Consider the following 55,192-nt stretch of genomic DNA (forward strand, 5'->3'; position numbering starts at 1 on the left):
TGGCATTGAGGACTCCGGTCGCGCCCTGCGAATGTCCCACGGCCCCGACCGCATCCGGGTCGAGGTTGCCGTGGAACACGCTGCCGGGGTCCTCGGCCAGGCTCAGCAGCTTGTCCACCGCGCCCGCGATGTCCACGCCGGATCCGGTGGCGGCGTTCTCGGTGGCGATCACCACGAACCCCCACGAGGCGAAATGGCGGAGCAGGTAGGCGTATTGGCCCGGGTGCGCGTCGGTGCCGTCGCCCCAGGTGATGATGGGATGCCGGAATCCCTTGGCCCCCAGGTCGGTCGGATACCAGATGTCGTAGGCCGCTCCGGTGGAATCGCAGCAGGTGAAGGCCGTGTGCTCGGTCACCTGCCAGGGCCCCGGTTGCGAATACGCGCTCTCCACAGGCGGATCCGCGTGGCCGGTGCCCGGGGCGAGGCCGAGCGCCAGCAGCGCGGCGAGCAGGAGACTGCGAACGACCACGACGACCCTGCGTGTCATAGCTATTCAGCATAAGAACTGCCGGGCCGGTTCCGTCGCAAGTTACGCGGACCGCCGCGCGCGGTCCGCGCGGATCGTGAACTTCCTATCGATTGCTGCACGGACGCCAGGCGATTGTCGTGCGCGGCCCCGCACGCCGTACCCTGAATCCTTGTGCAGAACCCCGCAGCCACCCCCGATGACCAGCCGGTTCCCGTGTCCCGGGCCGAGACCGGTGACCCGAACTACCTGGTCGGCCTCGATCTGAACGGCCGCCGCGTGGTCGTGGTCGGCGGCGGCACGGTCGCGCAGCGGCGGCTCGGGCTGCTCATCGCCTCCGGTGCGGACGTGCACGTGATCAGCCGCGAGGTCACCCCGGCGGTCGAGGGCATGGGCACCATGGGGCAGCTGACCATCGAGCTGCGCGCCTACGCCGACGGCGACCTCGAGGGCGCCTGGTACGCCATGGCCTGCACCGACGAACCGGACACCAATGCCGCCGTCGTCGCCGAGGCCACCCGCCGCCGCATCTTCTGCGTGCGCGCCGACACCGCCCGCCTGGGCACCGCGGTCACCCCGGCGACCGCCCGCTACGACGGCATGACCCTCGGCGTGCTGGCGGGCGGGCAGCACCGCCGGTCCGCCGCGGTCCGCAACGCGCTGCTCGAGGCCCTGCAATCCGGTGTGGTGACCGATGATTCGGCCCCCGTCACCCCGGGCGTGGCCCTGGTCGGCGGCGGCCCCGGCGACCCGGACCTGATCACCGTGCGCGGCCGCCGCCTGCTGGCCCGCGCGAATCTCGTTGTCGCCGACCGGCTCGCGCCGCCGGAGCTGCTGGCCGAGCTGGGTCCCGACGTCGAGGTCATCGACGCCGCCAAGATCCCCTACGGCCGGGCCATGGCGCAGGAGCACATCAATGCCGCGCTCATCGAGGGCGCGAAGGCGGGCAAGTTCGTGGTCCGGCTCAAGGGCGGCGACAACTATGTCTTCGGCCGCGGCTACGAGGAACTCGAGGCGTGCGTCGACGCGGGCATCCCGGTGACCGTGGTTCCCGGCGTCACCTCCGCCATCTCGGTTCCGGCGCTGGCCGGTATCCCGGTCACCCACCGCGGCGTCACCCACGAGTTCGTGGTGGTCAGTGGCCATGTCGCCCCCGATCACCCGGACTCCCTGGTCGACTGGCCCGCCCTGGCCCGGCTGCGCGGCACCATCGTGCTGCTCATGGCCGTCGAGCGGATCGAGAAGTTCGCCGACGCCCTCATCTCCGGCGGCCGCGCGACCGACACCCCGGTCACCGTCATCCAGGAGGGCAGCCTGCGCACCCAGCGCATCCTGCGCGCCGACCTGGCCACGGTCGCCGAACGGGTCCGGGCCGAGGGCATCCGCCCGCCGGCCATCATCGTCATCGGCCCCACCGCCGGGTTCACCGCCGGAGCTCCGGACCTGGCCAACTCCTGACGAGCGTGGTGAGGACGGTTGCCCCGGTCACTGCATCCTCTAGAGTGAGCCCGTGCTCGATAACCCCGCTGCGACGATGCAGTATCCGGTGACCAAGCGGGCGTTCGGGCTCGCGATCCTCGTCCTCAGCGGGTTGCAGCTGATGGTCGTGCTCGACGGCACGGTCATGATCCTGGCGCTGCCCCGACTACAGGAGCAGCTGGGCCTGTCCAACGCTGGCAGCGCGTGGACGGTGACCGCGTACGGGCTGCCGTTCGCCGGACTCATGCTGCTGGGCGGGCGGCTCGGTGACTCGTTCGGCCGCAAGCGCATGCTCATCATGGGTGTCGGGCTGTTCACGGTGGCCTCGGCGCTGTGCGGCACCGCGCAGAACGAGGCATGGCTGATCGCGGCTCGCGCGCTGCAGGGCACGGGTGCGGCCATCGCCGCGCCGACGGCGTTCGCGTTGGTGGCGAGCACCTACGCGCCCGGTCCGGCCCGCAATCAGGCGGTGGCCATCTTCGGTTCCATGGTCGGTATCGGGTCGGTCGGCGGTCTGGTGATCGGTGGCGCGCTGACCGAGGTCGACTGGCGCTGGATCTTCTGGATCAATGTGCCGATCGGTCTGCTCATCGTGTGGGGCGCGGTCACCCAGCTGCGCGACACCGTGCACCACCGCATCTCGCTGGATGTGCGCGGCGCGGTGCTGGGCACGCTGGCCTGTGTGGCGATCGTGTTCGGCGCGACCGAGGGGCCCGAGATGGGCTGGACCAACCCGGTGATCCTGGGTTCGGTGATCGGCGGTCTGGTGCTGCTGGTGGTGTTCGTGCTCGCCGAGCGCGATGTCGAGAACCCGCTGCTGCCGTGGTCGCTGTTCGACAGCCGCGACCGCGTGATCACCTTCGTCGCGATCTTCCTGACCTCCGGCGTGCTCGGCGCCACCACCTTCTTCGTGGCCCAGTTCCTGCAGAACGTGCTGCGCTACAGCCCTTTGCACGCCGGTCTGGCCAGCATCCCGTTCACCCTCGGCGCGGGCGTCGGCACCGCGGTGGCCTCGAAGGCGTGCATGTATGTGCGGGCGCGCTGGCTGCTGCTGGCGGCGGCGGTGGTGCTGTCGGGCGCGCTGTATTTCGGTTCCACGCTGGACAGTTCGGCCGACTACTTCCCGACGCTGCTGGTCATGATGTCGATCGTCGGCTTCTGCGTGGGCACGGCCATCGTGATCCTGCCGCTGTGCGTGCTGGTCGGCGTGGACATGGCCCATATCGGTCCGCTGTCGGCGGTGGGGCAGATGTTCATGAACATGGGCACGCCGTTCGCGGTCGGCATCCTGAGCCCGGTCGCGCTGTCGCGCACGCTGTCGCTGGACAAGGGCGCGACGGGCAAGGTGAGCACCATGACCCAGCATCAGATCGACGCGCTGGGCAGCGGTTACACCCTGGTGCTGCTGGTCTGCGCCATCGGCACCGCGCTCATGGGCCTGCTGGCGTTGACGTTGCGGTACACGCCCGCGCAGCTGGTGCAGGCGCAGCACGCGCAGGACGAGGCGCAGAAGAACTGAGCCCGGCGCCCGGGGCCGCTTGGGTGTCAACACGTGTTGGCCTACACTTGTGGGCATGACTGTGGAGACGGGTCCCCGGCGCTCGGACGCCACCCGCGCCGCGATTCTCGAGGCGGCGCGCAAACGGTTCGCCGAGGACGGCTTCCGCAAGGCGACCATCCGGGCCATCGCCGCCGACGCGGGCATCGATCCGTCGATGGTGATGCGGTACTACGGCAACAAGGACGGATTGTTCGACGCCGCACTCGATGTCGACCTGGCCCTGCCGGATCTCGGTGCGGCCGCGCCGGATTCGGTGGGCGGCCTGCTGGCGGCGCGCTTCCTGGAACTGTGGGAGCAGCCGCCGACCAGCGAGATCCTGCTGACCCTGCTGCGCTCCGCGCTCACCGACGAAGGGGTGGCCGAACGCACCCGGCGCATCTTCGCCCAGCAGTTGATGCCCGCGGTGCTGGGTTTCGGCGACCCGGCCGACGCGCCGCACCGGGCGGGCCTGATCGCCGCGCAGATGCTGGGACTCGCCTTGTGCCGCTACATCTTGCGGCTGCCGCCGGTGGTGGCGCTCACCCAGGAGCAGATCGTGGCCGAGATCGGCCCCACCATCCAGCGCTACCTGTCCTCCTGACCCGCCGAGTGGTGAAAGCCACCGTTCTCGAGGGGTTTTCACGGGCCCGAACTTTCGGCACACTGCCCGGATGGGGATGAGCCTGGACACGGAACTGCTGGACCGCTGGACGAAACTGGCCGGGCCGCAGGCGCAGGCGGTGGGGGAGGACCTGGTCCGCCGCTATCGCGAGCCGCACCGCCGCTATCACACCGTCGAACACCTGGCCGCCATGCTCGCGGTCATCGACGACCTGGCCGCGGACGCCGACGACCTGGACGCGGTCCGCTATGCCGCGTTCTTCCACGACGCGGTGTACGCCATGGACGGCACCGACAACGAGGAGGCCAGCGCCCGCCTGGCCGAAACCGCGCTGCCCGCACTGGGAGTCGCGCCCGACCAGGTCGCGGAGGTCGCCCGCCTGGTCCGCCTCACCGGCGGCCACCACCCGGACCCCGCGGACCGCAACGGCGCGGTCCTCTGCGACGCCGACCTGGCCATCCTCGCCGCCGACCCCGCCGGATACGCCGCCTACACCGCCGCCGTCCGCGCCGAATACGTCCACGTCCCCGACAACCTGTTCCGCGCCGGCCGCGCCGCGGTCCTCGCCGCCCTGGCGGAAGGCCCCGCCCTCTTCCGCACCCCGACCGCGCTCCGGCGCTACGAGGCCGCGGCCCGGGCCAACCTCGCCGCCGAAATGGCCGCGCTCACAGGCGAATAGCGCATTCGGCTCAGCGGGTGCCCCACTTGTAGGTCTGTTTGCGCAGTTTCAGGTAGACCATGATCTCGGCGTGGCGGACGCCCGCGAGCGCGCGGATGCGGTTGGACACCAGGTCGAGTAGCGCTTCGTCGTCGGGGCAGACGGCTTCGCAGAGGATGTCGTAGCGTCCGGCGCAGATCACCACGTAGTTGATCTCGTCGATCAGGGCGAGCGCGTCGGCGACCGGCTGCACCGACCCGTCGACGGTGATGGCGAGCATGGCCTGCCGGAACAGTCCGACCTGCAGCGGGTCGGTGACGGCCACGATCTGGATGACGCCGGCGTCGGCGAGCTTGGTCACTCGCTGCCGCACCGCCGCCTCGGACAGCCCGACCACCTTGCCGATGGTGGCGTAGGGCCGCCGCCCGTCCTCCTGCAGTTCGGTGATGATGCGTTTGGAGATGTCGTCGAGGTGCGGGGCGCCGCGTCCGGAGGTCTGGTCGGTCACGTGTGATCATCCTTCCCGAGAAACCCGGTACGTTGGAGAGCACGCCTTCTCCGGCGGCATTCGGTCCGACAAGGATGATCTCCCGTGAAGTACGTTCCCCGCGCGGTTCTGTTCCTCTGCGTACCCGCGCTGTTGTTCCTGCTCCCGTGGTGGCTGCTGGTCTACACCACCCTCTCCGGTGCGGCCTTCTGGCTCGGCACCGCGGTCTTCCTGCTCGGATACCTGGCGCTGCCCGCGGGCATGCTGCTCGGGCACGGGCCCCGGCAGTCGGACGCTGCGGCCCTGGTGGGCGACACCCTGCTGGGTGTGATGTGGGTGGTGTTCAGCTGGTCGGCGATCGGCGCGGTCGTGCGCGGCGGCCTGGCGGTGGCCGGGGTGGACGATCCGGCCCGCTCCCGGATCGTGGCCGCGGGCGTGCTCGCGGTCGCGGTGGTGCTGACCGCGTACGCGATCTACAGCGCCCGCAAGGTGCCGACGGTGCGGACCGTCGAGGTCGAGATCCCGCGTCTGGGAGCCGGATTGGACGGCTTCCGGCTGGCCGTGGTCACCGACACCCATTTCGCCGCGACAGACCGGCTGCGCTGGTCGGAGAAAGTCGTGGCCGAGGTCAACGCCCTGCGCCCCGACATCGCCTGCCACGCGGGCGATCTCGCGGACGGTTCGGTGGCCAAGCGGGGCGCGCAGGTGGATCCGCTGGGCAAGGTCGAGGCCGAGTACGGGCGCTTCTACATCACCGGCAATCACGAGTACTTCGGTGACGCTCCCGGCTGGATCGAGCACATGGCGGGCCTGGGCTGGCGGCCGATGCGCAATGAGCACGAGGTCATCACCCGCAACGGCGACAGCCTGGTGATCGCGGGCATCGACGACCCGACCGGCACCAGCCTGACCGGTCACGGCCCCGATCTGCCCGCGGCCCTCGCCGGCGCGGACCCGAACCTGCCGGTGATCCTGCTGGCGCATCAGCCCCGCCAGGTCGCCGACGCGGTGGCGTCCGATGTGGCCCTCCAGATCTCGGGTCACACCCACGGCGGTCAGATCTGGCCGTTCCACTACCTGGTCCGCCTGGAGCAGCCGGTGGTGGCGGGCCTGAGCCGCCACGGCGAGCGCACCCAGCTCTACACCAGCCGCGGCACCGGCTTCTGGGGTCCGCAGCTGCGCCTGTTCGCCCCGAGCGAGATCACCCTGCTGATCCTGCGTTCGCCCCGCTGATCTACCGATCCGCCAGTCGCCGAACGGATTCGGCGTAGGCGGCCGGGTGGGTCAGGTTGCCGTTGTGGCCGCCGGGGAATTCGGTGGCCTCGACGCCCATCAGTTCGGCCAGTTCGAACGCGCACAGGCGGTCGAAGACCTGCGCCGGGGTACGGCGTCCGACGGCGGGCAGGATGCGGGTGCTGGTCCGCGTCAGCCGGTCGACATCGAGCTGGTCCTCGCGGATGGCCGTGAAGTCCCGCTCGATGAAATAGGTGAAGTTCGCGGCCCTTTCGGGCGTGATGGGCGGCAACTGCACGCCCTCCTCGATCTCCTGGTCGGCGGGGTTGATGCCGAGCGTGCGGGCCATCGGGGCCAGCGCGGCCCGCCACCCCTCGGCGCGGCACACCTCCTGGCATTCCTCGAGTTCGCGCTGGTGGTGCGCGCGCTGGGTGGCCGCGAGCAGCCACGGCGAGACCGGTTCGTGCGCGATGAGGGTGTGCACCTGCTCGGGATGCGTTGCGGCCAGGTGCAATCCGAGGGACGCGCCCATGCTGCACCCGAGCATCAGGACGGGCTGGTCGGCAATGGCGGTCAGCAGCCGGTGCACGTCGTCGGCGTGCGCGGCGACGCTGGGCCGCGCGCTCGGCTCGTGAATCCGGCTGCGCGACAGCCCCCGTCGGTCGTAGGTGACAACGGTGAATTCGTTCTCCAGGTTCCGCACCAGGCCCTCGCTGCGGCGTGCGTCGCCCTCGCCGCTCTGGGAGATGAGCAGCATCGGTCCGGTGCCGCGGATTTCGTAGTACAGCTCGGCGCCGTCGACGGGGAGGGTGGCGGTCTCGATCGTGGTCATGCCATCACCGTAATCCATCTTTTCTGATGTATCAAGAGTGATGTATCTGAATTGATGTATCGTCGCCGTATGAACGGAGTCGAGCTGTTCCTGCTGGGTCGCGCCCTCATGAAGATGGGGGAGCAGGCCCTGCCCGGCGCGGGCGAGCGCACGGGAAACCGCGCGGTACTGGTCGTCATCGGGGACGTGCTCGAACACCCGGGCACCACGATCAGCGAGGTGACCGGTCGCACCGGGCTCCCGCAGAGCGCGGTCTCGGGTGCCGTTGCCCGGCTGCGGGAGACGGGTTCGGTGGTGGCCCGGACCGATCCGCACGACCGCCGCCGCTCACTGCTCGAACCCGCCCGCGAGTTGTCCGAACGGGTGTCTCAGGTCCGGGCCACCAGCATCGACGACACCCTCGCCGCGGCCCTGGGCGACGCCGATCCCGCCGCCCTCGCCGACGTGCTCGCGGCGCTGGAGCTGCTGTCGACGCGCCTGGGCATCCGCCCGGGCGCGACCGTCGACTAGCTGTCGAACCCCAGCCCCGTGTAGTCGAGGGTCTTCAGCCACAGATTGCGCCGCCCCTGCCGCGCGTCCGCGCGGGCCAGGGACCAGCGGGTGAGGTGAATTCCCGCGGAGCGCAACGGTTCCGGCGGCAGCGGCAACGGCCGCGAGCGCACCATGCGCAGCCGGGTGCGTTCGGTGTCGAGGCCCCACAGCTGATCGAGCATGACCTCCGCGCCGAAGCGGGTCGCGCCGACTCCGAGCCCGGTGTATCCGGCCGCGTACACCAGCCGGCCCTTGTACGCCGAGCCGAAGAAGGCGCAGAACCGGCCGCAGGTGTCGATGACCCCGCCCCAGCGATGGGTGAACCGCACGCTCTCGAGCTGCGGGAAGGTCTGGAAGAAGTGCCGGGCCAGGGTCTCGAAGGTGGCCTCGTTGTATTCCAGCCCGGGCGCGATGCGGTTGCCGAAGTGGTAGATGGCGTCGTAGCCGCCGAACAGGATCCGGTTGTCGCTGGTCAGCCGGTAGTAGTGGAAGCGGTAGGAGGCGTCCCCGACGCCGGTGCGGGTGCCCCAGCCGATGCTGTCGAGCTGGTCGGCGGTGAGCGGTTCGGTCATCAGCGCGTAGTCGTAGACCGGCACCACGTGCCGGCTCACCTTGGGCAGCGGTCCCGCGAATGCGCTGGTGCACAGGGCGACCCGCGGGGCGCGCACCTCGCCGTGCGGTGTGTGCAGGGTCAGTCCGCCGCAGGATTTCGACATGCGTTGCACGGGAGTGCCTTCGAAGATCCGCACCCCCGATTCCAGGCAGGCGCGCCGTAATCCCCACGCCAGCCGCGCCGGATCGAGCATGGCGACGCCGTCGCGGTCCCACCATCCGCCGAGATACGTGGGGGAGTGCACCATGCCCTGGACCTGCCCGGCGTCGAGCAGCCGGGTGCGGTGGCCGAGCGCCTCGGCGGCGTCGTGGCTCTCGCGCAGCCAGGCGAGTTCGTGTGGGGCGGTGGCGACTTCGAGTTCCCCGGTGCGTTCGAAGTCGCAGTCGATGCCGTACTGGACGAGGGCCTTCTCGATGTCGTCGAGGTTGGCGCGTCCCAGCCGTTCCAGCTGCCCGATCTCGTCGGGGAAGCGTTCGAGCCCGTTGGCCAGGCCGTGGGTGAGGCTGGCGGAGCAGAACCCGCCGTTGCGCCCGGAGGCCGCGTGCCCGCACAGCCCCGATTCCACCAGCACCACATCGATTTCCGGATCGCGTTCCTTGGCCAGCAGCGCCGTCCACAACCCGCTGTAGCCGCCGCCGATGACGGCCAGCCCCGCGTCGACGGCGGTGGTGAGGGGGTCGGTGGGGGCCGGCCGCTCGGGCCGGTCGGTCCAGTACGGCGTCGGCGCCGCATCCGCCAGCGCCGACGCCCACCGTTTGCTCTCCTTGGCCGACATGGCCGATCAACTCCTTCTCTCATACCGCGCGGCAGGCATCGGGGTACGCGAAAGCCGCCGATGGCCCGGACGGGTCCAGTCGGCGGCTTTCGGGAGAGTCAGCTGGTGGCGGCGCGATCCTCGGAGCGGCGGGACATGCGCAGGGTGGACCGCAACACCTCTGTCGGCATCATCGGCAGGTCCATTTCCGCCTCCTCCTGATGTCATGAGGATAGCTCAGAAATGCGGGGGCAGCCCCGACCGAATCCACTTCGCGACGCGAATGGTTTATTCGGCGCGGAAGATCACGTCGTGCCAGGGTTTGCGGGCGGCGCCGGTGATATCGGACATGACATGCTTGATATTCGTGTACTCCTCGAATGCGTAGGCGGACATGTCCTTTCCGAATCCGGAGGATTTGAACCCGCCGTGCGGCATTTCGCTGACGATCGGAATGTGGTCGTTGATCCACACACACCCGGCCCGGATCTCCCGGCTCGCCCGCTGGGTGCGGAACACGTCGCGTGACCACGCCGAGGCGGCCAGGCCGTAGTCGGTGTCGTTGGCCAGGGCGATGGCCTCGTCGTCGGTGTCGAACGGCAGCACCACCAGCACCGGGCCGAAGACCTCGCGTTGCACGATCTCGGAGTCCTGGGCCGCGCCGGTGATCAGGGTCGGCTCGAAAAACGCGCCGGCCGCGGGCGTGTGTGCCGGAATTCGGCCACCCCGAACGACTTTCGCGCCGGATTCGCGGGCCCGCTCGACCATGCCCTGTACTTTCTCGCGGTGCGCGCGGGAAATGAGCGGCCCCATATCGGTGCCGGGGTCCTCGACGGGGCCGAGCGTGACCCGGTCCATGAGCTCGGCGACCCGGCCCACGAATTCCTCGAACAAGGGCCGCTGCACATAGGCGCGGGTGGCCGCGGTGCAATCCTGCCCGGCGTTGATGAGCGCGCCGGCCACCGCGCCGCGTGCCGCGGCCTCGGGGTCGGCGTCGTCGAAGACGACGAAGGGCGCTTTGCCGCCCAGCTCGAGGTGTACCCGTTTGACCGCGCCCGCGGCGGCGGCCGCCACCTGCTTGCCGACGGCGGTGGAGCCGGTGAAGGACACCATCGCCACCGCCGGATGCTCCACCAGCGGCTGCCCCGCCTGGAGGCCGGTGCCGGTGAGGACGTTGATCACGCCCGGCGGCAGGCCCGCGGCCGTGGCCGCCTCCGCGAACAGCAGGGTCGACAGCGGGGTCAGCTCCGACGGTTTGAGCACCACGGTGTTCCCGGCGGCCACGGCGGGCAGGATCTTCCAGGCCGCCATCTGCAGCGGGTAGTTCCACGGCGCGATGGACCCGATGACGCCCAGCGGTTCGCGCCGGATGGCGGAGGTGTGGTCGCCGGAGTACTCCGCCGCCGCCTTGCCCTCCAGCTGCCGGGCGGCCCCGGCGAAGAAGGCGGTGTTGTCGATGGTGCCGGGCACGTCGAACTCGCTCGCCAGGCGAATCGGCTTGCCCGCGTTCACGCTCTCGGCGGCGGCGAGTTCCGCGGCGCGCTCGCGCAGCACCCGGGCCCACTCGTGCATGAGGTCCGAACGCGCGCCCGGCGTGCGCCCGGCCCAGTCGGGGAAGGCGTCCCGGGCCGCCGCCACCGCCGCCGCGGTGTCCGCGGCGTTCGCGCCCGCGCCCGTCGCGATCACCGCGCCGGTGGCCGGCGCGGTGATCGACAGCGGCGCTCCGGATCCGGATCGCCGTGTGCCGCCGATGAATTGCAGGTCCTGCTGATTCACTGCGCTCCTGAAGAATCGAGTCCGCCGTCGGGGATCACACAGTATGGCCGTCGGCGACGGTCAGTGCCTGGTCGAGAATGGCGAGCCCCTCCTTGGCCTCGGCCTCGCCGACGATGCAGGGCGGGACCACGTGCAGGCGGTTGAAGTTCACGAACAGCAGCAGTCCGGCGGCCTTGGCGGCGGCGACGGCCTCGACCATGGCCCGGCTGGTGCCACCGTAGGGCGCGAGGGGTTCGCGGGTGGCGCGATCGCGGACGAGTTCGACGGCCCAGAACACGCCCAGACCCCGGACCTCGCCGACGCTCGGATGCCGTTCGGCCAGTTCGCGCAGGCCGGGGCCGAGGACGCGCTCACCCATGTCGGCGGCGTTCTCCACGATGCGTTCCTCCGTCATCGCGTTGATGGTCGCGACCGCGGCGGCCGTGGCCAGCGGATGCCCGGAGTAGGTGAGCCCGCCCGGATACGGGCGGTCGTCGAAGGTGGCGGCGATGTGCGGCGCGATGGCGACGCCGCCCAGCGGCACGTACCCGGAGTTGACGCCCTTGGCGAAGGTGATCAGGTCGGGCACCACGCCGAAATGGTCGATGGCGAACCAGCGTCCGGTGCGCCCGAAACCCGCCATCACCTCGTCGGCGATGAACACGATGCCGTAGCGGTCGCACAGTTCCCGCACGCCGGCCAGATAGCCGGGTGGCGGAACCATGATTCCGGCGGTGCCGGGCACCGATTCGAGGATCACGGCCGCGATGGTGCCCGGCCCCTCGAGTTCGATGGTCTGCTCGAGGTGCCGCAGCGCGCGGTCGCACTCCTCGGCCTCGGTGGTGGCGTGGAACTCCGAGCGGTACAGGTACGGCCCGAAGAAGTGCACGACGCCGGCGTTGCCGTGATCGTTGGGCCAGCGGCGGGGGTCGCCGGTGAGGTTGATCGCGGTCTCGGTGCCGCCGTGGTAGGACCGGTAGCGCGCGAGCACCTTGTACCGCCCGGTGTGCAGGCGCGCCATGCGTACCGCGTGCTCGACGGCATCGGCGCCGCCGTTGGTGAAGAAGATCCGGTTCAGCTCCCCGGGGGTGCGTTCGGCGATGAGCCGCGCGGCTTCCGAGCGTGCGTCGTTCACGTACGCCGGTCCGATGGTGCACAGCGTGGCCGCCTGCTCCTGGATGGCGGCCACCACCTTCGGATGCTGGTGCCCGATATTGGTGTTCACCATCTGCGAGGAGAAGTCGAGCAGCCGGTTGCCGTCGCCGTCCCACACGTAGCAGCCCTGGGCCGCGGTGATCACCATGGGGTTCAGCGACTTCTGCGCGGACCAGGAGTGGAAGACGTGCTCGCGATCCAGTTCGTAGGCGCGGGCGGCCCGTTCGCGCGCCGCCTCGGGGGTCAGGCCATGGGGCAGGGTCATCGCAGGTCCTTCGATCGTGTCAGCCGTCAGTGGTTCTGGGGGAAGCCGAGATTCAGGCCGCCGTGGCTGGGATCGAGCCAGCGGGTGGTGACGGCCTTGGTGCGGGTGAAGAAGTGCACGCCGTCGGCGCCGTGCGCGTGCGAGTCGCCGAACAGGGAGTTCTTCCAGCCGCCGAAACTGTAGTAGGCCATGGGGACCGGGATGGGGACGTTGATGCCGACCATGCCGACCTCGACCTCGTTGTGGAAGCGCCGCGCCGCGCCGCCGTCATTGGTGAACAGGGCGGTGCCGTTGCCGTAGGGGTTGGCGTTGATCAGGGCCAGCGCCTCGTCGTAGCTGTCCACCCGGACCACCGACAGGACCGGGCCGAAGATCTCGTCGGTGTAGACGCTCATCTCGGGCGTCACGTGGTCGAGAATGGTGGGGCCCAGCCAGAATCCGTCCGCTCCGCCGTCGGCGGCCACGGTACGCCCGTCGAGAACCACTGTCGCGCCGGAGGATTCGCCCGCCGCGATGTAGGACGCCACCCGGTCGCGGTGCGCGGCGGTGACCAGCGGGCCCATATCGGTGCCGCGGGTGCCGTCACCGGTGCGAATGGTCTCGGCGCGCTCGGTGATGCGCGCCACCAGGTCGTCGGCGATGTCCCCGACGGCCACCAGCGCGCTGATCGCCATGCAGCGTTCCCCGGCCGAGCCGAAGCCCGCGTTCACGGCGGCGTCGGCGGCCAGGTCCAGGTCGGCGTCGGGCAGCACCACCATGTGGTTCTTGGCCCCGCCCAGCGCCTGCACCCGTTTCCCGGCGGCGGTGCCGTGCTCGTAGACGTACCGGGCGATCGGTGTCGACCCGACGAACGACACCGCCTTGATCGCGGGGTTGCGCAGCAGTTCGTCGACCGCGGTCTTGTCGCCCTGGACCACGTTGAACACCCCGTCGGGCAGCCCGGCCTCCTGCCAGAGTTCGGCCATCCACAACGAGGCCGAGGGATCCTTCTCGCTCGGCTTGAGCACCACGGTGTTCCCCGCTCCGATGGCGACCGGGAAGAACCACATCGGCACCATGGCCGGGAAGTTGAACGGCGAGATGATCGCCACCGGGCCCAGCGGCTGGCGCACGGAGAAGATGTCGACCTTGGTGGAGGCGTTCTCGGTGTAGCCGCCCTTGAGCAGATGCGGTATGCCGCACGCGAATTCGACGATCTCCAGGCCGCGGGACACCTCGCCGAGGGCGTCGGCGAGCACCTTGCCGTGTTCGGCGGTGATGATCGCGGCGAGCTCCTCCTTGCGCTCGTTGAGCAGTTCGCGGAACCGGAACAGCACCTGGGTGCGCTTGGCCAGCGAGGCGTCGCGCCAGGCGGGGAAGGCGGCGACGGCGGCGTCGACCACCGTCCGCACGTCGGCCGCCGACGCCAGGGCGACCTCTCCGGTCACCGCGCCGGTGGCCGGATTGGTGACGGGCGCGGTCTCGGCGCTGGAACCGGTGAACGTCTTGCCGTCGAGCCAGTGTGCGATGGTCTGCATGTCTCCTCGATTCCGTGATTCCGCCGGTCGGGCCGCGGTTCGTCCGTCCCTACTGTGCGCCATTACCGGCCGGTTGATACCCGACATTGTGTATTTGTTTTCGAGTTTCGTATTACGATTCGTCGGTGCTCCTCTCCGTTGCTGACGTGCTGGCCATGCCGGTCGTGCGCGCCGGGCTGCCGGAGGTCGTGGGCGGCGGTCCGCTGGATCGGCCGGTGCGATGGGTGCACGTCAGCGAACTGGCGGATGTCGCGAAGCTGTTGGTCGGCCGGGAACTCATTCTCACCACCGGGCAGGCGCTGGCTGGTAGCGACGCCGAGACCGTGGCCTATCTGGAATCCCTGGCGGGGGCGGGGGTGTCGGGGCTGGTGGTCGAATTGGGCACCTCGGTGCGGGAGTTCACGCCCGTGGTGGCGCGGACCGCGGACCGGCTGGGTCTGCCGGTGGTGGCGCTGCACCGGGTGGTCCGGTTCGTGGAGATCACCGAGGCGGTGCACCGGGTGATCGTGGCCGACCAGTACGAGGAGCTGGAGTTCGCGCGCACCGTGCACGAGACCTTCACCGCGCTCAGCGTGCGGCGCGCGTCGCTGGCCGAGATCGTCAAGACCGCCGCGGGCATGCTCGACGCCTCGGTCGTGCTCGAGGATCTGGCGCATCGGGTGCTGGCGCTGACCGCGCGCCACACCGGCACCTCGGCGCTGCTCGACCGCTGGGAGGCCACCTCCCGGCTGCTGTCGGACGCCGATCCGAATGTGGTTCCGGTGGGCCCGCATACCCAGCGCTGGGGCCGGCTCATCCTGCGTTCGAACCGCGTGACCAGTGCTCGCGCCCGCATGGTGCTGGAACGCGCGGCCCAGACGCTCACCCTGCACCGCATGATCGAGCGCGACCGGTTCGGCCTGCACCGGCAGGCGCAGACCGGGCTCATCGACGACATGGTCAACGGCCGCCTCACCGACGAGCGTGACGCCGTCGCGCTGGCCGCCGCGCTGGGCCTGGCCCGCCGGGTCCGCTATGTGCCCCTGGCGTTGGAGGTCGCCGCGGCCGCCGAGTCGGATCCGGTTGCGCAGCAACGGCGTACGGCCGCGCTGCTGGACGCGGCGCTGCACGGGGTGGCACTGGCCAAGGCGACCGCGCTGGCCGCGCCCGACCACGGCAATCGGGTCACCTTCGTACTGGGCGTGCCGCGCGGCGGTGACCTCGACGCCGCGCTCACCGCGATCTGCGTGGCCATGCTCGCCGAGGTTCGCCGGGTGCCCGGCGTGGGGCGCGTGGTGATCGGCGTCGGCGGTGAATCGGACTCGTTGCTCGACACCGCGCGCGAACTGGCCCAGGCGGCGCATGTCGCGGAAGTAGCGCTCTCCCTGGACGCTTCGACGCCGCGCCCGTTCTATCGCAGCGGCGACGTCCGGCTGCGCGGCTTGCTCTCGCTCATCCGCGACGAGCCCGGGGTGCAGCGTTTCGCCGAGACCGAACTGAGCGCCCTGCTGCGCCACGACATCCGCAACGCCACCGACCTGACCCGCACCCTGCGGCAGTTCCTGGACCTGGCGGGCAACAAGACCGAACTCGCGAAGCGACTCAACATCAGTCGCCCCACCCTCTATGACCGGTTGTCGCGGATCGAGCGCATCCTCGACGTCGATCTGGACAATGGCGAGACCCGGACCTCCCTGCATGCCGCGCTGCTGATCCGCGACCTGGCCACGGCGGGCGAGACCCGGTGAGCCCGGCTCAGGCCGGGTCGGCGCCCATCGGGTTCGGGTAGGGGATCTCGCCGCTGCGGGCCACCGCGCGGGCGGCGGGCGTCAGCACCGCGAGGGTCTCGACGATGCCGGGAACATCGCGGTAGGCGGTCATGGCCAGGGCGTCGGTGCGGGCCTCGATGTGGTCGCGCAGCGCGTGCCCGGTGTCGGTGAGGCCGCCCTCGGCATCGAGCAGGCCGCGGTCGGCGAGCCGTTCGCATGCCGCCTGCCAATCGGTTTCGCTCCAGCCGCGATTGTCCCGCCAGATCTGGGCGGGGACACCGCTGCCGGCGGAGAACAGCACGTGCGCCTCGCAGCCGTCGATGCCCTCGGTGAGCAGGCAGGCCACGTGCCCGTCGCCGCGGTGTTCGCGCAGCGCGGTGACTGCCTGCCAGAGCGCGTGCACGGCGTCGCCGGGTGTGGGCAGGTCGCGGTTGGCGGCGAACAGCGCGCGGCCCCCGGCCGGGGCGTCGGCGACAGCCCGCTGCAGGTGGGGTACGGAGCGGGCGGCGACGGCCGCGATATCGGGGACGATGGCGCGCAGGACCGCGGCGGCGGCGATGGTGCGGGTGGCGACGACCGCGTCGGGCGTGGCGAAGCCCCAGGCGTCGGGCAGGGCCCGCCGGATCATCGCGGGGTGGAAGTTGTAGAAGGTGGCCTCGACCACCGAGGGGCCGACCGCGCCGAACGGAGCGGAGCGGGCGGCGAAGTAGCCCATCCAGAAGCCGCGCAGGCCAACGGCTTTGTTGGCGGCGATGCAGTCCGCGGAGAAGTAGGTGACGGCGTGCAGCGGTTCCAGCACGCGCCACAGGTCGCGGGCGAAGGCGTTGTCCATGGGATCGACTCTAGCGGCTGAGTTCAGTTAACTGAAGTCAGGTGAGGGGAAACGCGCGTCGCCCGCCCGACGATTTGTAAAGGGCTGGACGGTCTTTCGGTCCGACTGTAAGGGTAGTGACCTGAGTCACACCACCGGTCGATGGCGGTAACGCCGTTTCATATCCGCGCAACATTCCGGCCCGCACAATTCCTCGCAGGTCATCGACCAGAGATAGAGGAGTCACACCATGGAACCGAGTGCACCGGTAGCGCTTTCGGGAGAATCCGGCGAATCCGAACCGGGGGTGTCGCGGCTCAAACCCAATGTGGTGGGTCTGCTCGGCGTGGTGTTCATGGCCGTCGCGACCGCCGCGCCCATCACCGCCATGACCGGCAATGTGCCGTTCATGATGTCGGCGGGCAGTGGAATCGGCACGCCCGCGGCCTTTCTGATCGCCATGGTGGTGCTCGCGGTGTTCACCGTGGGATTCACCACCATGGCCAGGCACATCACCGCGACCGGCGCGTTCTACGGATTCATCTCCTTCGGGCTGGGCCGCACCGCGGGCCTGGCAGCCGGACTGCTGGCCGCCTTCGCCTACATGGTGTTCGAGCCGTCGCTGATCGGCATCTTCTCCAGCTTCGCCCACAACACCGTGCGTGAGCAGCTCGGAATGGACGTGCCCTGGTGGGTTTTCGCGATTCTGATGCTGGTGATCAACGCGGTGGGCACCTGGTTCGGCGTCGCTCTCGCCGAACGACTACTGGTCGTCCTGCTGGCGACCGAGGTGACCGTGCTGTTCATCATGGCCGTGTCGGTGCTGCTGCACGGCGGCGGACCGGACGGCATCTCGCTCGCGCCGATCAACCCCGTCAACGCCTTCCACGGCCCGTCCGCGGGACTGGGACTGTTCTTCGCCTTCTGGTCGTGGGTCGGGTTCGAGTCGACCGCCATGTACGGCGAGGAATCCAAGGATCCGAAGCGAATCATCCCGCGCGCCACCATGATCGCGGTGCTCGGTGTCGGAGTCTTCTACCTGTTCGTGTCCTGGATGGCGATCTCCGGCAGCGGTGGTGACAAGGCCCTGGAACTGGCCGCGTCCGACAATCCGATGAACGTGTTCTTCGCGCCTACCGAGCGCTATGTCGGGCACTGGGCGGTCGACGCCATGCAGTGGCTGATGGTCACCGGCTCGCTGGCCTGCGGCATGGCCTTCCACAACTGCGCCGCTCGCTACCTGTTCGCGCTCGGTCGCGAGGGTGTGGTGCCGGCGCTGCAGCGCACCATCGGCAAGGCTCATCCGGAGCACGGTTCGCCGCACATCGCGGGTCTGGTGCAGACCGTCGTGGCGGCGCTGTTGGTGCTGGCGTTCGGGCTCGCCGGCAAGGATCCGTACGCGGGCCTGTACACCCTGCTCGCGGTGCTGGGCACGATGGCGATCCTGATCGTCCAGGCCACCTGCTCGTTCGCGGTGATCGCCTACTTCCGGACCAACCACCCCGAGAGCCGGCACTGGTTCCGCACGCTGGTGGCCCCGCTCGTCGGTGGCGTGGCCATGATCGGCGTGGTGCTGCTGCTGGTTCTCAATATGGACACCGCGGCCGGGACCGAAGCCGGATCGATGATCCTGAAGGCGACGCCGTACCTGGTCGCCGCGGTCGCCCTCGCGGGCCTCGGCTACGCCGCCTATCTGCGGCGCACCGACCCCGCGCGATACGCGCTGCTGGGCCGGACGGTGCTCGAGGAATCGCACGAGCGCTGAGCGCGGGCGCTCGGATCCCCGGTGTGGGCGGTGGCAGCATGGTCGGCATGATCAATGCGCAGGATCTGCTGGCCACCGCCTACGAAGAGGCGCAACTCGGCCTGCTGGAGGGTGGAATCCCGATCGGGGCGGCCCTTTTCGACAGCACCGGCACGCTGCTCGGCCGCGGCCACAATCGCCGCGTCCAGGACGACGATCCGAGCGTGCACGCCGAGACCGACGCCTTCCGCAATGCCGGTCGCCGCCGCGACTACCGCGACACCATCATGGTCACGACGCTGTCCCCGTGCTGGTACTGCAGCGGCCTGGTCCGCCAGTTCGGCATCGGCGCGGTCATCGTGGGGGAGTCGCGGACCTTCACCGGCGGCCACGATTGGCTTGCCGAGCACGGGGTTTCGGTCACCGTGCTCGACGATCCGGCCTGCGTGGACATGATGACGCGCTTCATCGCCGAACGCCCCGACCTGTGGAACGAGGACATCGGAGTGCCGCGATGACACCCATCGCGACCATCGACCTGGACCGCTGGCGGGCGGGCGGCGAAGCCGCGGCGGAGGTGCTGCACGAGGTGGACGCCGGCCTGCGGCGCGCCGGATTCCTGCTGGTGCACGGGCACGGTGTGCCGCAAGGACTTCCGGGTGAGCTGCGAGCGGCGGCCCGCCGCTTCTTCGCGCTGCCGCCCGCGGTGAAACAGCGTTATGCGGTGTCGGTCGGCGGCCGTGGCTGGATCGGTCCGGGACTCGAGGCCAACGGCTACTCCGAGGGCACCGAGACGCCGCCGGATCTGAAGGAGACCTTCGCCGTCGGCGCGGACACCCGCATCGGCGATCCGCGCGTGGACCGGGTCTGGTTCCTCGACAACGTGTGGCCGGAGGAGGTGATCGAACTGCGGGAGCTGCTGCTCGCCTACACCGCCGCGGTGCGCGTCCTCTCCGATGAGCTGCTGGCCTTGTTCGCCGCGGCACTCGGCCTGCGGCACAACCCTTTCGAGCGCCTGACCGCCCGGCCCACCTGGACCTGCAATATCAACCACTACCCGCCGTTGACCGAGCTCGGCCCGCCCGAACCCGGCCAGTACCGCATCGGCCCGCACACCGACTTCGGCACCGTCACCGTCCTGGACCGCGAGCCCGGCGCGGGCGGGCTGCAGGTGTACACCGACGACGGCGGCTGGGCCGACGCGCCTTACGACCCCGCCGCGCTCACCGTGAACATCGGTGACCTGCTGGCCTATTGGAGCGGCCACCGCTGGCCCGCGGGCCGGCACCGCGTGCTGCCGCCGCAGGCCGTCGCTCCCGAGGAGGACCTGGTCTCCCTGATCTACTTCTACGAACTCGACCACGACGCCCGGGTGACCCCGCTCGGGCCGCCCATCGGCCGCGTCACGGGCCTCGCGCCGGTGGTCTCCGCCGAATTCCTGCGCACCCGATTGGATGCGATCACCCTGGGGTGACCGGGATCCGGCGCGGGACGTTAGCGCGACTCCTCGGAAGGAGCCCAGCGGTTGGCGGTGAGGGCGTAGCCGGGCAGTTCGGCGGTCGACATCTTGGACTCGTAGATGCGCTGGTAGCCGGTGCTGGCGATGCGCCATACGCCGTCCTCGCGGCGGTAGGTGTCGTGGTAGTAGGCCGCGCCGCGGATCAGCAGGCCGTAGTCGGCGGCGATGACCGTGTCCTCCAGGCACCAGCTGCCCGAGGCGGTGTCGCCGTCCACGGTGATCTCCGGGTGGTTGGCGACGTGCACGGTGATGATGTTGCCGCTGAGCGCGCCCCGCATGTAGTCGACGATCTGGTCGCGGCTGGTGAACTGCGCGGGCAGGCCACCCGAGGGCGAACCGTAGGAGCCGACGATGTCGGCGCACAGCGTGTCCGCGAACTCGTCCCACTGCTTGAGGTCGAGGGTGCGGAGGTAGCGGTACTTGAGTGCGCGAATCGATTCGAGTGCTGCGAAATCCATACCGCAATGTAGCCGAATCGGACACCAACCTACCAAGCGTTTGCTACGTTTCGGACATGATTTCCACCCTGGTCTGGGGCACGGGCAATGTCGGCCGGGCGGCCATCCGGGCTGTCGCGGCGCATCCCGAACTGGAGCTGACCGGCGTTCTGGTCCACAATCCCGACAAGGTCGGCCGCGACGCCGGCGCGCTCGCCGGATTGGACGTCGACCTGGGGGTCGCGGCCGTCGACGACATCGACGCCGCGCTGGCCGCGGGCCCGCGGGCCGTGGTGTACGCCGCCTCCGGTGACATCCGCCCCGACGACGCCGTCGCCGATATCGAACGCGCCCTGCGCGCCGGGGCCGTCGTGGTCACCCCCGCGCTGTACGCGCTCTACGACCACCGCAGCGCCCCCGCCGAACTGCGCGACCGGGTCACCGCCGCCGCCACGGAAGGCGGTGGCACGCTGTTCGTCTCGGGCATCGACCCGGGCTGGGGCAACGACATCCTGCCGCTGCTGATGAGCGGCCTGGGCAGCACCGTGGACGTGCTGCGCTGCCAGGAGATCTTCGACTACACCACCTACGACCAGCCCGATTCGGTGCGCTATCTGGTCGGTATGGGTCAGCCCATGGACTATCAGCCGCCCATGCTGGCCCCGACCATCCCGACCATGGTGTGGGGCGGGCAGATTCGGCTCATCGCGCGCGGACTCGGCGTGGCGCTCACCGACATTCGCGAGGTGGTGGAGCGCCGTCCCCTCGCGGACACCGTGGAGACCGAGCTGATGGGCAAGTTCGAGGCGGGCACCCAGGGCGCGGTGCGCTTCGAGGTGCAGGGCATCGTCGACGGCAACCCGCGCATCATCATCGAGCACGTCACTCGCATCCACGCCAGTTGTGCTCCCGACTGGCCGCAGCCGCCCAGCGGCGCGGGCGCGCACCGCGTCATCATCGAGGGCCGTCCCCGCATCGAGATCACCGTGCAGGCCACCGACGAGGACGGCAATCACTCCGCGGGCGGAAACGCCACCGCGGTGGGCAGATTGGTGAACGCGCTCCCGTGGCTGGCCACCGCGGAACCCGGTTTGTACGACGCACTCGACGTGCCCCTGCCGTTCGGCACTCTCGGAAGACAGCAAATTTCAAAGGAGCCCGCATGATCATCGACATCCCCGAGGGCAAGGACCCCATCGGCTACGTCTGGGGCGAGATGGTCCCCGGCATCGGTGTGGCGGCCTCCAACTTCTCCCTCGCCGTGTACTCGCACAGCACCCTGGGCCTGCGCGAGTTCGAGGCCGCGCGGCTGCGCATCGCGCAGATCAACGGCTGCCTGTTCTGCCTGGACTGGCGCACCGACCGCAATGGCGAGAAGGTCGAGGAGTCCTTCGCCGACGACGTCACCAACTGGCGCACCACCGAGAACTTCGACGACCGCGTCCGACTGGCCGCCGAATACGCCGAGGTCTACACCCTCGACCACCACTCGCTCGACGACGAGTTCTTCGAGCGCATGAAGAAGCACTACACCGACGCCGAGATCGTGGAACTGTCCATGTGCCTGGGCTCCTGGCTGGCCTTCGGTCGCCTCAACCACGTGCTCGGCCTGGACGCGGTCTGCGTGCTGCCGGGTCACTCCGCGTCGTAGGTCACAGGCTCCAACCCGCCGTCGCGGCCAGTTTGCGCAGGATGTTCCACTGCTCGAAGTCGGCCGCGACGGGTCCGCAGGCGCCGGGCGTCACGGGCGGGACATTCCATTGCGGGGCATCGAGATCGGGCGCCCCGGTGAAGTCGAGCACCTCGGCGATATTGCGGGCGGCGGCGTCGCGGGGAGTCAGAGGCTGCAGGCCCCAACGCCATTCGATGGCCTTGAGCACCGAGGTGTGGTCGTACACCTGATGCGCGACGTGCCCGCGCCGCGCGCGTGGCGAGATGACCAGGCACGGCACCCGGAATCCGCGTAATCCCCAGTCCGGGTTGGCGTCCGGCGCGACCTGCGGCGGCACGTGGTCGAAGAACCCGCCCCATTCGTCGTAGTTGATGATCAGCAGCGTCCGCGACCACACCGGGCTCTTGGTGACGGCCTGATACACCTGGTTCAGAAACGCCTGTCCGGCACGGATATCGGCGTGCGGGTGGTCGTCGGCGGAGGTGCCGGTGGCTTCGTCGAGGAATTTGGGGTCCACGAAGGACACCGCGGGCAGCGTCCCGGCCGCGCAGTCGGACAGGAAGGCCGGGAACCGGCGCGCGATGGAGATGTACTTCGTGCCCCACAGCGCCAGGAACGGCGCGTCGTAGAAGTAGTAGCGGGCCTGAACATCGGCTTCCTTCAACCGATCCCAGATGGTCGGGAGCTTCGAGACGTCGGTCGAGCTGTGGATCCGATCCGTCTGCGCCGCATGCTGATAGAACCGGTTCGGCAGCGTCTCGGCCATGATCGCCGCGAAGTAGTTGTCGCACACCGTCCACGCCGGCGCCGCGTTCCCGTAGAACCCGAGGTCCTCCTTCCGGTAATACCCGATCGAGAACTCGTCATTGGTCCCGGCCCGCAACCACCCGTCGCACTTGCCGTCGTTGAACTCGACCCGCCCGCCCTCGAACGAGTGATCCGGATCGTGATACTCGCACCCCTGCGTGGTGGCGAGATGGAATGTCTTGCGCACCAAACCGTTTCGATCGGCGAACGCGAGATCCTGCTTCCCGTTCGCCCCCGGCAGCCATCCCAGGTAGTGATCGAACGATCGATTCTCCATCATCACCACGATGATGTGGTCGATCCCGCTCTCCGCGGGCACGGGCATCGACGCGGTCTCCGGCGTGCACCCCACCGTCGACCCCGCCACAGCCCCCAACGCGAGGGCCCCGGCCCCCGCCAGCACGGTCCGCCGCGTGGCGGTCCCCCGAACGATTCCCATCACGAATTATGAATCGCCCGGACCACCCCCAATGCATAACCGCCGAACCGCAATTGGATTCGATTCAGATCCGACCGCGCAGTACGTCCACCCCCGGCCCCGCGAGCTCGTCGCAATAGACCGCTCGCCCCGCCATCGCCATGGTCAACGCGAGCGTCGTCCCCCCGATCACCGGCCCAGCTCCCACGGCGAACGGCCCATCACTGGCCTCCAACCGCAGTCCCTCGATCGCACTGCGCCCCGCGACGGTGAAGTCCCGGCTCGCGAAGAACCGGGCCACCTCGGTCACCGCCTCGATCGCCGGCTCCGGCCTCAGCCCCAACGGCCGCCGAATGTCCTGCCCATGTACGACCACCTCCCCGAGCCAGGCCGCCGTATGCCCCGACGGCGCGACCGTGCTGTCCACGATCGACCGAAACCGCTCCAGCGTCTCCTCGGGCGTGTTCCCGCGATGCGCCGCCAACTGCCGGTCATTGTGTCTGCCGAAGTCGAACCGGTTCCGCAGCACACTGAGCATCCACCGCAATCGCCCGGTACTGGCCCCGGCGGTCAGGTGCGCGACGACCTCCTCGACCGTCCAATCCCCACACAGCGACCGCTCACCCCACTGCACGGAGCTCAACCCCGCGAGCTCCTCGGCCAGCGCCCCGCGCTCGGCTCGCACCATCGCCCACAACTCGTCACGAGAAGACGTCTTCGACACTCGGGATACCTCCCAGCTCGGTTCACATTCCCCTCTGTGGACGCCGCCGCCCGCTCGAATTCATCGCATCGCGGAAACCCGGGTCACCGTCGTGTCGGGGAGACCGGCGGCGTTCTCGGAACCGAAGGCCTCGAACATCACGTGGATGTAGGCGATGAGCAGGGCCAGGAAAACGAGCAGGCCGATCAGCATGCCGAGTGCCACCGCCAGTGCGTCGCTGATCAGCGAGGGCGTGTCGGCCGGGTCGTCATCCTCGGGTGGTTCGGCGGATTGTTCGAAATCGGTTCTGCCGCTTCGTATCACCGGATCGACATTATCCGCGGCGGGTGCCGGGATCATGCCGTCGGAATCTTGGGGATGTGATGTCGATCCGGTGGGCTCGGGCGTCGAACTCAGGCGTCGAACAGCTTCAGGTACTTGGTCTGGCCGAACATCTCGGCGGCGTCGCGGGCGGACGGGCTGCCCGCGTTCGGGTCGGCTCCGGCGGCGAGCAGGGCGTTGACGATCTCGTCGGAGCCCTTGAAAACGGCTCCGGAGAGCGGGGTTTGGCCCTTGTCGTTGCCGAAGTTGGGGTCGGCCTTGCGGTCGAGCAGGGCGGTGACCGCGTCGGGGTGGGAGTAGTAGGCGGCGAGCATGAGCAGGGTGTCGCCATTGTCGTTGGTGAGGTTCACCGGGACACCGGCGTCGAGGTAGGCGGCCAGGGTGGCGGCGTCGCCGGTGCGGGCAAGGTCGAAGATCTTGCTCGCGAGTTCGAGGACCTCGGGGGAGAGCTCGTTGGGTTCCACCCGGCCACTCTATCGAGGCTCGGGTCAGTTGGTGATGATGAGCAGCTCGGTCGGGGACGCGATCTCGGTGCGCAGCCCGGCCTTCTCGGCGACCTTGGCCAGAGCGTCGATGGTGGACGGTTCGGTGCGGGTCAGCACCAGGGCGCGGGCCAGCAGGCCCTTGTGGTGTTTGTTGAAGTGGCTCACGACGGTTCGGGAGCCGTCGGGGCGTTCGGTGAGGACGGTGGCGGTGACTGCGCCGGGGATGCGGCCCAGGTTCTGGTAGGTGCCCGAGCGCAGGTCCACGACCAGCTGTCCGGCGGCCTCGGCGCGCAACGCCTCCGGCAGCACCGCCTTCCACAGCGATTGCAGCGTCGGCAGTCCGGGCAGTTTGGAGCCGCCCGAGAGCCGGTAGGCGGGGATCGGGTCGCCGGCGCGCACCACGCCGAACAGTGCCGAGCCGATGCCCAGGCGGGCTTCGGCCTTGGCGCGCTGCGCCTTCGTGAAGCCCGCGGCGTCCAGCGCGTCGTAGAGGACGCCGGTGTACCGGTCCAGGGCCGGGCGGGTGGCGGAGGTGCGCAGGGCGGCATTGCGGGCGATCTCCGTGTCAGCCCCCTTGCCCAGTCCGAGCGCGGCCCGGGAGGCGTCGGCGTCGGCGGCCAATCCGATCACTTCGGTGACCAGTTTGTCGCGCACCGCCGTGAGCTGCGGCATCGCGAGGGAATCCAGGTCCAGGGGACCGCCCGAACCACCGTCGGACTTGGTTTCTGAGGGAGGCAGCAGCACCAGCACGAGCCAACACGGTAATGCCTTGGGAACTGTTCGCTAGCAGCGGCTACTGTGTTCATCCGTGATCACCCGCCTCTCCCACCTGTTCCTGCGCACCCTGCGCGACGATCCCGCCGACGCCGAGGTGCCCAGCCACAAGCTGCTGGTGCGTGCCGGATACGTGCGTCGCATCGCGCCCGGCGTCTACTCGTGGCTGCCGCTCGGCCTGCGCACGCTGCGCAAGGTCGAGGACGTGGTCCGGGCGGAGATGAACGCCATCGGCGCGCAGGAGATCTCGCTGCCGGCTCTGCTGCCGCGCGAGCCGTACGAGACCACCAACCGCTGGACCGAGTACGGCGACGGCCTGTTCCGGCTCAAGGACCGCAAGGGTCAGGACTACCTGCTCGGTCCCACCCACGAGGAGCTGTTCGCGCTCACCGTGAAGGGTGAGTACAACTCGTACAAGGATCTGCCGGTCACGCTGTACCAGATCCAGACCAAGTACCGGGACGAAGGCCGTCCGCGCGCGGGCATCCTGCGTGGGCGCGAGTTCGTCATGAAGGACTCGTACTCCTTCGACCTGGACGAGGACGGGCTGAAGAACAGCTACGGCGCCCACCGCGAGGCCTACCAGAAGATCTTCGACCGTCTCGGCGTGAAGTACGTGATCGTGGCCGCCACCTCGGGCGCCATGGGTGGTTCGGCGTCGGAGGAGTTCCTGGCCGACAGCCCGGTCGGTGAGGACACCTACGTCATCTGCCGCGAGTCCGGGTATGCCGCGAACGTGGAGGCCGTGGTCACCGCCGCGCCGCCCGCGATCGCCATCGAGGGCCAGGCCGAGGCCGCCGTCCACGACACCCCCGACACCCCGACCATCGCCACCCTGGTGGACTGGGCGAACGGCGCGGGCATCGACAAGGTGCTGGGTCGTGAGGTCACTGCCGCGGACACCCTCAAGAACGTCATGGTCAAGCTGGTCTACCCCGACGGCAAGATCGAGCTGCTGGGTGTCGGCGTCCCCGGTGACCGTGAGGTCGACGAGAAGCGCCTGGAGGCGTCGGTCGAGCCGGCCGCGGTGGAGCTGCTCGACGAGGCCGACTTCAAGGCCAACCCGTTCCTGGTGAAGGGCTACATCGGCCCGAAGGCCCTGCTCGACAACGGCATCCGCTACCTGGTCGACCCCCGCGTGGTGTCCGGCACCAGCTGGATCACCGGCGCCGACGAGCCCGGCAAGCACTATGTGGGTCTGGTCGCGGGTCGTGACTTCACCGCCGACGGCACCATCGAGGCTGCCGAGGTCCGTGACGGCGACCCGTCGCCCGACGGCCGCGGCGTGCTCGAGGCCGCCCGCGGCATCGAGATCGGCCACATCTTCCAGCTGGGCCAGAAGTACACCGACGCCTTCCAGGTGGATGTCCTGGGCGAGAACGGCAAGCCGGTCCGCCTCACCATGGGCTCCTACGGTGTCGGCGTCTCCCGCATGGTCGCGGTCCTGGCCGAGCAGAAGCACGACGACAAGGGCCTGCGCTGGCCCCGCGAGGTCGCCCCGTTCGACGTCCACGTCGTCATCGCCAACAAGGACGACGCGGCCCGCGCGGGCGCCGAACAGGTTGCCGCCGAACTGGATTCCCTCGGCTTCGAGGTCCTCCTCGACGACCGCACCGCGTCCCCCGGCGTGAAGTTCAAGGACGCCGAACTCCTCGGCATGCCCTACATCGTCGTGGTCGGCCGTGGCTGGGCCGAAGGCAAGATCGAACTCCGCGACCGCTTCGCCGGCACCGCCGAGGAACTCCCCGCCGACACCGCCGTAGCCACCGTCGCCGCCAAGATCCGCGGCTGACCCAACCACCCCGAGTGGCGCATCACCTCCTGGTGATGCGCCACTTTTGTGTTCACCCCTGCCCGCGCCCCGAGTCCCCGCGCAGTGCCGACACGGAGATGACGACGAGCATGGCCGGTAGCAGGAACAGTTGGAGAATCACCAGGTAGGTCCCGGAGTGATAGAAGAATGCGAGATAAACTCCATATCCGGCGCACAGGCTGCCGCAGGCCGCGTTGGCCAGCCGCCACCACCAGTCCAGCCGCGGTGGGATCACCAGGACCAAGAGGACGATCCCGCTCGCCAGTAGTAGTACGACGTACCACGAAAACAGCGGGTGCACACCGAAATCCAGATTCACGAGCTTCCTCCCCCGTCGACAGTGGGCCCCATTGTCAACGCAAACCCCAAGGCGGGCAACGGGATAAGATCCCCGCATACCCGCCCCGCTCCACGCACTCCCGATAGCGTCAGGTTCGATCCCGAATCCCTGAAGGGAGCCCGATGCGGCGCAAACTCGGAGACGCGGCCTGGGTCCTCCTGGGCGCGGCCCTGGGCCTCCTCATCGCCCTGATCGCCGCCGTCCTGGTCCTACGCGTCATGGCCGAGGGCTCAGCCGACATGAACGGCCTGGCCCCACCGAATCAGAATTCGATTTCGTCCCAGGCGATGTGGATGGGGAATGGGTGGTCGAAGGCGATGGCCGCCGACGTGCCGGAATTCCACTCGCCCGCGACGATGTAGTTGGCCGGCCGCAGCGACGTCACGCCTTCCGGCAGGCTGGCATGTCCGGTTTCCAGGCCGTAGGCGCGAATTGTGGAGATCCGCCGCGGGTCTCGGCCGAGGATGACTTCCCAGTACCAGGGGATGCCCGCTCCCGCGTAACGCGCCTTCTTTGCCTCGATATCGCGTTCGGTGTTCGACGGTGACAGCACCTCACCGGCGATGAGCACGGCACTCGCGCGGATGTCCTGGTAGTCCTGCTCGGGGCACCGGTAGACGAGGAAATCCGGCGTGACGAAATCGGATTTCCCGGTCGAGCCGAAGAAGATGTTCGTCTCGGTCGAGGCCCGCCAGCAGTGCTGAGGCTGTGCCGCCATGGTTTCCCGGGCGCATCGTCGCAGGGCATTGCGCAGCTCCACCGAATAGTCCTGATGCTCGGCCGGGCCCCTGCGGACCCACACCACTCTGCCTTCCCACAGCTCGATCTGGCCGGCGATCTCATCGGGCAGCTTCTCGAGTTCCTCCCATGTCATGAACTGCGGAAGGTCGGGTCGCTCGACGGGCGGGGTCGGCATACCGGCCATGCTACCGAGGCCCGGCCCCGATCCAACACGTCGCTCGCCGCTCGTCATGAACCCCCCTGATAGCCACCGTCATACGAGAATTCGGTGCCGTGCGGGTCGTCGGATGGCCGTGTCGGTGCTGGTCAGCGCACCGAATCCGCCAGGGCGGGGCGGGTGGTGAGCCAGGTGCGGTAGCGGCGGAGGGCTCGGCGTTGGAGGGCGGTTTCCTGGAGGAGGGCGAGGGTGGGGTTGAGGGTGGGTCGGGTGGGGCGGCCGTCGCCGACCTGGCCGGTCATGGCGGGCGCCTCGTAGCTGCCGCCGGAGAGTTCGACGACGTCGACGCCGAGGGGAGCGAGCATCGCGATGACGGCGGCGGCGTCGTCGGCGTCGAAGCCGCCGCGCTGGAAGTCGGCGGAGTTGAGTTCGACGGCGACGGCGAACTCGGGAGCGACGACGGCCCGGACCGAGCGCACGATGTCGAGGAGCAGCCGGGCCCGGTTCTCCAGGCTGCCACCCCACTCATCGGTGCGCCGGTTGGCCAGCGGCGAGAGGAACTGCGACAGCAGGTACCCGTGCGCGGCATGGATTTCGACGCCGTCGAACCCGGCTTCGGCTGCGCGGCGGGCGGTTTCGGCGAAGCGCTCCACCGTTTCCGCGATCTGCGCCGCGCTCATGGCGACGGGTTCGGCGAACATCTTGCTGGTCTTGCCGATATCGACCCGGACCGCGGACGGGGCCCACGCGACGCCGGGCATATCCGCTCGCACCTGCCGCCCCGGGTGATTGATCTGCATCCACACCCGCGCCCCGCCGCTCTTGGCCGCGGTGGCCCAGTGCCGGAACGGTTCCAGCGGCGAATCCTTGTCGAGGACGACGCCGCCGGGCCCGGTGAGGGCGTCCGCGTGCACCATGACATTGCCGGTGATGATCAGCCCGACGCCGCCGCGGCTCCAACGCCGGTACAGCTCGAACAGGGCTCGGTCGGGGAGTTGACCGGAGGCGGCCATGTTCTCTTCCATCGCGGCCTTGACCAGCCGGTTCGGCAGCGCGACGCCGTTGGGTAGCGTGAACGGTTCGAAGACCGGTGTCATCAGCTTTCTCCTGAACGCGGTATGTTTACATTGCTAACATGAGGCTAGGAGGGAGTGTAAGCAGTGTCAACATCAGTGAAGAGTGGCTACCATCACGGCGAACTGCGCGCCTCGCTGCTGGCGGCGGCGATGCGCGGCCTCGAGGCCGGTGAACCGTTCTCGCTACGAGCCCTCGCCCGCGAGGTGGGCGTCTCGCCGACCGCCCCCTACCGGCACTTCGCCGACCGCGAGGCCCTGGAATCCGCCCTGGCCGCCCAAGGTCTGCGCGACCTGAAAGCCGACCTGGCCGCGGGCCGCCAACTCCCGGAATCGCCCGCCGACCTCGCCGAACTCGCGGTCGTCTACGTCGAGTTCGCCCTGCGCCGCCCCGCCCTGTTCCGCCTCATGTTCGGCACCGCCTGCGACGCGGGCAGTGAGGAGCGGATCGCCGCGGCGGAGGAGATCCACGATCTCCTGCGCCTGGCGATGGCCTGCGTCTTCCCGGACGGCGGCTCCGACGCGCTGTCCTCGGCGGGCTGGGCGCTGGCCCACGGGCTGGCGTTCCTCCACTTGGACGGCAAGCTCCCCGCGGAATCGAGTCGCGAGGTGGCCGATCACGTGCGGGCCGCGTTCGCCGCCGTCCTCTCCCTGCCCGCCTCCGGCGTAACCGAATAACCCACGACCAGAAGGAGTTTCGAGCATGTCCAAGCGCATCTTGAATGTCGTGACCAATGTCGGCCACTACGACGATCCGTCCCATCCGACCGGCCTGTGGCTGTCCGAACTCACCCACGCCTGGCACGTCTTCGAGCAGCACCGCTTCGATCAGACCCTGATCAGCCCCGCGGGCGGGCCGTCCCCGCTGGAACCGCGGTCGCTGAAATTCCCCAACTACGACCGCACCGCGAAGGCGTGGCGCGCCGACCCGGCCCGGATGACCCTGCTGGAGAACACCGCCGCCCCCGGCGAGATCGATTCGGCCGACTACGACGCCATCTACTTCACCGGCGGCCACGCGGTCATGTACGACTTCCCCGACAGCGAAGGTCTGCAACGCATCACCCGCGAGATCTTCGAACGCGGCGGCATCGTCGCCTCGGTCTGCCACGGCTACTGCGGCCTGCTCAATACCCGCCTCTCCGACGGCTCCTACCTGGTGGCGGGCCGCAAACTCACCGGATTCGCCTGGCAGGAGGAGGTTCTCGCGCGCGTCGACAAGCTGGTGCCCTACAACGCCGAGGAGGAGATGAAGAAGCGGGGCGCGCTGTACGAGAAGGCCATGCTGCCGTTCGTCTCCTACACCGTGGTCGACGGCAAACTGGTAACCGGCCAGAATCCCGGGTCGGCGAAGGAGACCGCGAAGAGGGTCGCCGCCCTGCTCTGACCTCGTCGGAGTCTTCGGGAAAACCCTTTGACGACCCGCGCGACCATTGCTACCTTTCCTCGGACCGTGCCAGAGGACGAGGAGGTGATACCCGTGAACGCTGTATCGACATGGGTGCTCCCCTCCGGAGTCATGGTCGGGCGATAGGTCGTCCGGGAGCGCCGTTCTGTGCACTCCGAAAGGCACGACCATGCAATTCATTTCCGAAAAGCGTCTCGACGACTCCATCCTCGAGCGTGAATTCACTCTCGGCGAGATTCCCGGCATCCTGTGGACGCCCACGACCGTCGCCGCACCGATACCTCTGATCCTGATCGGGCATTCCGCCGCCGGGCTGCCGACGATGTACCCGCGACTGCTGGGCAGGGCCCGATCCGCCGTGGCGTCGGGCTACGCGGCGGCCGCCCTCGAACTCCCCGGCAGCGGTGTGCGACCTCGTTCCGCCGGCGTCGATCAGGCTCGCGCCGATCTGCAGCGGGCGCTGCGGTCCGGCGAGCCGGTCACCGACGACATCGTCGACCGGCTGGTCCTCCCGCTGGTCGACCAGGCGGTCCCGGAATGGCAGGCCGCCCTGGACGCCCTCCTGGACCTGCCCGAGATCGGCGGCCCGGTCGGGTATTCGGGCGGAGTGATCTCCATCGGCGCCCGCCTGGCGGTGGTCGAGCCGCGCATCGTGGCCGCGGTTCTGTTCGCGGGGAGTTTCGTGCCCCGGGCAATCATGGAGGAGGCGCGCCAGGTCACCATTCCGCTGCACGTCCTGCTGCAGTGGGACGACGAGGGCAACGACCGGCAGATGGCCCTGGACCTGTTCGACGCGTTCGGTTCCGAGGAGAAGACGCTGAACGCCAATATGGGCGGTCACACCGGTGTCCCGCAGCATGCGGGGGAAGCGGCGAACCGCTTCTTCGACCGGCATCTGAAGTAGCGGCTGGTCGCCGGGCCGGCACCAGCTGTCGGCCCGGCGACTCCGTCAGGCGCGCCGGGATGTCCAGGGCCGCAACTTCTCCGGGTTCCGGATCACCCAGATGCGGGTGATCCGCCCGTCGGCGATGTCGAAGGCGTAGACCGAGACGACGGTGCCGTCGAGCTCGGCGACCAGACCGGGCTGTCCATTGACGGTGCGTTCGATCAGCGTCATCGGGAGCCCGCGTGCGGCGATCTCCATCCAGGCCTGTGCGATCTGCTCGCGCCCGATGATCGGCTCGAGGAAGGCGAGCACGTGGCCGCCGCCGTCCGCCGTGGCGGTCGCGCGCGGGTCGAGCAGCCCGATGAGCGCCTCGATATCCTTTGTCTCCCAAGCCTTTTTGAAGTCCCGGACCACGTCGGCGCGTTCGCTGCCGGACGGCGCGCGGGAGGTGTCGATGCGGCGTCGGGCACTGGAGGCGAGCTGACGGCAGGCGGCGGGGGAGCGGCCCACGATGTCGCCGACCTCGGCGAACGAGTACCGGAACACGTCGTGCAGCACGAAGGCGACCCGTTCGGCGGGTGTCATGGAGTCCAGGACGACGAGGAACGCCATGCTGATCGACTCGTCGAGCGTGACCCGGTCGGCGGGATCGGCGGGGGCGATCCCGTCCAACCAGTCGGTCGGGCCGGGCACCGGCTCCGGAATCCATTCGCCCACATACCGTTCCCGCCGGGCACGCGCTGATCCGAGCAGGTCGAGGCAGATCCGGCTGGCGACGGTGGTCATCCACGCCCCGGGCGTCTCGATCTCCTGCCGCTGCGGTTCGGTGAGCGCGTACCAGCGCGCGTAGGTCTCCTGCACCACGTCCTCCGCCTCGGCCAGCGACCCGAGCAGCCGGTAGGCGAGGTTGATCAGCTGGCGGCGTTCGTTCATCACCGCGGGCAGCTGCGGGTCGGTCATGGTCGGCTCCTTCGGTCTGCGTGCCATTACCGATATCGACGATGTAGCGGCAAAGAATGTGAGCACGGCCTGACATTCCGCACGGCTGCTTCGTCGGTAGGGCAAGCAACGTTCAGTAGAGCAGGAGTTCGGTCATGACCAGAATCGGCATCATCCTCGGCAGTACCCGGCCCAACCGCAAAGGCGCGCAGGTCGCCGACTGGGTCCAGGATCAGGCCTCGACGCGCGGCGACGCCGACTACGACCTGATCGACCTGCGCGACCACCCCCTCCCGCACTTCGACGAGCCCGTCCCTCCCATGTTCGGCCCGTCCGAGAACGAATCGACCCGCGCCTGGTCCGAACGCATCGCCGCCTGCGACGGGTTCGTCATCGTGACCCCCGAGTACAACGGCGGATACCCCGGCGTCGTGAAGAACGCCCTGGACCACCTGTTCGCCGAATGGAACAACAAGGCGGTCGGATTCGTCTCGTACGGCGTCAACGGCGGCGCCCGCGCCGTGGTGCAACTGCGCGCCGTATGCAGCACCCTCGGCCTCGCGGATGTCGGCTACCAGGTGGGCATCTCGGTCCTCACCGACTTCGAGAACCACACCAACTTCGTCCCGACCGACGCCCACACCGCCGCCCTCGGCAAAACTCTCGACCAGCTCATCGCCTGGACCACAGCCCTCGCCCCCCTGCGATCCACCGAATCCACCCTCGTCACCTCCTAGGAGCGAATCATGAACGCGTCCAACAACGTTCATTCCGACCGCACCACCTCCGAAGAGGCCGCGATCCGCGCCCGAATCGACAGCGTGCTGAAGGCCCTGCACGCCCGAGACCTCGAATCCATCCGCCACGCCTACACCCCCGACGTCATCTCCTTCGACGTCGAACCCCCACTCCAGCACGTCGGCATAGAAGCCAAACTCGCGAACTGGTCCAAGGTCTTCCAGTTCTTCGATTCCGTGACCTACGAACTCCGCGACCTGACCCTCACCATCGGAACCGACGTAGCCTACGGCCACGCCTTCGCCCGCCTCTCCGGCACAACCAATTCCGGCGACCGAATCCCCGGCATGTGGGTCCGAGTAACCTACGGCCTCCGCAAACTCGACAACACCTGGCTCATCGCCCACGACCAGGTCTCCGTCCCCTACGACGTCACCACCGGCACCAGCGCCATCGACCTCCAACCCGAGTAGATCAGCCCTCGCTACTCGTCCCGGCCACCGCCTCCCGGTGCGATGATGGCCGGGATGCGAAGCGCGGCTCGACTTCTGGAGGCCGTGCTCGGCGGGGAGGGAAGAGTGTCGGTGGAGGGGACGCGGTTCGGCCGGTACCACTTGCAACAGTTGCTCGGTGAGGGCGGCATGGGGCAGGTATACCGGGCGCACGACAGCCAGACCGGTCGGATCGTCGCGGTGAAGCTGCTGCACCCGCATATGGCGGCCGATCCGGTATACCGGGAGCGATTCCAGCGCGAGGCGCGCGCCGCGGCCGGGCTGGTGCACCCGAACGTGGTGCCGATCTTCGATTTCGGCGAGGTCGAGGACCGATTGTTCATCTGCATGCAGTTCGTCACCGGTGTCGGAGTGGATTCGGTGCTGGCCGAATCCGGCCCGATGCCGGTGGAGCGGGCGGTCTCGGTGGTGGCGCAGGCGGCCGCCGCACTGGACGACGCGCACGCCGAGGGGCTCGTGCACCGGGACGTGAAGCCCTCGAACCTCCTGGTCACGGCCCGCGATTTCGTGTACCTCATCGATTTCGGCATCGCGCGGGCCGTCGGCGAGACCGCACTGACCACGACCGGCGCGACGATCGGCACCTTCGCCTACATGGCCCCGGAACGATTCAGCACCGGTGTCGCCGACGCCCGTTCCGACGTCTACGCCCTGGCCTGCGTGCTGTACCAGTGTCTGACGGGTCGTACTCCGTACCCGGCAACCGCGTTGGAGCAGCAGATCGCCGCCCACCTGACCCAGCCGCCACCGAAACCGAGCCAGGCGCGCCCGCAGATCGGGACGGTTCTCGACGACGTCGTAGCGACCGGCATGGCGAAGAACCCGGAGGAGCGGTACCGAACCGCGGGTGAGCTTGCCGCGGCGTGCATCTCGGCTGTCACGGGCGCACCCCCGCCAGCGGTCACCGAAATCAATCCGGGCTCTCCCTCAGACCCGCCGCGGCGGAGGATTCCCGTCAAGCGGGTACTCACGGCGTTCGCTCTCGTGGGCCTGACCGCGGTCGGCGTCGCGGCCGGCGTGGCGTTCATGAAGAACCAATCCGAAGGCAATGCGGCTCTTCCGACCGCCACCACAACGCCGATCCCGACGACGACAATGGCTCCCTCGTCTGCCCCGCCCACGACAACCACCACGACGACACAAGCGGTGCTTCTGCCCGGACCCGGAACCCATTGCGGCACAGTGAACGTGGTGAGCGGCAAGCCGATCGACACCATGATCGACGCCGGCAGCATCTCCTGCGCAAGCGTGAAATCGGTGATAGCCCAGTACTACTTGGACATCAAGAGCGGCAAAGCCGAGGGCAGCGGTGCCGCGGTCCGCGGCATCTACGACGTCAGCGGCCGCTGGGACTGCATTTCCGAAACCTACGCAAAAGGCGGACACGCCCACTGCACCCTCGGCTCGATCCAGATCTCCACCACCGGTTGACCATGTGCCCCGGCAAGTCGCCTGGCCTTTTCCCGTGCGATCGCCTTGGCTGGAACCGATGAGTTTCGAGCGTGGAGGAGGTCTACTCGGCTATGAGGAAACTGATCTATGGCATCAGCGTGTCCCTGGACGGCTACATCAACGACCGCGACGGCAATATCGACTGGACCGACCCGGACGAGGAACTCCACCAGTTCCACAACGACCGATACCGCGATATCGACATCGCCCTGCACGGCCGCCGCCTCTACGAACTGATGGCGGACTTCTGGCCCCACGTCCCCGAGGACGAAGGGCCGATCATGCGCGAGTTCGGCGAGCTCTGGACCTCCAAATCCAAGTACGTGTTCTCCCGAACCCTCACCGAGGTCGAGTGGAACAGCACTCTGATCAGTGAGAACGCGGTAGACGTGGTCCGCAAGCTCAAGTCCGAAGGCGACGGCGTGATGGAGGTCGGCGGCGCGAACCTGGCCGCGTCCCTCATCCCGCACGACCTCATCGACGAATACCAACTGTTCGTCGCACCGATAATCCTCGGCGGCGGCACCCCCATGTTCCCGTCGCTCGACAAACGCATCCCCCTCCGCTTGGTCGAGACCCGAAACTTCAACACCGTCCTGATGCAGCGCTACGTAGTCGGCGACCAGTAGGGAGTGCGATGCCGATCGATATCCGGGAGTTCATGCGCCGAAACCCGTACCCGGGGAGGGTGATCGGTTTCCGGTCCGCTGGTCGGGGGCGCCTGGAGGGGCTGGTCGTGCTGACCGGCCGCAGCCGGGCGTCGAAGGCTCGGGTGCTCGATTCCACCCGGGACGGCAATATCGCGCTGCGGGCACGCTCCACCGAGGACGGCCCGCACGACGAGTTGCGGCATTACCCGGCGGTGATCGCCGACCACCACGGGATCGTCATCGCCAACGGCGACCATTCGGTCCCGCTGCACGGCGCACTCGCCGCAGCCCAGTTCGACTCCCGAATCGCCGCAACCCGATACGAGCCGGACCCGCCGATCAACACGCCCCGGATATCGGTCGCACTCGAACTCCACACGCAGCGGATCATCGCGTCGATCAACGCGGCCGCCACCGGCGACCGTGACGCGCCGCCGGTGCATGTTCGCCTCGACACCCAGGCGGGGGACGTGAACGACTGGATCATGTTCTCCACCTACCGGTCCGACGGCGTCACCATCGAGCCGAACCACCAGTTCACCCCGGTCGCGTTCACCACGGCCGATCCCCTCGCCGAGGCGTGGGACGCCGTCGACCCGCGCTATCGGGTCGCGGCGGCGGGGATCACCTTCGACAACGGTGCCGCGGTCGCGCGGCAGGTCAGCGGCCGCGTCGGCTGAGGACGCCGGAGAGCCAGCCGACGGCGAAGGTCACCAGGAGGACCAGCCACATGGGGGAGCGAATGGTGAGCAGCAGGAATTCGATGTCGACGCGGTGGCGGTTCTCGGCGATGAATATCAGGGCCAGGATGGCCAGGGCGATGGCGAACCATTGCTTCAGCGAAATGCGGGAAAGCATTGATGGTTTGGAGTTTTCGGCCATGACCAGGGCTCCTGGCGGGGTTGTCGCGCCTTGGGCTCGCCCTCGCGCGAGTGGTCGGTAGGGGACAGCGGTGTTCAGTGGCGGTCCTGCCGCCGGCAGGATTCAGGCAACTTTCAGCTATCGATTTGTCGATTCAGGGTAACTGCTCACGTCCGATTTACGCATGTATTTTCCGGATCGATACGACGACTGATGCCCCCGACCTGCGGAGAGTTCTTCCCGGGGCTTTGTCGACGATCGCCCGCGGTGGAGTATCCACGCGGTCCAGGTTGTGACATCTATCCCGTTGTGCCGAACGGCATTTCATGGCGTGCACCCGTCGAGTCGGCCTGGCCGATGCTGTGACCTGGGATATCGCGGAACGAATCCGCATCCGAGCTCATCCGTTCGTCTTTCTCGATTGCGCGAAGTGGCATTTTATGTCCTGTCCGGCACACCAATAGCGTCGAATTCATGCAGTGGAATCTTCAATCGGCCGAAGAACTCGCGGCTGCCTTGCGCGCCGGTGCGGTGACCTCGGTGGAACTGACCGACGACGCGATCGCCCGGATCGAACGCGATGACAAGGCGATCAACGCGATCTGTGTACCCGACTTCGATAATGCGCGGGCCGCCGCGCGCCACGCCGACGAGGCGCGCGCCCGCGGCGAGGATCGGCCGTTGCTCGGCATCCCGGTCACGGTCAAGGAGTCCTACGACATGGCCGGGCTGCCCACGACCTGGGGCATTCCGCAGCACGCGGACTACGTGCCGACCGAGGACGCGGTCCAGGTGTCGTGGTTGAAGGCCGCCGGCGCGGTGGTGCTCGGCAAGACGAATGTGCCGGTGATGCTGCGAGATATCCAGACCTTCAACGACATCTACGGCACCACCAACAATCCGTGGGATCACAGCCGCACGTCGGGCGGGTCGTCCGGCGGTTCGGCGGCGGCCCTGGCGTCCGGGTTCGGCGCGCTGTCCATCGGCTCCGACCTCGCCGGTTCGCTGCGCACCCCCGCGCATTTCTGCGGCATCTACGCGCACAAGCCGTCGCTGGGGCTGGCGCCGACCCGCGGCATGGTCCCGCCGCCCACACCGGCCCTGCCGGTCGACCTCGACCTCGCCGTGGTCGGTCCGATGGCCCGCACCGCCCGCGACCTCACGCTCCTGCTCGACGTGATGGCTGGACCGGACCCGCTGACCCACGGCGTCGCCTACGACCTCGCCCTGCCGCCCGCACGCCACCAGCGGCTGGCCGACTTCCGTGTCCTGATCATCGAGGACCATCCGCTCATCCCGACCGGATCGGCGGTACGGGCGGGCGTCAACCGGGTCGCCGACGCCCTCGCCGACGCGGGCGCCCGCGTCGAACGGCACAGCCCGCTGCTGCCCGACCCGGCCGAAGCGGCGACGGTCTACCTGCAGTTGATGCTGTCGAACGCCGCCACGAGTCTCCCCGCTGACGTGTACGAACAGCTGCGGACCCGCGCCGCCGCCCTGGGCGCGGACGACAAGAGCCTGGATGCCGCGCGGGTGCGCGGCATGGTGCTCAGCCACCGCGACTGGGTCGAGACGAACAACCGCCGCGAACTCCACCGCCAGGGCTGGCGGCGGCTCTTCACCGAGTTCGATGCCGTGGTGTGCCCGATCACGCCGACTCCCGCGTTCCCGCACGACCACAACGGCAGCCTGGAGAACCGCCATATAGACATCGACGGCGTCGAGTACCCGTACTTCGACCAGCTCGTCTGGGCCGGTATGGCCACCATGCCGGGCCTGCCCGCCACCGCCATTCCGACGGGCCGGTCCCCCGAGGGCCTGCCGGTCGGAGTGCAGCTCATCGGCCCGATGTTCGAGGACCGCACCCCGCTGCGGATGGCCGAACTGCTCGAGGAGAAGATCGGCGGCTTCCAGGCGCCGTGCTGAGCGCCGAATCAAACCACGGCCGGAACACCGGCTGACGTCGAACGCGTTGTCGCCGAGCACGATTGTGAGGACCCCGGTCACGTCGAGGCGAGGGGCCGGGTGGAACGGGAGTCTGTGCGTTCCACCCGGCCGTCGAACCACGATGTCTGCCCGATATTGGTCGAGTGGGCATCGTGTCCGGAGCTGTGCGGTAACCAGCTCCGGCAGGCGAGGTGAAATGGTCGCGACGGAGTAACCGAACCCGAGCGGTTCCGCGCTTCCCAATCAGCCCCACCTTCGCCGAACCATAGTCATCGCCGAGATCCGAGCAGGTTGATTCCCTGATCGCTGACACGAATCGAGAGCCCGTCGGCACGAAAAGTCATAGATAGCTACAAAGAAGCTGTGCCGGGCGCGGGGAGCATCCGCCAATCCGCCGCAACGTGGTTGTCGGTACCCGCCCCACGCCGTCACCGTATGGACCGCATGGGAGATCGGCGCACCGGCCAGAATCGCCCAGCGCACAACCACTCCTGACCAGGCCGTGACGGACGCTGCCGGAGTGACCCTGGCTAAGGACGCGCTCGCGGAAGGCGAGCACCTCGGAGTTTCGGATTACCACATCGAACTCGGTGAACCGCATCATATCGATGTCACGGACACGGCCGCGTATGTCGTCGTCCCGGTGACCCTCGGTTTCAACGTTCGGGGCGCGCCGGTCCTGCAAACCGGCGCGGTCTTCACCGTGGCACTGCACAAGGTCGACGCCGAGTGGTTGTTGACGGCCTGGGCGTGGGCTAAAGGCCAAGTGCAACAACCTCACTGACACCGCCCGGCAGGGATGACCGGGTCGGCTGGTCCGTCGTTGTCGGTGCGCATCCTTATCGTTGGGCGTATGACCGACATCGGGCCCCTAGCCGCCTCCACCCGGGCCACCTTCGGCTCGCCCGGTGTGCACGCGGTTGTTCGGCGGGGGCGCACCGTGCACGCAGTCAGCCTCGGCCAATGGGTCGAGGGGGAGGAAGTGCCGGAACTGTTGTGCCACACCGGGATCTCCGGGTGGGACCCCACCGCGTTGGAGCCGACTCGCGCGGACGTCACGTGCGCGCGGTGTCTGCGCCGCCTCGGCGGGATCGCGCCGTCACGGCAGATCCCGCTGTTCGGTGAGGAGTCCTGGGGCGGGTAGATCACCGCTCACGAGATGGGTCGCGGGTGCAGCGATGAATTTCGGGAGGGCGCGGCGTCGAATCCTGTGGGTAGACCTAGAGACAGGAGATCGGGATGACGAGGCCGTTTCGGTTCGGGGTGGTGGCGCCGCTCAGGAGTGATGTCAAGGCTTGGCGGGAGCAGGCGAGGCGGGTCGCGGCGAATGGGTATTCGACGCTGCTGATGCCGGACTTTCCGCAGATGCAGCCGGCGCCCGCGCCGATGTTGGCGACGGTGGCGGCGGAGACCGAGTTGCGGGTGGGGACTTGGGTTTACGCGTCGCCGTTGCGGTCGGCGTGGTTGACCGCGTGGGAGGCGCATTCGCTGACGCTGGTCACCGAGGGGCGCTTCGAGATGGGGATCGGTGTCGGGCGGCCGGGGATCGCGGAGGAGCTGGCGGGGAAGGGGGTCGAGGGCGTGCCGTCGCCGGGGCAACGGTTGGGGGAAATGCGGGAGGCGGTGCGGATGCTGCGGGAATTGGATGGGTCCGAGCGGCATACGCCGGTAGCGATGGCCGTGTTCGGGCCGAAGGCTCGGGCATTGGCCGCAGAGATGGCGGATACCGTCACGTTCGCGTTGGGAACTCAGTCTCGAGGGGAGGTCCAGAAGCTGGCAGAGGAGTTCCGCACCGCCGACGGGCCCGAGCTGGCGCTGGCCGTGCCGGTGGTCGGGGATACCGTCGCGCCGCATATGGCGCCCCCCACCACCGACACCGCCGCGTGGCATGCGGCCGACGCGATGGCCGCGCTGCCGGATGACCCGGCCGCAGCGATCGAGGAGATCCAGCGGCGGCGGGAGGAGATCGGGTTCTCCTACTTCGTGTTCGGCGCCCACGTCGCGGACAAGTTCGCTCCGGTCGTGGCCGCACTCGCGGGGCGTTAGGCGGGGCGCGGCCGATCCCCGGCAGGCCAGATGTTCCAGCCCGGGCCGCGGCTGCGCACCATCCGCTGGACGGCGGATTCATAGTGCCGCTTGGCATTACAGTCGTCCGCGCACGCCCGGTGGCGGTCGAGCCCGGCCTTCGCCTCGACGAGAGTCGCCGGAGGGAGGTGGGGTGCGCGGTGGCGGTCACCGGTCACGCGGGACACGATTCGACTCCGTTCGGGTGGCCGGGAACTGAATGACTTTGGCGGACTGCCGCCGCTCGGACGCGACCCGGATGATCTGACTCGCCGCCATCTTCCGCTCACACAGCGCCGTGAGGCAGTCACGATGCAGGACAATCGATTCCATGGCTTCCGCGGAGTTCATCGTCGGCTCGTCGTCGCCGACGTCGCAGTCCTCCAATCGGTCGTAGGAGTCCACGGCGAATTCACCTCCCGCCGCGCGCGCATTCCTTTCCGCCCCCGGCGGTGACGGCCGCGGGGTCTATTTCCATACCGACCGGAATTTCTCAAATCCTCTATGAGGCAGACGATGAGGATGATCGCGGCGGTCACGGTCAAGGACATCAAAACCCAAGCATCCCAAGGCATTACGGCTCCTAGTTGCTTCCGGTGAATGTTCGGTACGTCAAGGATGCACCCAAAAGGATTGCGGCGATACGTGCATGGACAACGTTGCGCCGAATAAAATAGAAGTGCGATCCGCACGTGTGCGTAAGGAACATTCCCCAGATAGCGAGGCTAAACAAATGGCCGGTTTGACGGTCTCTCGCATGGATTTCGGCAATTTCATGAAGTCGGTGCGATCCAAGGCTCCTCGGACAGCCCTGTCGGCTGCGGCGGCACATCTAGAGGTCACCAGGTTCGTTCTGATGCGGATGGAGGAGGGCTCCCCGACCAAACTCACGAAGCCCCAGGTCAAGGATCTGCTCGAGTACTATCGGGCGGCACCTGCGGACCGGGTCGAGGCGCTCAGGCTGCTGGACGAGGTCCGCGCCCAGGACAGCGCCGCCAAAGCGCAAGGGAACTCGAAGGGCTTCTGGAAGGCCTACACCGATCAGGTGGCGCCGAACTTCGAGAAGTTCCTCCGGCTCGAGGGCGTGGCGGATGTGGTCATCGTGCATCAGCCGGTGATCGTCCCGGGCATCTTGCAGTCACCCAACTATCGGCGGGCGATCATCCACGTCACCGAACCCAGCCTGTCCGCGGTGGACACCGAACGGCGAATCGAACTGACCGCCAAACGGCAAGCCCGCTTGAACGAATCCGGATTCCGGTTGGAAGCGTTCATCTCCGAGGCGGTCCTGCGGAACCGGCCAGGATCTCCGGATGTCATGGTGGAGCAAATGCGTTGGCTCGCGGACGCCAGTACCCGTGACAACGTCGAGCTTCGATTGATTCCGTTCGCGGTAGGTCCGCACCCGGGCCTGATCATGCAGGCGTTCATGCTGCTCGAAATCCCCAAGGGCACAAGCGGTATGGCCCTGCCGCCGGTCGTATTCGCCGAAGGAGCCATTGGCAGTGTCTTCCACGAACACGACGAGGAGGTCAACGAATATCGGAGGGCGATCGACGGTCTGCGAGCGGTAGCGTTGTCACCACATGACACCAGGGATCTGGTGGTCCGAACCGCAAAGGAGTACGCGGCATGAACAAGCCGGTCATGGGCGAATGGTACAAGTCGAGCTTCTCCGATTCCGGCAAGCAATGCGTCGAGGTTCGGCACGACGCAGCGGTCACGCTGGTGCGCGATACGAAGGACGGCGGCCTCGGGCCGATCCTGGAGTTTCCCGCGGCCGTGTGGTCCGACTTCATCGACAGCGGCATCTGGAGTCGCTGACAATCTCTGCGAACAGCGAAGCCCCCGTGTGGATTTTCCGACGGGGGCTTCGTGGCCTCGAGCCGACCTCACACCAGGCGATCAGGCGGATTCATCGAGCAGGTGTACATCGCCCGCCGACACCTCCGGCCCCCGTCACGGCTTCCCGGCGGGTACAGTCTCGTCCTGCTCGGCTGAGGTGGCCGTGTGAAGGCGTTGACGGGGGAAGTGTGCGGACGAAGTTGATCGGCGTGATCGTGGCTGGTCTCGCGGCCGGTGTGGTCAGTGGTTGCTCGGACTCGGACAGTTCGCCGACGGGAATGTTCGACCCGTGCAAGGAAATCCGGAAGAGCGCACTTCGCGGCGCGGGATACGACCCGGAGACCAAGAAGGACGTACCGACGATCGGCGACTATTCGGTGAAGTGCCGTTTCACCTCGTTCAGCGGTCATGAGACCTTGTCTCTCGAACATCCCAGCGCAGCCGCTCCCATCCGAACCTATGAGGGATACCTGGCCTCAGCCCAGTCCGCGGTCAAGAGCCCGGGCGGGCAGGCGCCGACCGTCACCAAGATCAACGGCCGCGACGCGTTCTACGGGCCGCAAACCATACTGGGATGCACGGTCAGCCTCCGCACCGCCACAGGCGTCATGAGCGTCGAGGTCTCCTACGCCGACGGAAACACCTGCGTCAGCGCACAAAACGCCGCGACCATCTTCGAACCCGCCATCGGCGGCCGCTGACCTGCCGGAACGCACCGCGGTCTCGTTCGTGGTGGGCTCGGCCTCCTGCTCGGTGCCCGTCATCATCGCGGGCGACGACCAGCCCGGAATCGAGCGACGCCGTCAGTACAGCGCGGACATCCAGATGTTGTAGAGCACGTCGACGACCAGCTTCGGATCTGTTCGCGGTGGTCGACCCAACGCCTGGGTCACATAGCGTTCGTCCATCCAGACCAGCGCGCGGGCCGTCTCGACGGCGTCGAGATCCGAGCGGATACGGCCTTCGGCTTGATCATCGGTGATGCGCTTGGCGGTGGCGTCGATGAAGCGCTGAACGAGTCCGTGGTAGGCGGCCTGGACCTTCTCGTCGCTGCCGGCGGCATCGGACAGCGCACTCAATACCGCGCCGTGCTCGAGGTAGACCTCGGTCAGTCCCTCGAACGCGGACCGGGCATCGTTGGCCAGGTCGGTCCCCGTGAGCCAGCGGTCGAGCACCCCGGAGATTTCCTGTCCGAGCTCGTCGGCGATGCGCAGCGCCAGATCGTGCCGGTCGCGAAAGTGCACGTAGAACGCGGGACGCTTGAGTCCGGTCAGACTCATTACCGAGTCGACGGTCATCTCGCGAAACGGCCGCTCGCTCAAGAACTTCTTCGCGGCCTCGAGGATCTCGCGTTCCGACTCTTTGGGATCGTGCTTCGGGCGTCTGCTCATCGTGTTTCCACTACATCATGAGCCCTGATGACTTCGCGAGGCTGCCCTCGACCGTGTCGGCCCGGTGCAGGGCTCGGTAGGCGTAGTAGTACATGGTCATCTGGAATCCCCAGGTGGCGAGCGCGCCGATATAGAACAGCGTGTGGTTCTCGTCGTCGCCGGGGAGGTGATAGAAGTCGTAGATCGCGGCGATGAGGAAACCCGCGGCGGTAGCGGCGATTACGCCGATCGCCTGTCCTCGCTCGCCGATGTCCCACAGCCGCCGTGCGAAGTACAGCAGGAACACGGACGTGGCCACATTCACCACCACATAGAACGTCGCGCCCGCGACGCCGAGGCGGTCGGCGAATATCGACAGGTACAAACCCGCGACAGTCGCGAGCGCGAAGACTCCGACATCGGTCGGCAGCGAAGGCTTGTAGCGATGGGTCACCCTCATCAACCCCAGGACGAGGATCAGCGTGATTCCGACCGACCGGGAGAAGGCATCGAAGAAGAGTGCGATGTGGTACATCGGGCTGGTCCGATGAGCGCCGGTCAACGCGAAGACGAAGAAGTTCGTGCCGGACGTCGCGACGATGACCCATTCGAGGCCCAGCAGATAGTTCTGGTAATTCCGAATGAACTTCCAGCCGAAGGTGAATCCGGCGGCGACCATCCAGAGGTCGGCGAGTAGGAGCAGTGAGTTCTTGATATCCATGGTGATCTCTTGTGTGTGAGGGACTGCGGGCCGCCGGATTCAGTGGCGTGCCAGCCGATCGGCCAGGCGGTCTCCGAGCCACCCCAGTTCCAGCGCCGGTCCGCTGACGAAGCTGGGCCAGAATCCGCCTCGGCCGTGCCAGATGGTTTCGAGGTCCTCGGGCATGGAATCGCCGCGGAGGCGACCCGCCAACAGGTGGCCGACGTACTGAGCTTGTGCGAACCCGTGCCCGTTGCACGCCAGCGAATACAGCACATTGGGTGAAGCCGCCCCGGCCACCGGCAGCCAGCTGGAGCTCATGCCGATCCAGCCGCCCCAAGCCCGTTGCGGCGCAATATCGTGCAGTCCGGGAAAGCGTTCACGGAAACCACGGACCAGATCGTCGACGACGCGCGCCGAGGGGGTCCGGGTGGGCAATGAACCGCTGGCCGTCTCCAACCGCCGGGTCCCGAAAACGATCGAATTCCGAGGCGTGACGCGGTAGCTCTCCAGAATCATGTGCGCGGTCACCAGGGGAGCGCGGCTGGTCCAGCCGATCTCGTCCAGGCGCTCCGGGGCGATCGGCTCGGTCTCGACCAGCGACGTCCACACGGGGGAGACCAACCGGCGCGGCGTGATCGCGAGGTCCTGACCATAGGCATTGGTCGTGAGCAGCGCTCGTTCGGCGACCACCCGGCCGTGCGCGGATTCGATGATGACCCGTTCGCCGCTGTCGGCGACGCTCCGCACGCGGGTGTGCTCGAAAACCCGTGCCCCCGAAGCGATGACCGCACCGCGCAGGCCGCCCGCATACTTGGCCGGATTCAAGGTTCCGCCGACGCCTTCCCGCATGCCGCCGAGGAAGCCCTCCGGCAGACCCGCGTCCGGCCCGTCGACGAACTCGGCAGACGACCCGGCCTCGGCCATGATCTTCGCGTTGCGACGAGCTTTGCGCAGCTGGCTCCTGGAGACCGCGGCCTGCACGATTCCCGCCTTCTCGAAATCGCAGTCGATGGCACGGTGCGCGATGGCGTCCTGCGTGAATTCGACTGCGGCTTCGGCGAACTGGAACAGTGCGCGGACCTTGCTGCGGCGGAACAACAAGGCCAGCAGCGCCGGGTCGGCGGCGATCGAATTGGTGATATAGCCGGCATTGCGCGAACTGGGGCCCCAGCCGCAGGTCTCGGCCTCGAGCAGCACGACATCGGCGCCGGACTCGGCGAGCCGCAGTGCCGCGGTCATCCCGCCGACACCACCTCCGATGACGGCGACATCGCAGGTGATGTGGTCGGCGAGCGCGGGCAGGGCGGTGATCGACGGTGCGGCCCAGCCGGTTTCGGTCAGCAGTTCCATGTCCCTCACCGCCCGCCCTGTGCGGCCGGCTCGGCCTTCCGCGACGTCACCGCTGTGCTCGGCGAGACCAGTGCTTCGACGACCTCGTGGGCCAGTGACCCGCCGGTCCGGGCGAGCATCCGGTAGAAGCGCTCCGGATCGGCCCAGTCCTCGGGCGCCAGCACGCCGGACAGGCCGTCCAGCTCCTCGACGGCCAGCACCATGAAGGCCGCTGTCGCCGAACCGGTCGCGGAGGCCATGTCGGTCCAGGCGGTCCCGGGTCCGCTGACCGGTACCCGGCGGATCGACACCACCGGTTCGCCGTCCCGAGTGCCGGTCACGCGCACGTAGTTCGTCCCGCGGAACTCGGGGTGTTTGCCTGCCGCCGCGGTCGCCAGGTACTTCAGCACCTCGGCCGCACCGATCTCGCCGCGGCGAATCGTGCCCCACAGCCCCGACAGCGCGTGCCGCCACACCCGCGGCGAGCCCGTCTTGTCCGTCATCACATCGTTGACGAAGTCGATGGCCTGGTCCATCGAGATCTTGCCCTGCTGCACCGCCACGGCGATGCCGCGCATGATGCCGTTCACCGGCGGCGGATCGAGCGCTCCGAGCACGCGAATCCGATCGGCGCCGGGCCACCGCCGCGGCATCGTCACCGACTCCGGATGCGCGCATTCGTAGAGCCGGTAGGAGTCGCCGAGCGAATTGCCCAACGAGAACACATCCGTTTCGAGGAAGGTCTGGTGTGTCACCGAGCGTCCCTGCTCCCAGGTGTGACAGGGCCCGGCATAGCCGCGAATCGCATGATCGAGCACCGCGCGGCCGTAGGGGACCGGTCCCTCGTCGCCGGTCACCCAGCACACGTCGATGCGTTCGACGGCGTCCATATCGCGCGCCGCGTCGGCGGCCATCACATTGGTCAGACCCGGCGACGCACCGCAGCCGACGAAGATCGCCACGCCCGCCTGCTTCGCCCGGGCATCGAGTTCCATTGCGGTGAGGGTGCTTTCCTCGTCGTCGTCGAGGTCGAGATAGGGCACTTTCTCCTCGATGCAGGCCCGCATCACCGGCTCGGCGGTCCGGTTGTACGGTCCCGCGCCGAGCACCACGAGGGTGGCGCCCGATATGGCCGCCCGAAGAGCGGCTCCGTCGAAGAGGTCGAACGAGCCGACCCGCACATCGGCGAACGGCAAGGTGGTGGCGAACTCCTCGAGGACGTCCGGCCGGATGTCGTACAACTCCAATTTCCAGTCGTCGTTCCCGGCCGTCCTGGCGAAGCGATCGATCGCCACGCGACACATGTCACCGGCTGCGCCGATGAAGACGATTCTCTTTGCTGTGGTCATGGTCACAGGCTAGAACTGTAGTTACATGATGTCAATGACACCGCGTAATTTAACCTCGCATTGACATTCGGCCGGCGTTTCCGCTGTTCGAAGCGTTGGTCAGGGCCGTGTGCGCAGGCTCGCCAGGACGGCTCTGCCTGCCTGCTCGCCGGATTCGGCCGCGTCGGCGAGCGAGGGGAGTTCGAGTTGGTAGTCGCCGGCGAGGTAGATGTTGCCGAGCGGGGCGCGCAGGGCGGGCAGCGATGATTTCCGGCCGGCAGCCCAGAACGGCACGACCCGGTGGTGGCGGCGCACGATGCCCTCGCCGAGCTTTCCCTCGAGCTCGGGAAACACCGTGATCAGGTCCTCGGTGAAGCGCGCTACGACTTCCTGATCGGAGAGCGCGAACAAGGCGTCGGCGTGCGCGCCGCCGGCGAAACACGCTAGTGCGCCACCGGGTTTGCGGTCGTCGCCGGTGCGCATGGCCGCGGCGTGATTGAACATCGCCTGGAACGAGAGCTGCGGTGTCGAGACGCCGAAGTACTTGTCCCAGCGTTGCGGGCCGACCTCGTCGGTGAAGAATCCGACGACCAGGTAGCGGCCGTAGGCGATGTCGCCGAAGGCGTTTCGGTAGGTGCGGGGGAGATCCGGGATGATCTGGTCGGCGATGTCGGCGGGTGTGGTCACGATGGCGCGCCGGGCTCGGAGTCGCGCCGGACGATCGCCGTCGAGGTAGTCCACGATGACGTCGTCGCCGTCCTGCCGGACCGATCGCACCGTCGTGTTCAACCGGATCCGGTCGCCGAGCTCCTCGGCCAGCACGTCGGTCAAAGTCTGGTTGCCGCCCACCGGCAGTGAGAAGTTCGGAACCTTCTCCGGGTCGGTCAAGGCGATGCCCACCGAGGTGACGAACTGGGTCGCGGCGGTCTCTCCCACCTCGCAACCCATCCACTGCGCCGACCACGATCGGACGATCTCGGCGGCCAGCTCGGACCGGACGCCCTTCAGTAGATACGACGCGGGCTTGGCGTCCAGCTCGCCGCGCACCCGACGTGCGATGCGGCTCTGCGACTCCAGGAACGGGGTGACCGCCAGGATGCGCGCGCCGACGACGGCCAGACCGATCCGGTCGGTCCAGGACATCCGGGTCCGGAACATGAGGGCGATCGGGTTCGAGGTGTCGACCATTCCGCCGTTGAGATACAGCGCGACGCTCTTGCCCGCCAGCGATCCCCGCTCGATGCCGTGCCGGTCGAGGGCGTCGATCAGCGCGCCCGTGCCCTCGGTGAACTGGGTGCCGACATTGATCCAGTAGTCGCCCTGCCGGGCGGTTTCGACCCGGCCACCGGTGCGATCGCTGGATTCGAGCACCACCACGCCGGTGTCGCGCGCCAGCGTGGTCGCGGCCGTCAACCCTGCGATTCCGGCGCCGACGACTACGACCTGGACGGTTTCCTCCGGTGTTTCGTGCGTGGTCATGGGAACTCCTGAATGGGAAAGTCAAACTCGATTCGAATTCGACTTTACGACCCGGTGTGATCCCCGTCAATCGCCGGTGCCGAATCAGGCCAGGACGTCGGCCAGGAAGGCGACCTGGTCGGCAGCTGCCCGGCGCTGCCACGGACCGTCATAGACGTCGAAATGGTCCACCGGGTATTCGCGGACCCTTGCCCGTCGCCCGACCTTCGCCGCGACGCGGCGGGCGGCCGCGGGCGGCGCGACGCTGTCGTTCGTGCCGATCTGGATCAAGATGGGGCACGTGATCCGTCCCGCGAAGCCGATGGGCCGGTTCAGCCCGACCTCCAGTGCCGCGCGGGCGCACACCTCGTTGCGCCAGGTCGGCCCCGCCACGGGGACGACCGCCTCCACCGCGCCCGGACTGGTCATGACGGCCGCCGATCCGGGCGCACCCACGATCGGCAGATGATGCGGTGACCGGCCGATGGCGGCACGGCCGAGGTCGAGCAGCCCGTGCCCGGTCAAGCGGGCGAGCGGGCCGACACCGCCGCGGTGCGCCAGGTGAGCGAGGGTCGCGGCTCCGTCCATGGCCGGCGTGATCGCGGTGATCGCGGCGATGCGCCGATCCTGTGCCGCGACCGCGACGGCGTGCCCGCCGGAGTACGAGGTCCCCCACAGGACGATGCGGTCGGGATCGACGCCGGGCAACCGCCGGGCGGCGGAGATGGCGGCGTGATAGTCCTCGCGCTGCCGCCGGTACGAAACGGCCTGCCGCGGACTGCCTTCGGAGTCCCCGAAGCCGCGATAGTCGAAGACCAGGACGTCGTATCCGGCGGCGGCGAGCGGTTCCGCGTACCCCAGCAGCCCGGTGTCGCGGGTGCCGCCGAAGCCGTGCGCCATGACCACGCAGGCCCGTCCGGGCAGTGCCCCCTTCCCGGTGAGATGCCATGCCGCGCAGCGGGTTCCGTGGCTGTAGAAGGTGATGTTCTTCATCGCCGACCACCCGTCGCCATCGCGAGCTCGGAGGTCCCGGACGCGGATGGGTTCGCGGGCGTGAAGCGCAGGGCGGCGTCCTGGACCGGTCCTTCGCGCAGACGCTCGGCGTCGAGTTCGTAGGCCATCGCCGCCGACCACGGGCCGCTCGTCCCCGCCCGCGGGAAGGCGTCGATTCCGCGCCGCACATACCCGGAGCTCAGGTCGTCCACCAGCGGCACGCGCGGCATGTCCGGATCGGCGGCCGATGGCGTCACGGTGTGAAAACCGTTGGCGTCCATGTGGTCGAGCAGGCGGCAGAAGTGTTCGCTGACCAGATCGGCCTTCAGTGTCCAGGAGATATTGGTGTAGCCGATCACGAACGCCAGGTTCGGCACCTCGGACAGCATCATGGACTTGTAGACCGTCGCGGCGGGCAGATCGACCGTGCGCCCGTCGACCTCGAGGTGGATCCGTCCCAGCGGCGACATGGTGAAACCCGTTGCGGTGACGATGACGTCGGCGTCCAGATGCTGCCCGGATTCCAGGTCGATCCCGGTCCGGGTGAAGCGTGTGATCCGATCGGTGACCACCGAGGCGCGTCCGCTCGCGATCGTCTTGAACAGGTCGCCGTCGGGCACCATGCACAAGCGCTGGTCCCACGGGTTGTAGCGGGGCGTGAAGTGGGTGTCCACATCGAAATGCGCGGGCAACTGCCGCCGCACCAGACCGATCAGCAGCCGGCGGGCCGTTCGCGGAGCCCGCTTGCACGCCTTGTGGATGCCGCGCGTCATCGCGATGTTCTTGCGCCGGATCAGTGTCGCGGCGCGCTCGTGGCCGAACAGCCTGTTCAGCACATTGGCGATGACGTCCTCGGCGGGCATCGAGAACACGTAGCTCGGCGAGCGCTGCAACATGGTCACGTGGGCGGTGCGGCCCGCGAGGGCGGGGATGAGGGTGACCGCGGTCGCGCCGCTGCCGATCACGACGACTCGCTTACCGGTGCAGTCCAGTTGCTGCGGCCAGTGCTGCGGGTGCACGATCGGGCCCTCGAAATCCTCGGCCCCGGCGAAATCGGGGGTGTAACCGGCCCGGTGGTCGTAGATGCCGGTGCCGAGGAAGAGGAATCGCGCGACGAAGCGCACCTGCCGGCCGTCTCCCTGTTCGGCGAGCACGGTCCAGCGCCCGGTCGCGGAGTCGAATCGCGCCTCGATCACCCGATGGCCCAGTCGAATGTGTTCGGACAGGCCGTTTTCGGTGACGGTGTCGCGCAGGTAGTCCAGGATCAGGTGCCCGTCCGCGATCGACTGGCGATGGGTCCACGGCTTGAAACCGAAGCCGTAGGTGGGCATATCCGAATCCGAGCGAATGCCGGGGTAGCGGAACAGGCTCCAGGTGCCGCCGACCGAATCGCGCGCCTCGAGTATCGCGAAGGTGGTGCCGGGGCGACGCGTGGCGAGGTGACAGGCGGCGCTGATGCCGGATACACCGGCGCCGATGATCAGGACATCGACAGCGGTGGCGCTGGTGTTGCGGGATCTTCTGGTCACGTGAGGTCTCCTGATCGAGGGGTGTGATCTGGTTCACGTTAGGGCGGTGATCTCGGCATGGGTATGTCCGTGCGACCGCACTTTGACCACGAATATGTGCTGCGGCACACTTGCCCGTATGAGCAGTCCGACCCCGGCGCCCGAACTCGTTGAACTCATGGGCCGAGTCGCCGAACTGATGCTGGACGACCTCGACGCGGTGGTCGCCGAGATGGACGCCGCGGAGATCGAACTGACACCCATGGTCGGCGCGGACGCGGCGCTGGTGGCCGACATGTCCGCCAGCAATCGGGCCAATGCCGCCCGGCTGCTGACCATCTTCACCCGCCGGGAGGCTCAGCTCTCCGACATCGATGTCCCGCCCGAAGCGCTCGACGTGGCCAGGACGGTCGCCCGGCGCGGCCTGGATCTCGACGTCATCTTCCAGTCCTATCGGCGCGGGCAGAACATCGCCTGGCGGCACTATCTGACCCACGCCACCCGCATCGCCGGAACGGGCCCGCTGCTGGTGCCGCTGCTCGAACTGTCCGCGCAACGCATGTTCGCCTATGTCGATCAGGTTGTCGCACGGGTCATCTCGGTCGCGCAGCGGGAGCGGGAGGAGATCCTCGGCGGGGCGCTGGCGCGGCGCGCGGAGGTCATCCGCCTGCTGCTCGACGGCGCGCCGATCGACAGCCGCCGCGCTGGCGAACGGCTCGGCTACGACCTGTCCCGATCCCATATCGCGCTGGTGCTGTGGTCCACTCCGGCCGGTGAGGTGCAGGGGGCGCTGGAGTCGGCGGCCACGCTGCTGGCGCGAGCGGCCGGGCGGAGGCCGCTGCTGACTCTCGCGGCGGGCAGTTCCGCGCTGTGGGCGTGGATGAGCGGCGACACCCTGCCCGCGATCGACGAGCTGCGGGGGTCGCTGATCGCGGCCCATCCCGGGATCCGGGTGGCGGTCGGCCCGCCGCGTCCGGGCATCGAGGGATTCCGGCGCTCGCACGAGGCCGCGCTGGGGATGCACAATCTGCTCGCCGGTCAGCCCGACGCCGCCCGCATCACCCTCTACCGCGATCTGGAGGTCACCGCGCTGGCCGCGCAGAACCCTTCCCGCGCTGCCGAATTCGTCGCCGATACGCTCGGTCCGCTGGCGCAGGACACGCCCGCGGCCGCGCGGTTGCGTGAGACGCTGCGGGTGTTCCTGGAGGAAGCCGAGAACGCCCCGCGGGCCGCGGCACGGCTGCACACTCATCGCAACACGGTGTTGCAGCGGGTCGCCCGCGCCACGGAACTGCTCGGTCACCGGCCCGGCGAACGGAGGCTGGCCGTCGAACTCGCCCTGGAGATCGCCCATCGGCTCGGCGCTCGCGCACTGTCCGGCGGTGCCGGCTAGCGGCACGGGACGCAGGGGAGGCAGGCCGGACTTTGTTACGATCTCGAATCGTGTTCGACAATCGCCCGACGTCACGGACGTCCACCCGCCCCGCTCCGGTGCAACGCCGCGGCGTGGAGCGCGTGCAGGCGATTCTCGACGCCGCCGAGGCCTTGCTCGCCGAGCAGGGCTACCAGGCCGCCACCCTCAAGGCGATGGGTGAGCGGGCCGGCATCCCGATCGCCTCGGTCTACCACTACTTCGCCGACCGCGGTCAGGTCGAAGCCGAACTCGCGCAACGACATCTGCGTGAGCTCGACGCCCGGGTCGGCGCGATGCTGGAGGCCGCGCCCGCCACGCTGGCCGAGATCTGCGACGCGATCGTCGACGTGTATCTCGGCTACTTCCGCGAGCATCCGAGTTTCGCCGTGCTCTGGTACGCGGGGCGCAGTTCGCCGCTCGGTGAGCTGGCGAGCAGCTTCGACGTGTCGCAGGCGACGCGGCTGTGGCGGTACCTGGTGGACCGGGGGCTGATCCGGTCCGACACACCGGCATTCGTCGTGGAGCTCGCGTTCGAGGCCGGTGACCGGATCTTCGATGTCGCCTTTCGTAAGTCTCCGACCGGCGACGATGTCACGCTCGAACAGGCGCGGCGATTGGTCTCCGTCTATCTGGGATCGTTCGCCCCCGAGAACTGAAGCGGACGGGCGGCCGAGATCCGGTCCTTGCTGTTCTGCAGCGCGCGATAGCCGAAGTAGTACACGACCATCTGACAGGACCACGTGGTGAGAGCCAGGATGTAGAAGATCGTGTGGTGCTCGTCGTCGCCGGGGATGCGATAGAAGTCGTACATTCCGGCGATCGTGCCTGCCGCGATCGACACCGCCGCCACGGCGATCGAATGACCGCGCTCTCCGATATTCCACAGTCGCCAGGCGAAATAGAACAGGAACAGCGTGGTCAGGGCGTTCATCACGACGTAGAAGACGGCTCCGGCCAGGCCGAGCTCCTCGGCGAAGGCCGACATGACCAGTCCGCCCACGATGGCCAGCCCGAAGACGCTGATGTCCACCGCGAGTGAGGGTTTGAACCCGTGGGTCACCTTCATCAAGCCCAGCACGAGAATCAGTGTGATTCCGATCGAACGGGAGAACGCGTCGAAGAAGAAGGCGAGGTGGAACATGGGACTGGTCTCGTTCGCGCCGACCAGCCCGTAGACGAGGAAATTGGTGCCCGAACTCGCGACGATGATCCATTCGAGGCCGAGCAGGTAATTGCCGTAGTTCCGAATGAACCTCCACCCCAGGGTGAATCCGGCGACGATCATGAACAGATCGGCGAGTGCGTACAGTGCGGTTTTGAGATCCATGATCAAACCTTGTGTCGGGGTCGATATCTGACGTTCGGGGAATGGGCGATCAGTGCGAGACGACGAAGATCTCGTCGCGGGGCGTGCCGACCCGTTCGAGGGCCTTGTAGAACCGCTCCGGCTCCGCCCACTCCTCGGGCGTGAATACGCCCGCGCGGCTGTCGTTCTGGTCGTCGAGCGCCACCACCATGAAGGCCGCGCAGGCGGTTCCGGTCGCGGCGGCCATATTGGTGAACAGGTAGGTGCCGTCGCCGCTGACCGAGGTACGGCGGCCGATCACCGCGGGCAGGCCGTCGCGCAGGCCGGTCACCTCGACCTTCAGGGCGGTCTTGTGCGGGAAGGTGTGGCCGATCGCTGACAGGGCGAGGAATTTGATCAGCTCGGTGCGTGTCGCCTCCCCGGTGCGCACCAGGTTCCGCATTCCGGACAGGGCGTTGCGCCAGCCCTTCAGGCTGCCGAACTTGTTGGTCATCAGGGCTTCCAGGAAGTCGATGGCCTTCGACATAGGCATCCGCCCCCGCTGCACCGCCAGGCCGACGCCGCGCACCAGGCCGTTGTAGGGCGCCGGGTCCAGCCCGCCGAAACAGCGAATGTTCTTGGCGTCCGGGTACTTTCGTGGCAGGGTCACCGGTTCGGGGTGTGCCGTCTCGTGCACCAGGGTCAGCCCCAGGCCGGCGCCCAGCTCGGTCCAGCGGGTCTCCACCCAGGACTGGTGCAGCACCGGGCCGCCGTGCTCCCAGGTGACGCAGGGGCCAGCGGCGACGCGCAGCATGTGGTCGAGCACTGCGCGGCCGATCGATCCGCGTTCGTCGCCGACCACCCAGTACACGTCGATGTTGTCGACCCGGTCGAGTTCGGCGGCCGCGTCGGCGACCAGCACATTGGTGATGCCGGGGGACGCGCCGCAGCCGATGTACATCGGCACCCCGGCGGCCCGGGCGTCGTCGTGCAGGGACAGCGCGTGCAGGG

The 55,192-nt window shown here is 68.4% G+C and carries 58 protein-coding genes and 1 pseudogene (2 of these 59 cut by a window edge); 30 read left to right on the top strand and 29 right to left on the bottom strand.

Annotated features, from left to right (window positions below; genetic code table 11):
• On the bottom strand, positions 1–487 hold the 5' portion of the coding sequence (locus ACQP06_RS10805) for a hypothetical protein (protein ID WP_433672081.1). The gene continues 479 nt to the left of window position 1, outside the view; the window shows 487 of its 966 coding nt (coding positions 1–487); its start codon is at positions 485–487; the stop codon falls past the left edge of the window.
• A 195-nt stretch (positions 488–682) separates the two neighbouring features.
• On the opposite strand from ACQP06_RS10805, the gene cobA reads away from it, so the two are divergent.
• The 4 genes from cobA to ACQP06_RS10825 all read left to right on the top strand — a co-directional run bounded on the left by cobA (position 683) and on the right by ACQP06_RS10825 (position 4,786).
• Positions 683–1,924, top strand: a complete 1,242-nt coding sequence (gene cobA, locus ACQP06_RS10810) for a uroporphyrinogen-III C-methyltransferase (RefSeq protein WP_433673289.1) — start codon at positions 683–685, stop codon at positions 1,922–1,924.
• A gap of 76 nt (positions 1,925–2,000) precedes the next feature.
• Positions 2,001–3,464, top strand: coding sequence for an MFS transporter (locus tag ACQP06_RS10815; RefSeq protein WP_433673290.1), 1,464 nt, complete (start codon positions 2,001–2,003; stop codon positions 3,462–3,464).
• 55 nt (positions 3,465–3,519) lie between these two features.
• A complete protein-coding gene (locus tag ACQP06_RS10820; RefSeq protein WP_433672082.1) occupies positions 3,520–4,086 on the top strand; it encodes a TetR family transcriptional regulator in 567 nt (188 codons plus the stop codon).
• A gap of 70 nt (positions 4,087–4,156) precedes the next feature.
• Positions 4,157–4,786 carry an HD domain-containing protein gene (locus tag ACQP06_RS10825; RefSeq protein ID WP_433672083.1) on the top strand — a complete coding sequence of 210 codons (630 nt, stop codon included), beginning with the start codon at positions 4,157–4,159 and terminating at the stop codon, positions 4,784–4,786.
• A 10-nt stretch (positions 4,787–4,796) separates the two neighbouring features.
• Here ACQP06_RS10825 and ACQP06_RS10830 read toward each other — a convergent pair whose 3' ends face one another.
• Positions 4,797–5,273: an Lrp/AsnC family transcriptional regulator gene (locus ACQP06_RS10830; RefSeq protein ID WP_433672084.1), complete on the bottom strand. Its 477-nt coding sequence runs from the start codon at positions 5,271–5,273 to the stop codon at positions 4,797–4,799.
• An 84-nt stretch (positions 5,274–5,357) separates the two neighbouring features.
• Here ACQP06_RS10830 and ACQP06_RS10835 point away from each other — a divergent pair, with 84 nt between their 5' ends.
• A complete protein-coding gene (locus tag ACQP06_RS10835; protein WP_433672085.1) occupies positions 5,358–6,485 on the top strand; it encodes a metallophosphoesterase in 1,128 nt (375 codons plus the stop codon).
• Position 6,486: 1 nt separating this feature from the next.
• Here the strand turns inward: ACQP06_RS10835 and ACQP06_RS10840 are convergent, their stop codons facing one another.
• Positions 6,487–7,317, bottom strand: a complete 831-nt coding sequence (locus ACQP06_RS10840) for an alpha/beta fold hydrolase (protein WP_433672086.1) — start codon at positions 7,315–7,317, stop codon at positions 6,487–6,489.
• Positions 7,318–7,386: 69 nt separating this feature from the next.
• Here ACQP06_RS10840 and ACQP06_RS10845 point away from each other — a divergent pair, with 69 nt between their 5' ends.
• Positions 7,387–7,827 (top strand): MarR family winged helix-turn-helix transcriptional regulator, encoded by a 441-nt coding sequence (locus ACQP06_RS10845; protein ID WP_433672087.1) that lies wholly within the window; start codon positions 7,387–7,389, stop codon positions 7,825–7,827.
• Here the strand turns inward: ACQP06_RS10845 and ACQP06_RS10850 are convergent.
• The 4 genes from ACQP06_RS10850 to ACQP06_RS10865 form a co-directional block, all read right to left on the bottom strand.
• Positions 7,824–9,236 carry an NAD(P)/FAD-dependent oxidoreductase gene (locus ACQP06_RS10850; protein WP_433672088.1) on the bottom strand — a complete coding sequence of 471 codons (1,413 nt, stop codon included), beginning with the start codon at positions 9,234–9,236 and terminating at the stop codon, positions 7,824–7,826. The two genes, ACQP06_RS10845 and ACQP06_RS10850, sit on opposite strands and share 4 nt — an antisense overlap.
• Before the next feature lie 267 nt (positions 9,237–9,503).
• The gene (locus tag ACQP06_RS10855) at positions 9,504–10,991 is read right to left on the bottom strand and encodes an aminobutyraldehyde dehydrogenase (protein WP_433672089.1); all 1,488 of its coding nucleotides are present in this window, start codon (positions 10,989–10,991) and stop codon (positions 9,504–9,506) included.
• 34 nt (positions 10,992–11,025) lie between these two features.
• A complete protein-coding gene (locus ACQP06_RS10860; protein WP_433672090.1) occupies positions 11,026–12,390 on the bottom strand; it encodes an aspartate aminotransferase family protein in 1,365 nt (454 codons plus the stop codon).
• Between the two features lie 26 nt (positions 12,391–12,416).
• Complete coding sequence (locus ACQP06_RS10865) at positions 12,417–13,907, bottom strand: CoA-acylating methylmalonate-semialdehyde dehydrogenase (protein WP_433672091.1); 1,491 nt, start codon at positions 13,905–13,907, stop codon at positions 12,417–12,419.
• Positions 13,908–14,032: 125 nt separating this feature from the next.
• Between ACQP06_RS10865 and ACQP06_RS10870 the strand changes: the two genes are divergently transcribed.
• The gene (locus tag ACQP06_RS10870) at positions 14,033–15,634 is read left to right on the top strand and encodes a PucR family transcriptional regulator (protein ID WP_433672092.1); all 1,602 of its coding nucleotides are present in this window, start codon (positions 14,033–14,035) and stop codon (positions 15,632–15,634) included.
• A gap of 7 nt (positions 15,635–15,641) precedes the next feature.
• Here ACQP06_RS10870 and ACQP06_RS10875 read toward each other — a convergent pair whose 3' ends face one another.
• Positions 15,642–16,487 (bottom strand): SCO6745 family protein, encoded by an 846-nt coding sequence (locus ACQP06_RS10875; RefSeq protein WP_433672093.1) that lies wholly within the window; start codon positions 16,485–16,487, stop codon positions 15,642–15,644.
• Positions 16,488–16,716: 229 nt separating this feature from the next.
• On the opposite strand from ACQP06_RS10875, the gene ACQP06_RS10880 reads away from it, so the two are divergent.
• From ACQP06_RS10880 to ACQP06_RS10890, 3 genes are read left to right on the top strand one after another with little or no spacing between them, the layout of a single operon-like run.
• The gene (locus ACQP06_RS10880; protein ID WP_433672094.1) at positions 16,717–18,231 is read left to right on the top strand and encodes an APC family permease; all 1,515 of its coding nucleotides are present in this window, start codon (positions 16,717–16,719) and stop codon (positions 18,229–18,231) included.
• Between the two features lie 47 nt (positions 18,232–18,278).
• Positions 18,279–18,728: a nucleoside deaminase gene (locus ACQP06_RS10885; RefSeq protein WP_433672095.1), complete on the top strand. Its 450-nt coding sequence runs from the start codon at positions 18,279–18,281 to the stop codon at positions 18,726–18,728.
• Entirely contained in the window at positions 18,725–19,684 is a 960-nt protein-coding gene (locus ACQP06_RS10890) for an isopenicillin N synthase family dioxygenase (RefSeq protein WP_433672096.1), read from the top strand. Before ACQP06_RS10885 ends, ACQP06_RS10890 begins: the two co-directional genes overlap by 4 nt.
• 20 nt (positions 19,685–19,704) lie before the next feature.
• Here ACQP06_RS10890 and ACQP06_RS10895 read toward each other — a convergent pair whose 3' ends face one another.
• The gene (locus ACQP06_RS10895) at positions 19,705–20,187 is read right to left on the bottom strand and encodes a nuclear transport factor 2 family protein (protein ID WP_433672097.1); all 483 of its coding nucleotides are present in this window, start codon (positions 20,185–20,187) and stop codon (positions 19,705–19,707) included.
• A gap of 56 nt (positions 20,188–20,243) precedes the next feature.
• Here ACQP06_RS10895 and ACQP06_RS10900 point away from each other — a divergent pair, with 56 nt between their 5' ends.
• Both ACQP06_RS10900 and ACQP06_RS10905 read left to right on the top strand, forming a co-directional pair.
• On the top strand, positions 20,244–21,332 hold the full coding sequence (locus ACQP06_RS10900) for an NAD(P)H-dependent amine dehydrogenase family protein (protein ID WP_433672098.1): 1,089 nt from the start codon (positions 20,244–20,246) through the stop codon (positions 21,330–21,332).
• Complete coding sequence (locus ACQP06_RS10905; protein WP_433672099.1) at positions 21,329–21,817, top strand: carboxymuconolactone decarboxylase family protein; 489 nt, start codon at positions 21,329–21,331, stop codon at positions 21,815–21,817. Before ACQP06_RS10900 ends, ACQP06_RS10905 begins: the two co-directional genes overlap by 4 nt.
• Position 21,818: 1 nt before the next feature.
• Here the strand turns inward: ACQP06_RS10905 and ACQP06_RS10910 are convergent, their stop codons facing one another.
• The 5 genes from ACQP06_RS10910 to yaaA form a co-directional block, all read right to left on the bottom strand.
• Positions 21,819–23,084, bottom strand: a complete 1,266-nt coding sequence (locus ACQP06_RS10910; protein WP_433672100.1) for an alkaline phosphatase family protein — start codon at positions 23,082–23,084, stop codon at positions 21,819–21,821.
• Positions 23,085–23,148: 64 nt separating this feature from the next.
• Positions 23,149–23,787, bottom strand: a complete 639-nt coding sequence (locus ACQP06_RS10915) for a maleylpyruvate isomerase family mycothiol-dependent enzyme (RefSeq protein ID WP_433672101.1) — start codon at positions 23,785–23,787, stop codon at positions 23,149–23,151.
• Positions 23,788–23,847: 60 nt separating this feature from the next.
• Complete coding sequence (locus tag ACQP06_RS10920; RefSeq protein ID WP_433672102.1) at positions 23,848–24,090, bottom strand: hypothetical protein; 243 nt, start codon at positions 24,088–24,090, stop codon at positions 23,848–23,850.
• An 89-nt stretch (positions 24,091–24,179) separates the two neighbouring features.
• Complete coding sequence (locus ACQP06_RS10925) at positions 24,180–24,572, bottom strand: ankyrin repeat domain-containing protein (RefSeq protein ID WP_357092935.1); 393 nt, start codon at positions 24,570–24,572, stop codon at positions 24,180–24,182.
• 24 nt (positions 24,573–24,596) lie between these two features.
• On the bottom strand, positions 24,597–25,343 hold the full coding sequence (yaaA, locus tag ACQP06_RS10930) for a peroxide stress protein YaaA (RefSeq protein WP_433672103.1): 747 nt from the start codon (positions 25,341–25,343) through the stop codon (positions 24,597–24,599).
• 58 nt (positions 25,344–25,401) lie between these two features.
• On the opposite strand from yaaA, the gene ACQP06_RS10935 reads away from it, so the two are divergent.
• Entirely contained in the window at positions 25,402–27,159 is a 1,758-nt protein-coding gene (locus ACQP06_RS10935) for a proline--tRNA ligase (RefSeq protein ID WP_433672104.1), read from the top strand.
• A 52-nt stretch (positions 27,160–27,211) separates the two neighbouring features.
• Here ACQP06_RS10935 and ACQP06_RS10940 read toward each other — a convergent pair whose 3' ends face one another.
• The 3 genes and pseudogenes from ACQP06_RS10940 to ACQP06_RS10950 all read right to left on the bottom strand — a co-directional run.
• Entirely contained in the window at positions 27,212–27,499 is a 288-nt protein-coding gene (locus ACQP06_RS10940; protein ID WP_433672105.1) for a hypothetical protein, read from the bottom strand.
• 283 nt (positions 27,500–27,782) lie between these two features.
• Positions 27,783–28,493, bottom strand: a complete 711-nt coding sequence (locus ACQP06_RS10945; RefSeq protein WP_433672106.1) for a Uma2 family endonuclease — start codon at positions 28,491–28,493, stop codon at positions 27,783–27,785.
• A gap of 200 nt (positions 28,494–28,693) precedes the next feature.
• Positions 28,694–29,515, bottom strand: a pseudogene (locus ACQP06_RS10950) (2,4-dienoyl-CoA reductase); the annotation flags it as partial.
• A gap of 63 nt (positions 29,516–29,578) precedes the next feature.
• Between ACQP06_RS10950 and ACQP06_RS10955 the strand changes: the two are divergent.
• The 3 genes from ACQP06_RS10955 (at position 29,579) to ACQP06_RS10965 (ending at position 31,803) form a co-directional block, all read left to right on the top strand.
• Positions 29,579–30,169, top strand: coding sequence for a TetR/AcrR family transcriptional regulator (locus ACQP06_RS10955; protein WP_433672107.1), 591 nt, complete (start codon positions 29,579–29,581; stop codon positions 30,167–30,169).
• 25 nt (positions 30,170–30,194) lie between these two features.
• Positions 30,195–30,878: a type 1 glutamine amidotransferase domain-containing protein gene (locus ACQP06_RS10960; protein ID WP_433672108.1), complete on the top strand. Its 684-nt coding sequence runs from the start codon at positions 30,195–30,197 to the stop codon at positions 30,876–30,878.
• A 190-nt stretch (positions 30,879–31,068) separates the two neighbouring features.
• Positions 31,069–31,803 (top strand): alpha/beta hydrolase, encoded by a 735-nt coding sequence (locus ACQP06_RS10965; RefSeq protein WP_433672109.1) that lies wholly within the window; start codon positions 31,069–31,071, stop codon positions 31,801–31,803.
• 45 nt (positions 31,804–31,848) lie between these two features.
• Here ACQP06_RS10965 and sigJ read toward each other — a convergent pair whose 3' ends face one another.
• Positions 31,849–32,745, bottom strand: coding sequence for an RNA polymerase sigma factor SigJ (gene sigJ / locus ACQP06_RS10970; protein WP_433672110.1), 897 nt, complete (start codon positions 32,743–32,745; stop codon positions 31,849–31,851).
• Between the two features lie 134 nt (positions 32,746–32,879).
• Here sigJ and ACQP06_RS10975 point away from each other — a divergent pair, with 134 nt between their 5' ends.
• The 5 genes from ACQP06_RS10975 to ACQP06_RS10995 all read left to right on the top strand — a co-directional run bounded on the left by ACQP06_RS10975 (position 32,880) and on the right by ACQP06_RS10995 (position 36,756).
• Complete coding sequence (locus tag ACQP06_RS10975; protein ID WP_433672111.1) at positions 32,880–33,461, top strand: NADPH-dependent FMN reductase; 582 nt, start codon at positions 32,880–32,882, stop codon at positions 33,459–33,461.
• A 9-nt stretch (positions 33,462–33,470) separates the two neighbouring features.
• Positions 33,471–33,935 (top strand): YybH family protein, encoded by a 465-nt coding sequence (locus ACQP06_RS10980; protein ID WP_433672112.1) that lies wholly within the window; start codon positions 33,471–33,473, stop codon positions 33,933–33,935.
• A gap of 54 nt (positions 33,936–33,989) precedes the next feature.
• Positions 33,990–35,405 carry a serine/threonine-protein kinase gene (locus ACQP06_RS10985; RefSeq protein ID WP_433672113.1) on the top strand — a complete coding sequence of 472 codons (1,416 nt, stop codon included), beginning with the start codon at positions 33,990–33,992 and terminating at the stop codon, positions 35,403–35,405.
• Positions 35,406–35,497: 92 nt separating this feature from the next.
• Positions 35,498–36,055: a dihydrofolate reductase family protein gene (locus tag ACQP06_RS10990; protein ID WP_433672114.1), complete on the top strand. Its 558-nt coding sequence runs from the start codon at positions 35,498–35,500 to the stop codon at positions 36,053–36,055.
• A gap of 8 nt (positions 36,056–36,063) precedes the next feature.
• Positions 36,064–36,756 (top strand): IMP cyclohydrolase, encoded by a 693-nt coding sequence (locus ACQP06_RS10995; RefSeq protein ID WP_433672115.1) that lies wholly within the window; start codon positions 36,064–36,066, stop codon positions 36,754–36,756.
• Here the strand turns inward: ACQP06_RS10995 and ACQP06_RS11000 are convergent.
• The gene (locus ACQP06_RS11000; RefSeq protein ID WP_433672116.1) at positions 36,737–36,958 is read right to left on the bottom strand and encodes a hypothetical protein; all 222 of its coding nucleotides are present in this window, start codon (positions 36,956–36,958) and stop codon (positions 36,737–36,739) included. The two genes, ACQP06_RS10995 and ACQP06_RS11000, sit on opposite strands and share 20 nt — an antisense overlap.
• 453 nt (positions 36,959–37,411) lie before the next feature.
• Here ACQP06_RS11000 and ACQP06_RS11005 point away from each other — a divergent pair, with 453 nt between their 5' ends.
• The 4 genes from ACQP06_RS11005 (at position 37,412) to ACQP06_RS11020 (ending at position 40,930) form a co-directional block, all read left to right on the top strand.
• Positions 37,412–38,863 (top strand): amidase, encoded by a 1,452-nt coding sequence (locus tag ACQP06_RS11005; RefSeq protein ID WP_433672117.1) that lies wholly within the window; start codon positions 37,412–37,414, stop codon positions 38,861–38,863.
• A gap of 541 nt (positions 38,864–39,404) precedes the next feature.
• A complete protein-coding gene (locus ACQP06_RS11010; RefSeq protein WP_433672118.1) occupies positions 39,405–39,668 on the top strand; it encodes a hypothetical protein in 264 nt (87 codons plus the stop codon).
• Positions 39,669–39,737: 69 nt separating this feature from the next.
• The gene (locus ACQP06_RS11015) at positions 39,738–40,028 is read left to right on the top strand and encodes a hypothetical protein (protein WP_433672119.1); all 291 of its coding nucleotides are present in this window, start codon (positions 39,738–39,740) and stop codon (positions 40,026–40,028) included.
• A gap of 95 nt (positions 40,029–40,123) precedes the next feature.
• Positions 40,124–40,930, top strand: a complete 807-nt coding sequence (locus tag ACQP06_RS11020; RefSeq protein ID WP_433672120.1) for an LLM class flavin-dependent oxidoreductase — start codon at positions 40,124–40,126, stop codon at positions 40,928–40,930.
• A gap of 186 nt (positions 40,931–41,116) precedes the next feature.
• On the opposite strand, the gene ACQP06_RS11025 is transcribed toward ACQP06_RS11020, so the two are convergent.
• Positions 41,117–41,353 (bottom strand): hypothetical protein, encoded by a 237-nt coding sequence (locus ACQP06_RS11025; protein ID WP_379278371.1) that lies wholly within the window; start codon positions 41,351–41,353, stop codon positions 41,117–41,119.
• A gap of 244 nt (positions 41,354–41,597) precedes the next feature.
• Between ACQP06_RS11025 and ACQP06_RS11030 the strand changes: the two genes are divergently transcribed.
• From ACQP06_RS11030 to ACQP06_RS11040, 3 genes are all read left to right on the top strand, one after another.
• Complete coding sequence (locus ACQP06_RS11030) at positions 41,598–42,584, top strand: DUF5753 domain-containing protein (protein ID WP_433672121.1); 987 nt, start codon at positions 41,598–41,600, stop codon at positions 42,582–42,584.
• Positions 42,581–42,772, top strand: a complete 192-nt coding sequence (locus ACQP06_RS11035; RefSeq protein ID WP_379278369.1) for a DUF397 domain-containing protein — start codon at positions 42,581–42,583, stop codon at positions 42,770–42,772. Before ACQP06_RS11030 ends, ACQP06_RS11035 begins: the two co-directional genes overlap by 4 nt.
• 221 nt (positions 42,773–42,993) lie before the next feature.
• Positions 42,994–43,494: a hypothetical protein gene (locus tag ACQP06_RS11040; protein ID WP_433672122.1), complete on the top strand. Its 501-nt coding sequence runs from the start codon at positions 42,994–42,996 to the stop codon at positions 43,492–43,494.
• Between the two features lie 102 nt (positions 43,495–43,596).
• Here the strand turns inward: ACQP06_RS11040 and ACQP06_RS11045 are convergent, their stop codons facing one another.
• From ACQP06_RS11045 to ACQP06_RS11075, 7 genes are all read right to left on the bottom strand, one after another.
• Positions 43,597–44,184: a TetR/AcrR family transcriptional regulator gene (locus tag ACQP06_RS11045; protein WP_433672123.1), complete on the bottom strand. Its 588-nt coding sequence runs from the start codon at positions 44,182–44,184 to the stop codon at positions 43,597–43,599.
• Between the two features lie 10 nt (positions 44,185–44,194).
• Positions 44,195–44,884, bottom strand: coding sequence for a transporter (locus ACQP06_RS11050; RefSeq protein WP_433672124.1), 690 nt, complete (start codon positions 44,882–44,884; stop codon positions 44,195–44,197).
• Positions 44,885–44,923: 39 nt separating this feature from the next.
• Positions 44,924–46,216, bottom strand: a complete 1,293-nt coding sequence (locus ACQP06_RS11055; RefSeq protein WP_433672125.1) for an NAD(P)/FAD-dependent oxidoreductase — start codon at positions 46,214–46,216, stop codon at positions 44,924–44,926.
• A gap of 5 nt (positions 46,217–46,221) precedes the next feature.
• Positions 46,222–47,544 (bottom strand): saccharopine dehydrogenase family protein, encoded by a 1,323-nt coding sequence (locus tag ACQP06_RS11060; RefSeq protein WP_433672126.1) that lies wholly within the window; start codon positions 47,542–47,544, stop codon positions 46,222–46,224.
• Between the two features lie 99 nt (positions 47,545–47,643).
• On the bottom strand, positions 47,644–49,002 hold the full coding sequence (locus tag ACQP06_RS11065; RefSeq protein ID WP_433672127.1) for a flavin monoamine oxidase family protein: 1,359 nt from the start codon (positions 49,000–49,002) through the stop codon (positions 47,644–47,646).
• A gap of 84 nt (positions 49,003–49,086) precedes the next feature.
• A complete protein-coding gene (locus ACQP06_RS11070; protein ID WP_433672128.1) occupies positions 49,087–49,974 on the bottom strand; it encodes an alpha/beta hydrolase in 888 nt (295 codons plus the stop codon).
• Positions 49,971–51,503, bottom strand: coding sequence for a flavin-containing monooxygenase (locus ACQP06_RS11075; RefSeq protein ID WP_433672129.1), 1,533 nt, complete (start codon positions 51,501–51,503; stop codon positions 49,971–49,973). Before ACQP06_RS11075 ends, ACQP06_RS11070 begins: the two co-directional genes overlap by 4 nt.
• Positions 51,504–51,621: 118 nt before the next feature.
• On the opposite strand from ACQP06_RS11075, the gene ACQP06_RS11080 reads away from it, so the two are divergent.
• A complete protein-coding gene (locus ACQP06_RS11080; RefSeq protein WP_433672130.1) occupies positions 51,622–52,875 on the top strand; it encodes a PucR family transcriptional regulator in 1,254 nt (417 codons plus the stop codon).
• 50 nt (positions 52,876–52,925) lie between these two features.
• A complete protein-coding gene (locus tag ACQP06_RS11085; protein ID WP_433672131.1) occupies positions 52,926–53,552 on the top strand; it encodes a TetR/AcrR family transcriptional regulator in 627 nt (208 codons plus the stop codon).
• On the opposite strand, the gene ACQP06_RS11090 is transcribed toward ACQP06_RS11085, so the two are convergent.
• Together ACQP06_RS11090 and ACQP06_RS11095 are read right to left on the bottom strand one after the other, a co-directional pair.
• Positions 53,522–54,223 carry a transporter gene (locus ACQP06_RS11090; RefSeq protein WP_433672132.1) on the bottom strand — a complete coding sequence of 234 codons (702 nt, stop codon included), beginning with the start codon at positions 54,221–54,223 and terminating at the stop codon, positions 53,522–53,524. The two genes, ACQP06_RS11085 and ACQP06_RS11090, sit on opposite strands and share 31 nt — an antisense overlap.
• 49 nt (positions 54,224–54,272) lie before the next feature.
• Positions 54,273–55,192, bottom strand: partial view of a saccharopine dehydrogenase family protein gene (locus tag ACQP06_RS11095; RefSeq protein ID WP_433672133.1) — the 3' portion only. Its footprint extends 334 nt past the window's final position; only the last 920 of its 1,254 coding nucleotides appear in the window; the start codon falls outside the window, past its right edge — the gene reads right to left on this strand; the stop codon is at positions 54,273–54,275.

The sequence above is a fragment of the Nocardia sp. CA-136227 genome (genome assembly GCF_050955695.1).
Taxonomy (GTDB): Bacteria; Actinomycetota; Actinomycetes; order Mycobacteriales; family Mycobacteriaceae; genus Nocardia.

What these genes read in the sequence shown, in the direction of transcription:
- ACQP06_RS10815 (WP_433673290.1), top strand. Translation starts at nt 2,001, where the DNA reads ATGCAGTATCCGGTGACCAAGCGGGCGTTCGGGCTCGCGATCCTCGTC.
- ACQP06_RS10820 (WP_433672082.1), top strand. Translation starts at nt 3,520, where the DNA reads ATGACTGTGGAGACGGGTCCCCGGCGCTCGGACGCCACCCGCGCCGCG.
- ACQP06_RS10825 (WP_433672083.1), top strand. Translation starts at nt 4,157, where the DNA reads ATGGGGATGAGCCTGGACACGGAACTGCTGGACCGCTGGACGAAACTG.
- ACQP06_RS10840 (WP_433672086.1), bottom strand. Translation starts at nt 7,317, where the DNA reads ATGACCACGATCGAGACCGCCACCCTCCCCGTCGACGGCGCCGAGCTG.
- ACQP06_RS10845 (WP_433672087.1), top strand. Translation starts at nt 7,387, where the DNA reads ATGAACGGAGTCGAGCTGTTCCTGCTGGGTCGCGCCCTCATGAAGATG.
- ACQP06_RS10850 (WP_433672088.1), bottom strand. Translation starts at nt 9,236, where the DNA reads ATGTCGGCCAAGGAGAGCAAACGGTGGGCGTCGGCGCTGGCGGATGCG.
- ACQP06_RS10860 (WP_433672090.1), bottom strand. Translation starts at nt 12,390, where the DNA reads ATGACCCTGCCCCATGGCCTGACCCCCGAGGCGGCGCGCGAACGGGCC.
- ACQP06_RS10865 (WP_433672091.1), bottom strand. Translation starts at nt 13,907, where the DNA reads ATGCAGACCATCGCACACTGGCTCGACGGCAAGACGTTCACCGGTTCC.
- ACQP06_RS10875 (WP_433672093.1), bottom strand. Translation starts at nt 16,487, where the DNA reads ATGGACAACGCCTTCGCCCGCGACCTGTGGCGCGTGCTGGAACCGCTG.
- ACQP06_RS10880 (WP_433672094.1), top strand. Translation starts at nt 16,717, where the DNA reads ATGGAACCGAGTGCACCGGTAGCGCTTTCGGGAGAATCCGGCGAATCC.
- ACQP06_RS10885 (WP_433672095.1), top strand. Translation starts at nt 18,279, where the DNA reads ATGATCAATGCGCAGGATCTGCTGGCCACCGCCTACGAAGAGGCGCAA.
- ACQP06_RS10890 (WP_433672096.1), top strand. Translation starts at nt 18,725, where the DNA reads ATGACACCCATCGCGACCATCGACCTGGACCGCTGGCGGGCGGGCGGC.
- ACQP06_RS10895 (WP_433672097.1), bottom strand. Translation starts at nt 20,187, where the DNA reads ATGGATTTCGCAGCACTCGAATCGATTCGCGCACTCAAGTACCGCTAC.
- ACQP06_RS10900 (WP_433672098.1), top strand. Translation starts at nt 20,244, where the DNA reads ATGATTTCCACCCTGGTCTGGGGCACGGGCAATGTCGGCCGGGCGGCC.
- ACQP06_RS10905 (WP_433672099.1), top strand. Translation starts at nt 21,329, where the DNA reads ATGATCATCGACATCCCCGAGGGCAAGGACCCCATCGGCTACGTCTGG.
- ACQP06_RS10910 (WP_433672100.1), bottom strand. Translation starts at nt 23,084, where the DNA reads ATGGGAATCGTTCGGGGGACCGCCACGCGGCGGACCGTGCTGGCGGGG.
- ACQP06_RS10945 (WP_433672106.1), bottom strand. Translation starts at nt 28,493, where the DNA reads ATGACGAGCGGCGAGCGACGTGTTGGATCGGGGCCGGGCCTCGGTAGC.
- ACQP06_RS10960 (WP_433672108.1), top strand. Translation starts at nt 30,195, where the DNA reads ATGTCCAAGCGCATCTTGAATGTCGTGACCAATGTCGGCCACTACGAC.
- ACQP06_RS10965 (WP_433672109.1), top strand. Translation starts at nt 31,069, where the DNA reads ATGCAATTCATTTCCGAAAAGCGTCTCGACGACTCCATCCTCGAGCGT.
- sigJ (WP_433672110.1), bottom strand. Translation starts at nt 32,745, where the DNA reads ATGACCGACCCGCAGCTGCCCGCGGTGATGAACGAACGCCGCCAGCTG.
- ACQP06_RS10975 (WP_433672111.1), top strand. Translation starts at nt 32,880, where the DNA reads ATGACCAGAATCGGCATCATCCTCGGCAGTACCCGGCCCAACCGCAAA.
- ACQP06_RS10980 (WP_433672112.1), top strand. Translation starts at nt 33,471, where the DNA reads ATGAACGCGTCCAACAACGTTCATTCCGACCGCACCACCTCCGAAGAG.
- ACQP06_RS10985 (WP_433672113.1), top strand. Translation starts at nt 33,990, where the DNA reads ATGCGAAGCGCGGCTCGACTTCTGGAGGCCGTGCTCGGCGGGGAGGGA.
- ACQP06_RS10990 (WP_433672114.1), top strand. Translation starts at nt 35,498, where the DNA reads ATGAGGAAACTGATCTATGGCATCAGCGTGTCCCTGGACGGCTACATC.
- ACQP06_RS10995 (WP_433672115.1), top strand. Translation starts at nt 36,064, where the DNA reads ATGCCGATCGATATCCGGGAGTTCATGCGCCGAAACCCGTACCCGGGG.
- ACQP06_RS11000 (WP_433672116.1), bottom strand. Translation starts at nt 36,958, where the DNA reads ATGGCCGAAAACTCCAAACCATCAATGCTTTCCCGCATTTCGCTGAAG.
- ACQP06_RS11005 (WP_433672117.1), top strand. Translation starts at nt 37,412, where the DNA reads ATGCAGTGGAATCTTCAATCGGCCGAAGAACTCGCGGCTGCCTTGCGC.
- ACQP06_RS11015 (WP_433672119.1), top strand. Translation starts at nt 39,738, where the DNA reads ATGACCGACATCGGGCCCCTAGCCGCCTCCACCCGGGCCACCTTCGGC.
- ACQP06_RS11020 (WP_433672120.1), top strand. Translation starts at nt 40,124, where the DNA reads ATGACGAGGCCGTTTCGGTTCGGGGTGGTGGCGCCGCTCAGGAGTGAT.
- ACQP06_RS11030 (WP_433672121.1), top strand. Translation starts at nt 41,598, where the DNA reads ATGGACAACGTTGCGCCGAATAAAATAGAAGTGCGATCCGCACGTGTG.
- ACQP06_RS11035 (WP_379278369.1), top strand. Translation starts at nt 42,581, where the DNA reads ATGAACAAGCCGGTCATGGGCGAATGGTACAAGTCGAGCTTCTCCGAT.
- ACQP06_RS11045 (WP_433672123.1), bottom strand. Translation starts at nt 44,184, where the DNA reads ATGAGCAGACGCCCGAAGCACGATCCCAAAGAGTCGGAACGCGAGATC.
- ACQP06_RS11050 (WP_433672124.1), bottom strand. Translation starts at nt 44,884, where the DNA reads ATGGATATCAAGAACTCACTGCTCCTACTCGCCGACCTCTGGATGGTC.
- ACQP06_RS11055 (WP_433672125.1), bottom strand. Translation starts at nt 46,216, where the DNA reads ATGGAACTGCTGACCGAAACCGGCTGGGCCGCACCGTCGATCACCGCC.
- ACQP06_RS11060 (WP_433672126.1), bottom strand. Translation starts at nt 47,544, where the DNA reads ATGACCACAGCAAAGAGAATCGTCTTCATCGGCGCAGCCGGTGACATG.
- ACQP06_RS11065 (WP_433672127.1), bottom strand. Translation starts at nt 49,002, where the DNA reads ATGACCACGCACGAAACACCGGAGGAAACCGTCCAGGTCGTAGTCGTC.
- ACQP06_RS11070 (WP_433672128.1), bottom strand. Translation starts at nt 49,974, where the DNA reads ATGAAGAACATCACCTTCTACAGCCACGGAACCCGCTGCGCGGCATGG.
- ACQP06_RS11080 (WP_433672130.1), top strand. Translation starts at nt 51,622, where the DNA reads ATGAGCAGTCCGACCCCGGCGCCCGAACTCGTTGAACTCATGGGCCGA.
- ACQP06_RS11090 (WP_433672132.1), bottom strand. Translation starts at nt 54,223, where the DNA reads ATGGATCTCAAAACCGCACTGTACGCACTCGCCGATCTGTTCATGATC.